We start from the raw sequence: 56,150 nt of genomic DNA, 5'->3' as shown, positions 1-56,150 counted from the left end.
GGCTCCCGAAGTTGGAATTGCCGAAAGTGTGAGACGAGACCGCCTTGATCCTTCACGTCCACCCATTATCCGCCCGTACCTCGAAGTGAAACAAGATCGAGCACCGTCTGTTCGGCCATATTACTCAGAACCGGCGGTGTCGCCGGCTCGAAATCGCTTGGCCGCGGTCGAACTGATCGGTGCCACCACGGCAAAGACCGGCCTCAAGGCCGAATAGGCCTGACACCCGCACCTACCACAAAGGGGTCAAGGTCTCCAATGCCCAGATCGCAAAACTCCACATCACCGATGACGCTTTCCATCCAGATTGGAACCATCAGAACTGTCCTAAGTCCGCGGAACTTTCACGAGATGTCAAAGTGGCGATGTGCCCGCTCTGATGAGTTGCGATCCTCAGCAAAGTTCCACAAATATGCCTATGCGATACGTTATACCATCACGCCATAGTCATGCCTCTCCCGCGAGCCGACTGTCGGAACGAACACCGCACCGTCCCCACCGGTACCCCTTGTTGATAGGAAAGAGCGCCGGCCCCCCAACATTGTTGATTTCCGCATGGAACCGAGCGAGGTCAGTATCGTGTGGAAATCCTCTTCTCGGAAATCTGGATCGCAACAACGGTCATCTTCTGGGTTTGTTCACTGAGCCCTGAGCCTGGCGGAACGACAGAAACCGTTTCAGGCTCAAACCAGCCAACAAAATGTAAGGCGGCATACCGAGCGAATAGTGACCACAGTTTAATTCCAAAATGTTTGGCCGAGCTCCGGCGGCCTTCAGCATCTGCATGAACCCCTGTGATATCTCTGGCAGAACAACCTTGTCCCTCTTAGCCAACACAACGTGAAGTTCGAGATCGGGTCTTGCCAAATTGTGCGCGTAATTCTCTAGATTAAGCGGACCCCACGCCCTTCTGAGATCGATCAGCTCAATAACGGGTTCAAGGCTTTCACGTATCGACCGTGTCGCGCGCCCTGTCCAAACCATATCCGCGAGACTTCCCGCTGTAAGAAACAACGAGGCTTTTGACACAGCCAAGTCGTGCGCAGCGATTAAGCCTGCGACCCAGGAACCTAAGCTCATACCAAGAACAGAAATCTCTCGATAGCCTTCGCTTTTCAACCAACGAATGAGTTTTCGCCCGTCCCATACCGCCTGCCGTACAGACTGGATGGTTCGACCGAGATTAGGGCTAAGCATAAAATCGGCGTGCACGGACCCGGAGCGGCTGCGCTCGAAATGATAAGGCATAGCGATCTCGACAACCGTGATTCCACGCTGTGAGAAAAAGTTGGCGATCTGACGATTGCGTGCACTTGCATTCCAGTGATGAAAAATCATCAACGCCTGCTCGAAGGACCCGCTTTCTGTGATTTTTGCCCAGACTACATTGTTCTCTTCGATGTCAGTGGACATGTCCGACGGAAATTTGATCCACCCGTCTTGCCGTTGAAAATGCTGATCGTCCCCGCTCGGTTCATCGAAAAAGGCTGGATCAGCCGCGGCCTGGTCCGCGAGGACACAAAACTCGCCGATACTTCCTATGTTCTTGGCGCGTGGGAAGGCGAGGTTGGCATCAAGGACGAAATCGGTTATTTCCTTGGATTCCTCACCGCGCCTTGCCCGCCGCTCATCCCAACGATCAAGCCAACTATGATACATTCTGATTGCTTCCCCAGTCGCTCGCTCTCCATCGCCCAAGCTCTGGATCAATGAGGCCGTACATCGCGAGCAGCACTGCAAGGCACAGAAGGATCGAAAAGCCTGTAAATGCGTCGATCAGCAGGTAGCTGGTAAAAAGTAACCCTACTGCCGCTGACATCTTCCACATGGGAAAATGAAATCGGCTTCCGGCACCTAGACGGATAGAACCGTAAAGAAAAACGATAATCGTCGAGATAGCGATAAGAAGGCTGCTGTAGTGGGTCGGCATCCTGTAGCTGAATCCTTTGCCCATGTCTTTGCCCTCATACAAAGCTGACGACATATCGGCAAGCAGCCAAGCCACGATGTTCTTTCCATTCGACGCCAAGTAGGAGCTTTGGGCCTTCATGCATACGGCGATCAGAAGACCTAAAACAGTGCACCGAAAAATTCCGCGCATCACCCGTAAGCCGATTTCATGGACATGGTATTGATAATCAATTCGCGGCTGGCTCCTCGATGCTCCTCCGATTTTCCAAAGGTCATTAATCATCGTATGAAGCAAAATGAGACCTACGAAGAAGAGATAGAAGCACAAGCACATGTAGAGATAAGCGAACGCCGTGAATACAATCTCCATCGGCACCGATATGACTTCGGGCCGCACGAGCGCTAACTTGCCCCAATCTATCGCATAGTTGCCACCGCCTTTTACCAACGGGATCAAGCACACACCGATCCACTGAAACAGACCGGCGAACAACACGCAGACTATAAAGACCGCCCAATATGTATACGAAGAAGCATCTACGTTGCGGGCCCAAGCGTCGTCGCTTTCCACACGATTGCCCGCCGCGACAATCCGTAAGCGCCCTTCATTCTTCCAAAACAACAGCAACTCTATGACGAACGCAAAAAACAGTGGCAAGAACACCATAAAGAGGAACGTCCAATTGGGTGCCCAGAGGAAACCTACCTGTTTGACGAGACCATCCGCCCGATTGTAAGTCGCGTTGTGGATCCCCACAATATACGAGAGAAACCCAAGGGCGGTGGCACCCGCAAACACCGACGCAGGTAGATCTAAGGTAGATCCGCGGCTAAATAGCGCCTCCGACCTCCTCGCCAAATTAAAACGTCGGCTCGGCTGATTAGCCTCAGTATCCCTTTCCAGCTTCCCCGGCGACTCCATCTCCTCATCGACGACATTCAATGCCAGATTTGGAACCTCTGCCGCAGGGCTGCTTCCCGCTTTCTTCAAACCTCGCCTCTTCGCCGTCAAGCGAGATTGCGCCGCACTTAGCTCCATTTGCCATTCGCTTGTTGCTACCGGATCATCACACCCGAAGACTCTCGCCAGCCAACGAATATTGGTCGTGCTGATACCCTTCTCATTTTCTTGAAACCAAAGCTGGACCGTTCGCAGATCGACCCCAGTCCGGTTGGAATCGATCTGTGAAATCGCCTCAGCGAGAAGTTCGGGCGTCCATGGGCCTGCGGGAAAGCCATCACTTCCCAACGGCCGGCCCGCTCCCGCCGCGGTCAATTGTTTGAAGAGTTCTTTGAAATCACTTCCGTCCTTCGGCGGAGAGAGAAATAACTTTCCATTCTTTGGCAATGGCTTACCGGCTCTGGTTTCGTTTGGTTTCGGTATATTTCGTGCGTCTGTGCCCGATTAACGGGTATCGCAACTACACGCAACTCCATAGCGATTCTACTATCAGGAGCAAAACTTTGAAGTTGGGATGTTGATTTCAGAACAGATGAGCGGCGAGTGAGAGGAGGAAGCCATTTTGCCGCTCGCTTGTACGAACGCCGGAGATACCTCACCGTTTCCCATCCCATAACCGGGTAATGACGACAATCGCGACCGACTTGTCCCAAGAGGAAGCTGCGCATCATTTCGAAGTCGTGTGATGGCGAAGCTGGCTTCAAGGTTTGGAATTTAGCCAATGAATAATCATGCAAAATATGCAGACAGGATCTTTAGGAGTATCGGTTCAAACGGCCTCGTCATTTTCGAGAGAGATGGCACCCTCCTGAGAAAGACTAGTCCCTCCGGGGATTACATGCTCGGAGATATCAACGAAGAATTCGTTGAAATGTTAAGGCATCTGCGACACCTCGATGCTCGTTTCGGCTTTATTTCGGACGAGCGTGGAATGGACGCGGATGCCTATGGAGGATCAGAATTCGCAACCCTGACCGAACTGCTTGACGCATTACTGAGCATCAGATGTGCCCTGCCGGATTTCTGGGTGACATGGAGTGATGTCCCACATGCAAGCGGAACCGGCCTTCAGCGCGAGGCGGATCGGCAACAGGAGGCTGGCGCCGGAGCGATCTTCCAAGTTATGGAGCGGTATGGGATCGGCAAGAAGGAAACCGTATTCATCGGCAGCTCGACCGCTGGTAGCCTCGCTGCCAACGATGCGGGTGTCTCGGTAATCGACTACTTCAGCAACCGAAGCGAGGGAACCGCTCAGAGTTGGGCCCGAAAGCATGCCCCCAATTTGTCTTCGCCTGAAGCCACGGAGGTCCAGCGACTCCGCGCCGAGATCCAGGCGACGTTGGGCTGGTCCATCGCTGGAGAGCTTAACTGTGTCCAACAGCGCGGTTCGCAGGGTTAGCGGGTGCGGTCCCTGTCCTTCTCCTGAGGCGGGCGAAGCTTGATCGATTTTGGTATGTCGCGATCCTGCTGCCGGGGTTTCGGGCGCTCCCGATTCGAACGATCTGTTTCCGGCGCGTCATGCTCCGCATTAGACCGGGCGATGCGCGATGCGTCGAGAGAACGGTTGTTCGAACTCCTATTAACCACGCCCTGCTCCGCAATATGATCGCGACCGGCACCCGACTTGGTTTCGAGGCTGTCCGAACTCCGCTTATCCCTGCCAGACTCCGTTCGGTCTCGATTCTTGTCAACGCGTGAGTCGAGCTGCAGCCCGACGACTTTGCCGATGATCTTCGTCGCCTGCTCGAAGATTAGCCGATCAGATGGATTGGCAATCTTCGCGGCAACCGTGAGCGCGGTGTTCGCCAGCGTTTCCTTCGCCGCCTTTGCTTGCGCGGCACTAATGGGTGTGGATCGCAGCATGTGGTCCTCGCCTTTCTCTCGTGTGGGATCACGGCCTTCGCGGACCGCTGTTTTAAGCCGCCCATATTCGCGCCGAAGCCCGATGGACAGATCCTGGCTGAGTTCTCGTGCGGTGCTCGGTGCACCGCGGTCCTTGGCAATACCATCCAGCATGCGAATGACGTGCCCGACCGAACGCCGGCTCTGGTCGAACCGCGTCCTGGCCTCCTCACGCTTCGGCGCCGTCGGCGTGTCGCGGAGCTTGGACATTACCTTTTCGACGACGTTCGACGGCGCCGTTGCTCCCATCCGGCGAAACATTTCCCACTCCCATCGTTTGACGGGCGGCGGGCCAGCACGTTCGAGGCGCTTCTGCCGATCGATCGGGATGCCGCGCTCCCGCGCCTTGTCAGCAAAACGGACCCGCCATTCGGCGAAGTCGCGGATATTGGGGTTGAGCATCTTTCCGCTCGCGTTGCGCAGCGCAACGATGACATGCAGGTGCGGATGCTGTTCAAGATCATTGCGATTATGGACGGCATAGGAGTAGCGGTGGCCCTCAAACTGCTCCCTCAGGAAATCTCGGCCTGCCAGGATGAACCGGTCGCGATCAACGTTGGCCGGCCCCGAGAGCAACAGGTGCATGAAGTCCCGCGGCTGGCGGGTCTGCATGAGAGCACCGACGACCTTGCCCTCGGCCGTCAATTCCTTGTGGTCTTTGGTCGTGACTTCGCGCCGTTCTCCGCCGCGCTCGTAACGGCCGCTCTTGCCAGGGCGGTCTCTAAGGTGTGTTTTCGTCGACAGCGTTACCTCCGCCCCTGCCCGTTGCATCGCATGTAGGGTGGCGGTCAGGCCTTTGGGCCCGGAGGAGAATTCAGCGGGATAGCGCGAAACCGGAGTAATACCGGCGCCGCGCAATACCTTGTCGAGTCGCTCATCGATCGCGCGGACATCATCGATTTCTGCAGGAATACGATTGGCGCTGCTTCGATCCGACCTGTCCTTCTTCTCGTGTGCAATTACCAGAGCAAATTGCAGACGGGTCTGCCCCTTCACACCCTCGCTGACGCTGAAGGCATAGGTTCGATCGCCGTCGCCCGGCTGACGGAATCCATCCTCCGCCAGCGAAGCGAGAGCGCGCCCTAAGTGCTCGCGGTTGGCTTTTTCAAGCTCGTAGGTCAGACGGAGAATGTCCTGGCTGCCTTTCCGGTTGCCAAACTCCCTCTCCCAGGACCGGACGGCGGCACTGAGATCGGTGACCTCGCGACCGTCCTGGTCGCGCGCTTTCTCTTCCTTGCTTTGGTAGGCGAGGACGTTGCGGGCCGAACTCGCGCCGGCCCCGTAAGACAAGACCTTGACGACGACCGCATTGTTGCCGGCCGCACGGCTGAACGCCGAAGCAGCTCCGGGATGCTTGGCGGAGGGCAAGCCGGAATTCGTAAACGTCGACCGCTTCGCCGATCCACCGCCACCGCCCCCGCGGCGCCGCAGCTCGTCTTCGATGAGATCGAAATAGCTCGGCAGCCGACGACTTCCGGGTTTAGATGCGGAGCGACTTCTGGACAGGTCGTTCATCGTGGCTCCTGATCAGATCGGCGATAAATGTGGACGGCCGGATGAAGCCAGCGTCGCGGATGGCATCAAGAGCGCTCATGACTTCTTCGAGCTGATGCGCGATCGCTTTGGTACTTTCGGCATGCACACTCTCCTCCGAGAGGAACTCCTCGTTCCGGAAGGCGAGATCTCGTAAAAACTGGTGCATGTTTGCCAGCTGCCGGTCGTGCTCCTCGAGCATCGCCGGAATGTGCATGATCTCCCTGGTGACAATGAGCTTGGCGACGATGTTGACGGAGACATCGAGCCTGCGGGCAAGGGCGTCGAGGTTGATTAAGACCTGAGCAGGCAGCCGGAACATGATGGCCGGTTCGCGCATCGACTACAGCCCCCTCGCCTTCAGAGCCTCGACAATCAGCCGGTGCGTCGCGGAGGACAGTTGCTCGTGACGCTCCAACGAAACTTGGAAGATCTTCGTCAGCACGTCGTCATCGAGATATAGCGAGATACGCTTGCGTTTCGTGGCTTCGCCTGCCGCTGTGGCGCCCTTGGAGGCCAGTCGCTCACGGCGTCGTTTTTTGTCCGGAGTGCGTATTTCCGGTGAACTGACGCTCGGCGTGACGCGCTCATCCTGCTCTTCAGGAGCCTCATCGGGCATTAGCATTTCAAGGTCGATATTGGTCGGCATATAGGAGGTTGCAGTTTCCTCCACCTCCTTGGCCTGATCCTCTCTCGATCGGGCAAGGGCTAGAATGTTGCCGGCCGGTGTTCTTTCCCCCGCCATCTCTCTAAGCCGCCTCCGCCTGCAGGAGGCCGATGAATTCGTTGTTGATCTTCTTGACGAGATCGATCGCATCGAGCACGCTCTCGCTTGCCCGGCGCTTGGCCGATGGGGTCAACGATGGGTTGTTCTCAATGCTGGCCAGCTTGGAATAGAGCGAGCCGAAGCCTGCCCCGACATCGCTGAAATGATTGCTCTTGCGGATGACGGTCTCCACCATGGGAATCCTGCCGCTCGTCAGGATCGCATGGACTTCCGGAAGCGACCTGTTATGTTTGAGAGCGATCATGTCGACATAATTCCAGATCGCCGCGTAAGGGATCGGTCCCTGGGGCCGTTTTTTGGATATCTCTTTCAAAATGGTTGCGACCTTGATCGCTGACGTCGCGGCGGTCGGTTCCGGAATAATCGGAATGAGAACGGCGTCGCACTCGTGATAGACCTCGATCGCGCGTTGATGGACATAGCCGCCAACGTCATAGATCCGAATATCCGCCTCGGGCGCGTCGGCCAACCGGTCCCGAAACTGATCTCCGGGCGCCACTCGCAGGTGCAGCAACGTGCCGTCGGTCGGAAGCAAGCCGCGCTTCATCGAGACATTGTACCAGCGTGTCGACGACTCCTGCTCATCGCAATCGATGAGCAGCGTTCTGTGTCCCTGTTGCGCGAATTCCGCTGCAAGATTGACATTCAGCGTCGACTTTCCCGCACCGCCTTTGAACGTCGAGATAGCAAGCGAAAGTGGTTTGGCTGCCATTGAATTCCTCGCCCTTTGCAACAAAAGTCACCGCCGCTGCAAACTATCTTCCATCGCAGTGGCGGCCGACAGCCTCAGAATTTGGAGACAAGGACGTTGTGGGCTCCGGCGCCCTGCAAACGTGCCAGCTGCCTCTCCTTTAGGCCCGAAATTTGGCTCGCAACTGTTCCTGCCGCCGCGCGGCAATCAGATCATCATTCAGCCTGGTGATCTCGCGTTCTCGGGCTACATCCGCAACCGGATCCCTCGCCAGCCAAAATCGGAGGACGGGCAAGAGCAAGAATATGAAGAAAGCGATCGTGGCAGCTTTGAACCAGGAAGACTGAACATAAAGATCGACCACCCATCGCCACAGCGTTTGCGTCCATTCTGCCGGCAGAAAGGCATACGAAAAGGCCAGGGCAACGCCGTATGCAAGAAGGGACGCGACAAGAAGGCAGACGGCCGAGACGACCAAAAAGTTCGCGATCAATATTAAGAACCATGCCGCCCGAAACGGGAAGACAACAACCCTGAGCGCCTTTCTTGCCGCGGACATTACCCTTCTCCATCTGCACGTTTCCAGTGTCCAACAACACATACTGCAATCCAAGGCCATTTTCCAGACTTGCACTGCAGTATAATTTCGTGCATGCTCGAAACAGTCAACAGGTGACGGATGCGAGGATGAACAATGGCGCTCGGCGGTTCGACCGCCTCCTCTTTTGCACCCTTCTCAATGCCTTGATCGCCCTGCCCTCTGCCGCGCGGGCCGACACGGTCTCGGATTTTGTCGGCTATTATCAGAACGCCTACGCAGAGGGCCGGGATTTGATTCCTGGCCCACAAATACCGCTGGACATCTCATCGATCGCGTCCCGACTTGATCTGCAAACTGTTAGCCCAAAGGCCGCGCTGAGCGGCAGCGCCTTTCTCGGCGCCGATGGTGACGTGATCAAACTAGCCGGCGTCCAGGGTTGCCTCTCGGCCGAGCCACTGGAGTTTGCCGGAATGCCGACGACCTGTGCGATGATTTCGCTTGCCGGCATGACTGCGACGCTCGATGAGGCAAAGGCAGGTGCCGGCGACGCATTTCCTTGCCACGTTTTCGCGCAAAATCCCGGCAGACCGACCGTGCGTTTTGCTGAATGTTTTTTCGTCGAGAATGGCGCGGTTCGATCGCTCTCCGAAGCGCTCATCCGCAAGGGCTTGGCGTTCGCTGCCCGTGACCGCGCCGGTCGGCCTGTCTTCCCGGAATACCTGCAAGCCGAGGAAACCGCACGCGGTGAGCAGGCCGGAATCTGGGCAAACGGCCAGTTCACCCATCCTTACCACCCGGTCAATCCGTCGACCAATTGATGCGGATCGGGCTTCTTATGTTCATTTCGACGATCACAGCTTCCGGTGTCTGTGCTGCCACGACAATCATGCCGATGCTCGCCGACGGCAATGTCGCGCGCGAACCGCATTTCTCGCCATCGGTCGTCCCTGTTCAGGCATCGCAAACCGACATTCCCTCGGCCGTTGACGCTGGTCGCGTCCAACCCGAATTCGTTCCGTTTCCGACGGAGGCACAATTCGAGACGGGCGACACCTGGATCTCCGGCGGCCGACGCTATCGCCTCTATGGTCTGCAGGCCTGTCTCCGGGGAACCAACGTCACCGTCTCTGCCGGCGTTGTCCGGGATTGCGGAGAGCTCGATCTGGTCATGGCGCAGGCGTTGATCCGAGACACGAGGCCCGTCTGCGCGACCATCAAAAATCTCGACCAGAACAACGCGGTCGTCGCATGCCAAACGACGACAGGCCGGCATCGGTACGACCTGGCAACCTATATGATTGCCCAAGGTTGGGGATTTGCCGCCGTCGACAGCGCGGGGCGACTGATTGTTCCAGGTTACCGGGCTGCGGAGGAATCTGCACGTTCGGCGCGCGCCGGACTCTGGGCCTATTCGGACCTACCGCATCCGGTTTCCGTTCTCCAACAACAGGCGGGGGCACAACAATGAGAGTTGCGGCTGCCTCGATACTATGGCTCGTAATGGTCCCGACGGCGTTGCTTGCGCAAAGCCGCCCGTCCGATGTGCCGCGTCAGATCTACGGCAAGGTTCAGGTCGTTGACGCGACCACGTTCGAATTCGTCAAGAGCCGACAGATCGTCCGCCTGGCTGGGTATGAAGCCCCTCGCCTTGAGCAGACCGCAACGAGCGATGGCGTGGAGTGGCCCGCCGGTCAGGTTTCGCGTGCCTGGATGATCCTCCGGACACTTGGGCAGAACGTCAACTGCGCGCCAATTGGCCGCGACACCAACAAGATCCTGATCGCTCATTGCTTTGTCGGCGAAATAAATCTGGCAGCAACGGCAATTGCGGAGGGTATCGGTTACGCATTCAACTACCGCAACGAGCCACAAGTCCCTGCATATTTCGATATTGAGCGGAAAGCCAGGGGGCTGGGCTTTGGAGTCTGGTCGTCACCGGACCTGCTTCCCCCTTGGCTTTACACCGCATCGACTGTGGCCGCAGAGAAGCCGGACGGCCAATCACCAGAAGCCGAGACGGGCCTGCCCCTGCCTTTGCCTGTTACCCAAGCGGCTCGGTAAACTCAAAAACGTGTAAGGAGATTGAATGAACCGCATCTATTGTTCCGTCGTTGCCGCGGCAATCCTGCTCGTCCTCGCTCCGGTCGCGAGCGGCGCGCAAGATAGCGCCACTCCTAATCTGACCGATCAGCGTGATCCGGACTTTTGCGGCGCGGGCGGCGCCGGCTGCGATCCGACGGACGTGCAGCAATGGAAAGCAATTGGCAACAGGCTTGCCGACCTGTCATCGGCAGACCTTAGCCAATACGCTTACGCCTGCGCCAAGCATGCGGACTGGAAGAAGGTCTGCGAGACCGATCCGGTTGCTGTCCTCAAGCGACTGGGCATCGAGGGGTATTGAGGTTCCCGATGGCCAAGCGTCCCGATACCAGGGTGATTGCTGCCGCCATCGCCCTCCTTGCTGGAACAGCGGGAGGATATGCGATCAGTGAGCTGGCGCGAACCGGTCATATCGCAGGCCTGGAAAAAGAGATCGTCCGACTGAAGGAGTCGGCCCAGCAACCGTTGCCCGTGGACGCTCCGAGTGACGAAGAGGCAAGTGCTGCAATCGCGAAGTCAGGCCCTTCAATCAGGATCTCGGAGTGCAAGCCGCGCGAGGCAATACCTGGCGTCACCTGTACCGGCATCATCACAACAACGTCAGGCACCTTTGCCGGCTCGGCGCAACCGGGCGTGCTTTCCTTTGGGAGGATCGACGGTGCCTGGGCGCAAATCCAGTAGTCGATAACGGAGGCGAATTATGAGACCGTTGGTGATTCTCGTCGCAACATTGATAGGTACAGCCCTTGGAACCCCGGTCGGCGGCGCAAAAGCCGAGGACGCCTCGTGGGGATGCCAGGTTCTGTTGTGTTCGGCATCAAAAAATCCGTCATGGCACGGCGTTGCCTATTGCGTTCCACCTATGACAAGGCTCATTGCCGCGATGAAGGACCCGGGATTTTCCTGGCCGATTTGCCATGAGGCTAAGGCCGGCAAGCCGGGGCGGGAAAACTACGAGGATTGCCCGGCCGGAACGACGGTCGGCTATAGCTCGCAAGGCGACGGTGGCTGGCGCGGCGAGCCCGACCAGTGCATCAAAACAGTCGATGTCTGCCGATCACCGATGGAGCGCAATGCCCACACGAGACAGTCAGGTATGACGATAGAGCGCAGTTTCGGCAACGGCCATGATGGCTGCATCCAGCAAGTTGCCACCCCGCGACCGCGGCGCGCTGATCCCTATTTCTTTGATATCCCGAATGACCAAGGCATGAAGGAAAGGTTCTGGTTTAACCTCGATCACTAGTCCGGGCCGATCCCACGCTATGAAGGAGAAAATCAGGTCGCGGTCTCGGGAGCTTTTTTCTTCCCACGGCGGGCTTTCAACGCTTCTATCAGAGAGAGATCGTCTTCGGTGACTCTGAGCAAATCCTCGATAATGACATTCCACTCCCGCTGCATCTTGTCGAGCGTCGACAGCTTGACGTCACGCATGCAGCGGGTCACTTGCGACATATAGGCCTCTGATACGCCGAGTTGTTCGGCCAGATCCTTGTTCGTTAGGCCGCGCTCGGCCTTCAATCGGCGCAGGCCGATTGCCAGCCTTTCTTGAAACGATAGTGCCTTCAACATCGAGACGCCCACTGCGTTGCCGGACTGATCGTCTTTCACACGCGACATGAAACGCCTTCCCTGGCGGAAGATGTGCTCGATACGGGACCAGCAAACGTATTATCCCGCCTACAGAGGGTACTGCCACAGCTGCTGGCCGGGGATTTGTTTGGTATTCTACTGCTCATCCAATGCCTGACGCCGGCTAGAGACCATGATGACCAAGCGTAAACCCTTTGTTGCCTATCTCTTGCATCCAAGCATTCACAACTTTGTTACACGTCTTACACCGCGACGATCACGCCCTGCAAGAGGATGGCAGAGCCTCCTCGGGTCACTGAGCCCCGTAGTTGGGGCACCGTCTTCAATTGGCACGAATCCTCATGGATAGTTCCCTCCATAGATCCGAACCCCTTGCCGTAGCTTGCCCGCCACTTATACTGCAGTTATATTTTTCGAGACTGGGTTCGAAGGAGGCACTCGATGACGTCGCTTAAAAAGCGTGGCTACCGATTTGACTTGCAGCGGCTATGTTTGGCGACCCTGGTTTTCGGATTTGTTTTCCTCCTCGCCTGCATCGTAATCCGAGACAGTCTCACGGTGGGCTACGCGATGATGATCCCGATCTATGCCTTCCTTTCGGCTGTGCTCGAAGGTTCGCGCATCGACAAAGGCAGGGCTTGGAACATCCGAGCTTGGGGAGAGACGATCATCGCCGCAAGCGCCGCCGCCGGTGTGGGATACCTCGGCTATCGGCTCTGGCTCCTCGGCTATTGAAGGTCTGGCATGCGGATCGTCGTTCGCAACAGTCCAGCGCATCCAGTTGCCGACCTGTCCGACCGAGAGGCAACCGCGTTGCGTGCCTGGTATGGCAACGCTGCATCCAAGGAAGATGAGGCTATTGCGCTTTCGGTCATCAAACGCGCCAAAGTGATGGACGGCTGGATTGAATGCGATTGCCTCGCCGCTGGCTTGCAGCCATTGCTCGCACCGATCCAACAGGAGCGTACATTTACGCTGCGACGACTGACCTCGAAGGAGGCGGACCCCCAACAAAATGAAGAGCGTCCAAACCATGCGCAGACATGCCCGTTCCATGTGGACAAGGACGCTGCTCCGCCTCTGTTCGACCGTCGCTATCAGATTCGCCCGCTGCCAAAATCCGAGCGCAGCTATATCGACGCCCTTCCGGCCATTCCCAACCGTCTTGCTGATATCTCGGAGGATGATCCCACCCGATCGAGGGAACGAAACGACCGTCCTTCCAGACTTGCGAGCATCCTGTGGCGGATGCTGGACAAGGCAGGCACGAATGTTATCCCTGCGCTGCAGGACAATCTCGAACTTGCACTAGGAGGTCAGCTCTCAGGGATACGTTCCGCCGCGCGGGAGCTCAGGGTGCTGCGGACCTGGACGCTCAACGCGCTGATGTCGACATGGGCCGCGGATTACTGGGATCCAGATAGTCGTTGGCAGCGATTGCTCTGGACCTCTCGTCCCGACTGGCCGGAGAGCCTTCGGCGAACCGGCTTTATGTTGCTGTTTGTCAAAACCGTGTCGGCGCAGGCGATCATGCCGGCATCGTCCTTGAGAAAGATCGATGTGCTCGGTACAGTCCGCCAGCCATTGCGTGGCGATCCCACACTCAGAGGTCCGTTCCTGACCTTGCTGAACGTCGATTTTCAGGACGATGACGAGGGACCCGTGCGGGCGATCCAGGCCTATGCGCAGCCGGTTTATAACGGCGACACGCTCTTTCCGGTGGAATCGGGATTCGAAAGAGACGTTTCGCATCTGTTGTTCTGGCTGCAGCAAGCTCTTTTCGACGCGGTACCGGACCTTCGCATCAAGATCACCAAGCCGCTGTTCGCATCAGAGACTCCCGCCGGTCTGTGCAGGCCGGACTTCATGTTAGAGGCAACATATGGAGGATCCATCTCGGTGACCCTCATTATCGAAGCCTTTGGGATGGAGACCGACGAATATCGAGAGGCGAAGGAAAGGACTTTGCCGCGCATGAAGCATCTCGGGCCGATCTTTGGGATTTCTCCCAAGGATCTCACTGAGGCGAAGGCCGCAGACACCGCCAGGCGGCTACAAGACTGGGTGATCGATCAGGTTCGTCGGCCTGGATACGACACTTCCCCGACATCCGATGACGACATCCTGACCTGAAGATCAATTTATGATCGCCGTTTTCCTCAGCGTTTGATTGGCCTTCACCGGACAGCGCTCAGTTCGACTCTCGCGGCATCGAGGAGCGCCTGTTGGATGATCACCAGTACCTCGGGTGGGCAAGTTCCGAACATGCGCGAGACGAGGTCGTCAGCCAGCTCTGTGATCGTGGGCGTCAACCTCGCCGGCGCCGACTTGTCGATCGCATCCTCACCATCGCCCTCCAGGTCAACTTCGGCTCCGATCGTTTGCCTTTCCATCTCGCGCTCCTTCACCATCAGCCAAAAGCCGGCGTCAGCCTTGGCGGCAGCGACAATTCGTTCGAGATGACCATTATTTGAAATATCGCCGTGTAAGAAATGTCGGATCTCACCCATGTATCGTTTTCCCTGGCGGATGGGGACGCAGTGTTGCGTCGTTGCGGGCGACGTCGCATCTACTCAGCATGCGCCTCGGACTCAGATTGCTCCCGATCCTCGCCCAGCGGATCCCGCACTAAGCTAGCGAACTGGCGCAGGTAGGCTCTCGAGCTGTCCTCCGTGAGCCGATCCGACAGGCTCTCTATCAAGAGCTCGACATCCGCGTTCAGCTCGACCGGCTCAAGCGCGTTCTCTTCGGCCTGCTGGAAGATCACCTCGTTCAACGCGGTAAGATCTGCCCCGAATACGTCTCTGACCTCCTGCCGCCGAAGAACAGTTGCAGCAGGCCGAGGGCCGCTTTGATCCGACGGACCATTGGCCTGTTTGGCTCGAACGCTCCGATGTGCCGGTGAGCCCGAATAGACATTGCGGCTGAGCTTCTCCTCGTCGATATCGAGACCGATGTCACTCTCGCGAGCGGCTCCAGGCGTTTTGGGTATGCCGCACTTTCGTTGCCCGCTCGCCGAATCCCCCTTTTGCTTGTCTCCCGACTGCTTCTTCTTTTCCGCCTGTACCTCCTCCTCCGCCACACCGGCCTCGCGCGTCTCGTCGAGATCCAGGCGATGACGCAGCTCGTCGAGCGAGGAAATGTAGACGTGGCGGACACCATCCTTGACGACGAAGCGCACGGCGTCGTTGTCAGTGCCTGTCGAGGCCGGGGCCGCCGCAGCGGACTTGCTGTCGTCGATCGTCCATTCAACCGGCTCAATGCAAGGCCTTTTCGCCGGCTTGAACTTCCGCACTTTCGAAAACATCCGCTCGCCGCCGGAATCGAGCTTCATGATGCGCATCAGCGGCATACCGGTGACCTGCAGGATCGCCTCTTCCGGCTTCATCATCATCAGCGTGTTGACGGGAAGAAGATCGACCGAGACCGGCACCTTCGAGATCGATCGCTGTCTTCGGCCGTGGCGATGCGAATAAGACGATTGTTCGACCCACTCCGTCGTTTTGCCAGCAGCCATCGAGACAGCGGTCGCATCTTCCTGGTTCTGGAAATTCATGAACAGCTTGATCGTCGAAGCGCCCATCAGGATCTTTTGGCCGGAGCGCTGGTACAGCCGCTCCAATTGGGCGCCGTCCTGGAGGATGAAGACGAACCGCACGCCATTCTTGCGGATCAGCGGGGCGAGCGTCAGCACCGTATCGATCCGGCCGCCATTGCCGAATTCGTCGAGCATCATCAGCACTTCATGCTCACGGTTGCGCAACGGTCCCATCTGCACGAGCTTGTCGGCCATCTGCTGGATGAACATCGAGATCAGCCGCTCATAGATCTGCATGGCGTTCCAGTCGGCCTGGATGTAGATCACCATCTTCCGCTTTCTGATGGTGCCGATCGGGATTGTGGTGATCGAGGTCAGCGCTTCCACCAGCGGGTTCTGCAGGAAATTGAGCTTGGCGACGATCTCCGCGGCGATCCCCTCCCCGAGCTTTTCATGGCGCCCGGCGAATTTGGTGAGCTGCATCCGGGTCTGGTCGGAGAGAACCGGCTCATAGTTTTCCAATAGCTGGATGATCGCCTTGCGCTCGTCCGACATCGAATTGAGAATGCGATAGAGCTCGCTGAGCGACTTGCGGGTGTCGGGGCATTCGAGCACGAAGCCGAGCATGGCCGTCAACAGGATCCTGGCGCTTTCCTCCCAGAAGTCGGAGGAATCCGATCGCAGACGTTCCGGCAGAAGCATTTGCGTAAGCTTCTGCAGGTCGGTAATCCGCTGGTTCGGCTCGTCACTGATCAGGTCGAGGGGATTGTAGCCGTCGGTGAACTTCGAGCCCGGAGCGAGCAGGAAGACCTCGTACCCCTTGTCCTTGAGATAACCGGAGGTCTCCTCGAAGAGCTCGCCGCTCATGTCGAGGACGACCTGCGATCCCTGAAAACTCATCATCGTCGGGATGACGAAGCCGCGCGATTTGCCCTGTCCCGGCGAACCGATGACCATGACGTGCTGATCGCCGTCGTTGCGCAGCAGCAATCCCTGCTTCAGTCCGAGAACGATGCCGTGCTTGTCGCGCAGCCGAAAATCGGCTGCGTCCTTCAAGGTTGCGAGGCGTGCCTTTCCCATGATCATCCGCTGGCGTTTCTGAATTGCCGCGCCGATCGGAAATCCGACGATGGCACCGGCGGCAGCGAGACCGGCGAGCGCGGCGAGCACCGTCTGCCGGGAGGGTTTTTGATAGGCGCCGGCTGCATCGATTGCGCCGAAAGGAGCCTGATACATCGCGGCCAGATGATTGCCGTAGTAGCTGGCAATCTCGGCATGCTCACCGGCCTTTGTGGCAACGAGATAAAAGGCCACGCCGTAGACGATGACGCCGGCATAGGCGGCGGCGAAGATGAGAGCCGTATGGGCGATCAGGCTGAACATCGACCGGACATGCAGCAGGTAGAGGATCTTGCGCGACAACGCCCTGCCGCCTTTCAGCATCCAGAGGCAAGCCAAGAAAAACAGGAACGGCAAGGCAACCACGAAGGCCAGCAGCGAAATTCCGACCGTGTTGCGGACATGGATGATAGACCAGGTATAGCGCACGGCGTCGATCCAGCGCGCTTGTGCGACATAGTCGAAGTAGGACGAAGATCCGAACGAGGTGATGTAGGCGTCGTAGATCAGCGTGAAGAAGGCGAGCCACAGGAGAACGATTCCGAGCAGTGCGATCGGCAAGGTGAACAACGATGCCCGCTGCAGGCCCGTCCATTTCGGGCGGTCAGTCTCGGTGTGCGTGGATACGCTTGCCATTTTCGTCCACCTCGTCGGCAAAGTAGATCTCGCTGACGCCGCGGCCGCCGGCGGCATCACTCTTCTTCAACTGGACCACGATCGGGATGATCGAGCGGATGTATCGAATGATGTCGTCGCGCTCCATGCGCACATTGCTGTTGAGTACCAGCGTCGACAGCCGGTTGAAGGCGTGGTGCGGCGAGTTTGCATGGATCGTCGACATTGAACCGGGATGCCCGGTATTGATCGCATTCAGGAAGTCGAAGGCCTCGTCGCCGCGCAGCTCGCCCATGAAGATCCGATCCGGTCTGAGACGGAGCGCCGTGGCCAGCAGATCGCCCATCGTCACCCTTGCCTCGCCCTGGCCACCCTTCGAGACCAGCAGCGAGACGACGTTTTCCTGTAGCGGCTCCAGCTCAGCCGTGTCCTGCATGAGGATGAACCGCTCATGGTTCGGAATGGCGGTGAGCATCGTATTCAGAAACGTCGTCTTGCCGGTGGAGGTGCCGCCCGAAATCAGCATGCTGCGGTGATTGATTGCCGCGAGCTCCAGGAAGGCGCGAACCTTGCCGGCCCGCAGCAGCCGCGACAGCTCGATATCGACGTCGTCGATATAGTCGTCTCCCGTCACCTTGGTGAAGCGGAACGCGCCAGCCTTCTCATAGTCGTTCAAATCGAACCGGCGGATGAATTGCTTGCGGATGGAGAAGGCGTGGCCCGTCGCGGAAGTCGGGTTCAGCACGAACTGCACGCGCTCGCCATTGACGAGCGTCGCCGATAGGAGCGGATGTTCAGCGTTGACCGTCTGCTTGGTGAACGAGGCGGCGCGCGATGCCATATGGCGGATTGATTCCTGGTCGAGGCCGTCGACTTGCTGCCTCATCATGCTGAGCTGGCCGATACGCTCGAGCCAGATCTCATTGCTGCGCTGGCAGGAAATCTCAACCACGCCGGGATCGTCGAGGAACGGTCGGATCGGCTCGATGGCCTCAGACAGAAAATGCTGCTCAGCAGAAATCGACGGGCGCGCGTTCATTTGCCAAGCTTCCTTCTGCGCAGTCTCTCAAACTCTTCGCGGACCGGATCCGGATAAAGCCCGGCGAAGTCGAGATCGCGTGTGACGAAGACATTGATGTCGGAGCCCTGAGGAATGTGGATCGTCGGCCGGATGTTGCGGCTGTCCTGGAAAGCTTCTGACGCCAGCTGCTGGATGCCGGACGCAATCGTCTCGGCAGCAATTTCGCGGGCACGATCCTGTGACGTGCTTCCATTATCCTGAGGAATGCTGGTCACCGTTCCATCCGTGTTGACGATCGTGATATTGCGGTCCTGCTTCTGGCCGAGCTGGGCGATGTACTGAGTGGCGCCACCAATCAACGTCATCATCGCCGGCGGCCCGAACCGTTCCCAATACTTGCGGTCGACGACACCCGTCATGCCCGAGCGCCCAAGCCGATCGGTGCCATAGGAGCCGAGCTGCACCGAAACGCCGTCTCCGCGGATCATCCGTGTCCAGACAATCAGGATCCGCTCCTGCCCCCGCTCGACCCCGGATTTATAATCGCCGATTAGGGACGAGCCTGCCGGTATGAGGATGCGCCGGCCGTCGAACGAATAGACGTCTTCCCGTACAATCCCCTTCACCATGCCGGCGAGGTCTGAATTGATCGCCGTCTCCAGCGTGCCGCGGATCATCGTGCCCTGCGGGATCCAGGCGTCCGTGCGGCGGTTCTCGGTTGCCACTGAAACGTCCACACCCTGCCCGCCCATCGCCTTCAGGAAAGCACGATCATTGTCGACCGCGCCGCCGCCGTTTGACGCTGCTGCCGTTTGCGCCCCGGACGAATCACTGGCGCCGAACAGTCCCGCACCCGTGACGTCGGTCGAGGCCCGTGCCGCGCCGTTCCTCTGATCCGATTGATCGAAGACCATGGCGGAAGAGCGAACACGCTCCAGCAGCTTGGCTTGCCGTGCGAGCTCGATGCAGCGGGGATTGTCCGGGTTCTTGCCTCTGGTGCAGTCGACCTCGGCCGGTGGCAAAACGGGAGCAGCCGCCGGAACGACGGGCGCTGGCGGCGGCGGAGGGGGTGGCGGCGGCGCTTCCGGAACGACGACCGTCGGCAAAGGAGGCGGGGCCGGCGTTCTGAACCCTTCGTTCCTGGGTGTCTGGACCGGACGGAACTCCTCGCGCGGCGTCGTGTCGATCGCCGGCTGCTGCTCGCCGCCGGCAAGCAGAAAATAAAGGACGACGCCGACGCCGGCGATGGCCGCGATAACCGCGATCGGCCGCATGAGACCAACGCTGCTCCTCCGGACCGGACCGCCAATGGCGCTGTCGGTGTCGAGCGAATGATAATTTGGATCCGACATGGCGCGCTTTCCTAGTGTTGAGCTTGTTGCGGGGGACCGCCGGCACCGATCCGCTTCGGCGCAACCGCACCTTCGATCGGCGCCGGAATATCGGCGGGAACAGTTCGCAGATTGAACAGGCAGGTCTCGTCCTCGGTGCCATAGCGCAGCGACCACTGCCGCGAGACGGTATCGATGACGATGTAATCGGCCTCGCGGCGGTAGTTCACGAGGCTCTCGCGGCGTTTCCGGTCGACGATGAAGATCGCCGGAATGTCGCCGGTGAATTTCATGAAGGTCTTCAATCCGTCGTCAAACACCCAGAGCGGCTTTGCCGCATCGCTTCCCTTGAAGCCATAGTCGTAGTTGACCTTGTCGCGACGGATGTTCTTGAGGTTCGGATTGCGCGCAGCATCCTGCGCCTGTTTCCAAAGCTCGGCAGTCCCCTTCAGCCCGGCATCTTCGGGATAGGTGAACTGCAGCTTGAAGGTCTGGTTCTGGATCGCCTTGCTGTCGTTGACCCGCAGATCAAAGGAGTAGGTCCGCCTGGTGGTCACAACGGAGAGATTGGTCGAAGCGTCCTTTTCCATTGGCTTCAAGGTCAGGGAACGCCGGTCGGCCGAGGTGAGGATCTGCCAGGAGACAGTGTCGCCGGCAACGACCTGGGTGATCTCTTCGTCCGTGCCGAAGAGGATCGTCGTCACCATCCCGTAGGTGCCGGTCACCAGGAAAACCTGTTCAGCCGAATAGGGTAGCGAGCGCACCCGAGGATCGACCCTTCCCGGACGTGCAACCAGTTCGGCATGACCGACCGTGGTTCCCAGCAGCAGTAAGAATGAGAGCGCCGCCATCCATTTCATCATTGGGCGGGCCCCGACGGCATGGTTTCCGGAACCCTCGCGTATTCAGTGACGACAAAGCCCAGCGGATTGTACAGACGAACCCGGTTGCTGGCGGGAAGATTGATCTGCCGGTAGCGCACCGTGGCAGACCAACGATTGACGACGTCGCCACCGCGCTGGCGCTCCCGCGTCTCAAATCGGACCGCCATGGTCGAGGCATTGAGAGGATTGACCGAGAGGATTTCCGGCTGGATGTCGCCGGTGGCACCAAGCGTCTTCACGGGCCCTCGTGGATTGCTTGGGTTCATCCACGCCTCATACTCCTTGAAGGCGTCCGAGTTCGGTTCCGACCAGAGCGCGATCATGTCGAAGTTATCCGAGAGATAGCGGGGGTCGTAGGTCTCGCGGCGGATGACGTAGTTGCCGACGAAGGAGGCTCGAACGGCCTGGATTTCCGAGACGCTCGACCGATCCTTGTCGAGCGTCGTCACCGTCTCCATGTAGCCGGTGTTCTTGTCCACGATCAGGGGTACGACCTCGGTGCGGACAAGCGGGAAGAGTTGTGCCACCGAAAATGAGAGTATCCCGGCGATAGCCCAGCCGGCCACCGCGAACACAAGCAGGATCAGACCGATCAAGGTCCGAAGCGAGCGGTTCTTTTCGCCCCAGGACAAGTGCCGGTCATAGATTTCCTGCGGCCCGGGGACATGATCGGTCGGCGCAGGTGTTGTCTGTCTTCTGAACAATGCCAAGTGTTGCCCTCGAATAACGGTGTCTCGTTCACTCGCTGTTGCGGCGGCGATTGGTCAGCATCCGGCCAAGCGCACCGACACCTGCCACACTACCGCGGCCGGCAAGTGCGGCCGCCGTCACGGCGCCTCTCGGTCCAGCCAGCATGCCAAGCGCGACGGCTCCCGCCTGCCCGGCCCTCGAATTGCTGGATGCGAGTGTTCTGCGCGCGGCGCTGTAACCGGTATCGAAACCGCCTCCACCCGGCACGCCCGAAATTGCCGTCCCGTAGGAAAAGGTTCTGGCGAAATCCGGCACCTGAAAAATGAAATAGGAGATCAGCGCCAGGTAAAGCACCATGGCGAGCACGATCGCCAGCGCATTTTCCTTGGTCGCCATGTCACCGTTGATGGTGTCCATCATGCCGATTAGAAAACCGAAGGACAGGCCGGCCATGATGTAGGTGAAGAGCAGCATGAACATGCCGTAGGCGACGCCCCTCACCCACGCGTCGAAGACAAATCGCGTGGTGCCGAAGAAGTGGCAGAGGATCGCGATCGGCCCGATCGCCAGCATGACGGCGGTGATCATCTTGGCAAACAGCGTGACGCCGGTGAGGATGAGCAGCATCGGCAGCAGACCGAACACCAGCACAATGAACACGACCACGGCGCCAGTAACATTCGGCAGCCATCCCGACTCGTAAGAATTGAAAAGCTGCATGGCGAAGTCGTAGACCTTGCGTGCCATGCTGGCGACCTGCTGGGCCAGATCGGAACCGGCCGACTGGCCGCCCATTGCCGAGGAAATAGCCGAACCGAGATCCTGTGGCGTCGACAGCACGAACTGGCCGATATTGTCGTAGAAGGTAGCCCAGGACATGACCAAGGCGTAAGCCAGCGCGATCTTGAAACCTGTCACCGCCATATCCTGGAGGGAGACAGCAGACAGTCCGAGTGCGCCCCAGAGGAAGTAGAGGATCAGGAAGATCGCCAGGATGGCTGAGACAAGATTGCTGTGTTGAGCAAACAGGCCCCAGGCCCGTTCAAGGGAGGCTTCGTTGATCTTGTCGAAATATCTGAGCGCATCGCCATAGAAATTGATCGCGTAGCTGACTGGATCCATGTCGCATCCTAATTGACAGGCCGCATCGGGCCGCAATCATCCGTGACGGCTCTCGCCAGCGCCTGTTCCGGCCGCGCTGGTTGCGGCGCTCTATCGTAGCCGAGCGCCGGCACCGGGTTTTCGTCGGCCGAGCATTTCGCCAGTTGTTCGTATTTGCCGCCGCAGCCAGTGAGGGCCGCGCAACAAAATGCCAGGATGAGGGTCAGCCTCACTGCTCCTGCTCCTGGAACGCCTTCAACTGATCTCGAACCGAGGCCCCCTGCTGCTCCCCGCCCCCATCACGCATCACGCTGTCGGGAAGGGGTGCGAAGGTCTTGAGGTTCTGCGACGAGGTGGCGAGCGCCGCCTTGTACTGCTGGTTTAAAAGCATGACCTGGTTGTTGAGGGAACCAACGGCCTCATTGGCGGTCTGATTGCCCTGCAGCACCATCTGGGTGTTTTGTTCGAGCGCACCCTTCAGATCCTGAGCCGTGCCGATCTTCTCGGTTGCCTGCATGAACGAGTTCTGCCGATCCTTGGTGGCGCTGTTCATCGCATCCGTCAGCGCCGTCATCGTCGTCAAGGCATTGACCCCTTGCGAATAGGCCTGGTTGGCGCCGGAGAGCTCTCCACCCTTGACGGTATCGACCACCATCTTCACCAGGTTGAGGCCGTTGATAAGTTTGGCGGCCGTATTCTGAAACTCACCGCTGATGCCGCCGAACACGGCTTGGTTTCCCGACAGGATCCTCCCGAAATCCGGCGCTTGCCCCATGCTGAAGCCATTGCCGGTCGCAAGCTTGGCAAACTGGCTGGCATCTTGACTGCGATCGCCGGTGATCGCCTGCAAGGTCTTCGTCGTGTTGTCCTTGACGACCGAGGTGTCCTGCTGGATCTCAGACGACAGTTTCTTGATGTCCTCACTGAGCGAGATGTTTTCCGAATCCTTGACCGGGACCTGCGCGTAAGCATGCGAGACGGCAACGATGCCAAGGGCTGCCGCGATGACAAATGTCTTCATGTGCCTAACCTCTCTTGTCCGTTCAGTTTGCTGTCGGTCTGGCATCGACGACCGTCACCAGGCCCAATACGGGATCCTGCATCGCCGAAAAGGTCGCGATGGTGCCATCGGCGCGTGCCTGTTCCTGCAGGTCATCGAGCCAGCGCTGGATCTGCTCGGTCGTGGCACTCGACGGCACGGCAAAGCAGCGGGTGCTGCCGGTGTCGACGATCGTCGAAGGGCATTGGATTTGCGCCATGACGAGCGAGCCGTCGAAATCTTTGGAATTGCCGCCACCGGAGCCGCGCAAGTTCGCCGATGACGATTGCAGCCCGGCCTGCAGGCGCTGCAGATATTGCTGGTTCGCTTCAATCGATTTCCCAAGCAGATCATTCCAGACCGATCCGTGCTCGACCTGCGCCTGCGTGTTGCGATCGACAGCCTTTTTCAGCTGCTCACCGCAACCGTTCCCGTAGCTCGCGCTTTCGGGCTCGGTGTTGTCGCCAGCTGGTGGGGTTCGGTCGCCATTCTGCGCCTTGTTGCGGCCGTAGTAGGCGGAGACCTTTTTGACATAATCCTGGGTTTCAGGAATGTCCGGGATCTGACCATTCTGCAGCGACTGGCGATATGGCCCGGCATTGTAGCCGGCGGAGATCAGGTCGTAGCGACTGCCGAACATTCCCTGGAGTTGCTTGATGTATTTGACGCCCCCGCGGATATTATCGCGCGTATCGTAGGGATTGACGCCCACCTGAGCTGCGGTTCCTGGCATCAGCTGCATGACACCAGTGGCGCCGACCGCCGAGCGCGCGGACTGTCGGAAACGCGATTCCTGTTCGGCGATAGCGAGCGCGAAATTCGGATCGACGCCCTGGCGGATCGCCTCGTCCTCGACCATGCGAGCGACTTCCTGCTGACTCGGCGTCCGCTGCGATGATGCCGCCGGTGCGGTATCGCCACTCATGTCATCTGCCGAGCAATCGGCGGGTGCGCCGGAGCCTTGGCCGGGCGCCACGCTGTCCGTCGTTCCGCCCGAGGCGCCTTTCAGTTTCCGGGTATCTGCCTGATAGCCCTGGTACCAGTTCAAGGTCGCCTGCTGGATCTTCTGGCGGGCATTGTCGATGACCGGAACCTGGGCGCGGGTGGCGGCGGGGGCCACCACTGTCGCCAGCGCCAGCACGGCGGCCGTCGCCAGCTCAGGAAGTCTTGCGTTGGTCATCGGACGCTTCTCCCTCCCAGTCGCAAAATCTCGACAGCCAGTTCTTCGGATCGTCTCCGTATTCGTCGAGCAGCATCTCGACCTCGCGAACGGTCTCCTCCCGGCCGGACAAGACCTTGATGAATTCCGGCATGTGGGACATGTCGACACGCGCGATCACGCTGCTCTTCGCCTGCTTGATCAGCATGAAACGCGAGCTCGGGTCGCCGTTCTTGACCCATTCGAATTCGGCCCTCGAGAGTCCGAAATTCTCCATGTAGGAGTGCTCGTCGGCCTTCGGATTGGCAAAGAAGATATTGGTCGACGTTTGCTCGATGATCGTGCGGCTGACGCTGGACTGCACGACGTCGTCGGCCGACTGCGTGCCAAATATCACCAGACCGTTCCGTTTCCGGATGGTCTTGAAGTAGTCCTTCATGGTGCGCTTGAACTCGTCGTCGTCGAGCAGCTTCCAGGCTTCGTCCATCAGGTTGATGATCGGCGCCTTCCCGTCATAAACCTCGTCCAACCGATGGAACATGTAGAGGAGGGCCGCGGTACGCACCGTCGGATCGTCGAGGATCGATGTCATGTCGAAGCCAATCATCGGCCTCGAAATATCCAAATTGTCATCGGCATTGTCGAAGAGCCAGGCATAGGGGCCGCGATCGATCCATTTGTCGAGTCGTGCGATCAGACTGCCTTCGGTCCTCTCGCTTCCAGCGAGCAGCGCCCGCAGCGAGGATAGACGACGATACGACTTGTCCTTCGTCTTAAGGACGGATTTGATCGCGCTACGGATGATCGCTTCTTCCTGTGGCGTCAGGCTCTCGCCTTCCTTCGATGGCTTCAGCATGAAGCTCAAAAGCCGGTACAGGAAAACGCGGTTCTCCTCGGTGTCGTCGAGAAGCAAGGGATTCCAGCCCGCCGGTTCGCCGGGTTCGAGTGTCATGTATCGCCCGCCTGCCGCACGAACCATGATGTCGAGACCACGATCCTTGTCGAAGACGATCGTCTTCAGTCGCGGGCTGACGCGGTAGGCCTGCAGAATCAAGAAAGCCATGATAACGGTCTTGCCTGAACCCGTCGGTCCGAACACCGTCGTGTGCCCGACGTCTCCCTGGTGGAAGTTGAAAAAGAACGGCGTGCCGGAGGTCGTCTCAAAAATGGTGATCGCCGGTCCCCAGTGGTTTCCGTCCGGCTTGCCATAGGGATAGGCGTGAAAACTACTCAAGCCCGCGCAATTGAGCGTCGAGATGAGCGCGCGCCGCGCAATATAGGCCTGGTTGCCAGGCAGTTGCGCCCAGTAAGCCGGCTCGGCGTTCAGATCTTCGCGAACATAGGAGGCGCCAAGCGCCCCAAGCTCGTTTCCGGTCAGCGCCACCGCATCGTCGAGTTGAGCGGTCGTCCTTGCGACCGGCATGATGGTGAGGTGATGCTCGGTGAAGGCAACGCGTTTGCGCGCAAGCTCGTCGCGGGCGATGTCGAGATTGGCCTGCACGCTGGAGCCGCCCTCGTCGGCCTTCGACATCTGCCGATCGAGCCTTTCGATGCGGCTGCGCGCAGCCATGTCGTCGATGAACGACATCGACTGGGTCAGCACCATCTCGAAGGGCAGCTTGAGGATGTAGTCGAGCATGCCGGCGCCGGTCTCGGGCGGATATTCCTTCAGCGATACCATCGCGGCATAGCGATCATCGCCTGATGTTTCGCCTTGGAGATGGATGATCCGGTTGCCGATCGACGTGCGCCGCGCCGGCAGCATCTCGTCGATCGGTATGTTGCCGAGACGGATCGGCCGGACACGGCCGCCGTTCAGCAGCGTGTAGAAGAACTCGCATTGCTCCGAGAACCAGATTGTTCGCGTGCCTTCCTCAAGCATCGTGTCGTCGGAGATGGTCCGGTAGATCGTCTTTCCGTCGCGAAGATCGACCTCGGCGCGCCGCACGTCTCGCAAGACTTTCGGACCGTAGGCGGCAAGCGATTTTTCCAGTGCCCTTGTTGCTTCGACAAGCTTGTCGCGCATCGCACGAAACTGCTCCCTGCGCACGACATCGCCGCCGATGCCCATGACACGGGAGAGCGCCGAACCCTTCTTGAACAAGGGCCGTACAACAAGGGACACATAGGTGTCGTTGACGAACATCTCGTTCCTGGAGATGCTCGACTGATAGACGTCATCGAGACGCCGCATGAAGGGATCGGCGAACGCCGATGGCAGCGACGGCGCTACCTTGCGCCTGATGACATGGGTGTAGAGAGCAAAATTGCCGATCGACGAAATCGCGCGAAAAGCGGCGTTCCGCTGCCGCTGCAGCATGTTGATCGTCTCGATATCGGCGGTCTCGAAGGAAAAGCCGGTCAATTGCACTGTGGAGACCAGGCAGTCGTTCTTCAGTCGGATAATGCCGTTTTCGATCGGCACATAGAACGGGACGTGTGTCGATATGCTGCGGTCGGCGAATATCTCCCAACCTTTCGACAAGCTCCCTTTCAACGATCTCGCCATGGTGCCCATCGATCACGCCCCATAGGTCCTGATGCCACCGCCGAGCCTTCGACCCAGAGGATTGACGCCGCACATGCTGAGGCGTCCGACGATCTCGAAAAACCACAGGTCGAGCTTCACCGTCAGCACATAGAGAATGCTGTGAAGGATCACGAAGGAGACCGGGAACCAAAGGATCGAGCCTAAGATCATGAACACCATCAGCGAGATGAAGCATTCCGCCAGAAAGTATGTGTAAGGGATCCCCATGACCGTCGGCGGCCGTGTCAGAGCGAGGATGACCGGATGGCATTCGATGTAGTCGTCCCCGCCGTCGGTGTTGCCGCTGAATGCCGCCATGATTACGACCCACTGCCAGCGAGGAAGTCGACCAGTTCGGCGGCAGCAAACATGCCGGCAAGGCTTCCCCCGACCCGAAGCAGGGCGCCCCAGGACCAGTATCCGAAGGCTGCGGCCAGAAACATGCCGATGAAGGCGATCGCTCCGACCGAGCGGCCGAAGGGGCCGGTAAAGAACTGCACCAGCCGGTCAGCGGCATTTTGCAGCGCATCAAGGTTCTGCGCCGCCGCTGGTTCGAACTGGCTGACAAGCAGGATCAGGGTGGTCGCCAACACCATCGCGGCATTGCCGAGCCACTTGCGCTTTGCCCTCGAACGCCAGGCGACGCCGGCATAAAGGACTGCCATTGCGATTACATTCATCAATGCACCTCTTCCTTGACGATTTTAACCGCACCGCCAACGTGGGTCGGTCCGTCTTCCTGGGGGGAGCGGTTCGCCGCTGTGAGCGGATCTGCAACAGAAAAAACAAGCATCGGCGACTTCGCGCGGTCGGCAGTTCCTGCCCGGCGCTTCGAGCCGGACTCCGACGGAACTAACAGGCCGCCATGCATGCCCGTAGCGGTCGCCACCGCGCCAACGTAGAACCCGACGACACGCGTGACATAGTCCGCGGTTTCCCGGATCTGCGGCAAGGAGTGGCGAAGATCGACACGAGGCTCACCGGCATTATAAGCAGAGGCGACAAGCACAGGATTGCGATACTTGTCGATGAGAACACGGAGGAATCGAGTGCCGGCGCGGATATTCTGTTCGGGATCGGTGAGATCATTCGCACCAAAGGCTGCGCCGATCCGCGGCATCACCTGCATCAAACCGACGGCACCGGCAGGACTGACGAGGCGTGGATCGTAGCTCGCATTTTCGGCGCGCATGATCGAGAGCACCCAGTTCGGGTCAACCTCTTCCGCAGCGGCGATCGTCACTGCCAGTTTTGCATATTCTTCGGGAATGCCGGAAAGCAGATCAGCTCGAGGCGGCGCCAACGACTGTTTGGCATCCAAGTTTGGTTCGGCCGCCGGATCAATGACCGGTGTGGCTGGCCTCTGGTCGAAAGAGAAGACGCCGATTGGCGAATGCACGGTGCGATCGCGCCGTGCATTCGCAGTATCAGCCGCTTCTCCTGGTAAACCCGCACGCCGGTTATCAAACTCTTCAACCTTTTCCAATGGGAGAGCACTGGCACCAATCGGACGTTCATCGTTCGGCGCGTCAAAGCGCTGGCTGAAGCTGACCCAATCGATTGTCGGCTGTGGCGGCTGCTTGGCTGCAGCGGCCAGACTTGACCCGGCGATTGGGTTCAACCGGGCTGCCACTCTCCCCACCTTCTCAGTCGTGATACCGCCAGGCCCAACAGCGTGAGCAGGCGTTCCTGGATAGAAGGGCAGATCGCTGTCGCCGGAGTTGGAAGCGAAACCGGTGAGCAGAATTGTCGACATTCCAGCAACCCACAGCGTGCTTCGCGACCATGCCTTTTGCGGTGTTTTCACAGGCGGAAGTGGGATTCGTTCCATGGCCGAACCAGTTCATAATTATACTGCGGTATAAGATTTTGAACTGCATTCCGTTACGGAAATCAAGCTTAAAATTTCACTCCGGTATAATTATCGGCAGCGATAGCGATGGCGGGGCGCTCTTTTCCTGAGCAAATTCAGTCGTCTAGCCGCGACCATTTATCTGGCATCCAGCGATATTGGATCTGTTCGCGATCGCCCAGAACACGCGCTAAGCGCACCGCAGTGCCTCCTTTGATCAACACCGGACTGACATCCGTTCCTGATCGAGGCTCATAGATTCGGCAGACGAAATTGGGCAATTCCCTCTGGATCCTCGAGACCGGATAGCAGGACGCGACCTGATAGCGGCTGTCACCGCCACTGATATTAAGACCCGTCTGCTGGACAGGACCGAGGCGTTGGCGTCCAAACCGTGTACCATACTCAAGCTGGCACTCGACGATATTGCTGGCATAGGCTCTGCAAGCGGTGAGGCTGAGGTAAGCAAATGGGACTGGGGGCAGCGGTCGCGTTGGGTGTGTCAGGTCGCCACATCCGGACAACAGGATCAATATAGCCAAAGATCCCGATCGCGTTTTGGAAATCCGCATCGTGTTGCTTTCTAATTTTCCTGCCGATATCCGGCATGGGCAAGGGTTTCGAGGAAGAGATCACGGGCAAGCCGGCAGTAGGGTGATGATGGCTGTGCCAGGTGGAGCTGCGTCAGGACCAGTCCGAGATTGGAAACAGTGGCCACTACGACGGCGAGGTCATCATGGAGGGTGTCACGGCAAATCTCCCGACCTTCGTGACCTTTCACAGTGATGGCGTAGTCATTACGCGCGATGCTGTGCCACAGTTCGACGGTACCGGTTTCGCCGCCTGTACTTTCCGCATCGCAGATCAGCATGAGCGCGTAATCTGGATGCAGCAGGCCGCTTTCCTCGATTGACGTGCCGCCATGGAATTCCGTCAACACAACGTGCGATGCGAAGAGCAGCATCCGTTCGTTGACCAGCAGACGTCTCTGCCCAAGGCGGACAAAGCCGTTCATGGCGACAGAGCGGGTAGCGGCAGGTGAAAGACTCTCCCCGCAGTGCTGGCAGATCGCCAGCAAGTGATCGTTCCTGAATTCGAACGCGTTGTGAAAGCGGTTGACAATGAACTGCTCGACATTCTTCGTTCGACCACCGAGCGACTCGACGAATGCGAAGGCATCAAGCGGTGTCCATGGCCGCTTCAGAACATCGTTCTCAGAGCTGTCGGCAGCGTTGACGAGGCTCGATGGTCCGACGACAATGCCGGCGGACCGGGTCTGTGCGCCGCAGCCCGGGCAATCGATGGATATCGGAACTTTGTACCATTCCTTCGTCAGTAGGGATCGATTGTGTGTCAGATGCAGACCCGGTTGTTAACAGCGTAGAGGGCGCGCAGGTGGTGTTCTGATCTCCGACCTTACCCCTCGCGCAGCGAGCTATACTTATACTCCAGTGTAATATTTTATCAACCAGATGAGGCCGCCTGAGGGCTTCAAATGCTGCGGAGACGACCTGCCGCAACATCCGACGCATGAGGTTTATATTGAGCAAGGGGCGCCGCCCACATCAATGGAAGCACCAAAACCCGATGAAGCGGTCCCTCCCGCTGACGCGGCAGAGTCTTCGCTGCCACAGCCAGCCAGGAACTGCCTCCAAGATGATTGCTGAATAGCATTCACTATCGTCAAACAACGACGAAGCAGCCATCGTTGCATGAACCCTTCCCTCAATCATTTCAGGAGATTCTATGCAGCGACGTCAACAAATCGAGCAGGAGACACGCAAGAAGATTTCCGATCCATATGACGTCGACTACTCCGCCAAGAAGCACGGGATAAGCCTCAAAGATGCCGCTCGGATCATCAACCTCCATCGCTCGGACAGGGACTCCTCTGATCGGGCGGCATACCATCTGAAAGACTCGTGTTGAAGACCGAGGCTCGCCGTAAGGTCGTTTGCCTCACCCGCAGCCACGCACAAACGACGTCTTGAACCCGCACCTGCTGATGATCTGAGTTCGCACTGTCGGCGATCTATCCGTCGCGACGTCTGCTCAGCGCACGCCTGGCAGCTTTCCTGCAATTTCTCAAGCAGACGGTTCCCAACGAAATGCCCGATGAACTGGCGGCTTACGTTGGCAAATGGCAGGTAAGAGCCTCCCCGCTAAAAGTAGCCGAGACATCATTCGCAAGATCGCTCATCAGCGCAATCGCCGAACCGCGGATTCGCGAAATCACCTACCGGCTCATACGCGCAATCCGCAAAACGCCGCTTTGCTCAACCACCTATTCGCCGAAATCGTCGATGAGTAATAAACGCGATCGCCGGTTCGCCGATGCGCGGAGTTAGCGAAGCACCCCATCGCCCATTATCCCAGCCGCACAATCGCGGACGAACCTATTCGCTGCTCCACCGACCAGCCCAACCGCCGAAACGCGAGAACGCCGGATCTCTCTTCTACCGATTGGCGAAACGGGGGAATTGCCCGCCCGCCGATTCACCGACTAACGATTCAAGGTGGCGCCGTGAGGAGGTGCCTCTTTCTGCCGCCGAACGAACTCTACCAGGACCAAGTCCATGTCCGGGCAGACCCTACGCCTGCGAATAAGCGGTGACAGATTCCGGCACTGATCACGCCTCTCGGCAATCCCCCCTCGGGCGAAAACGGCTAATGGTATACCGTTAGCCTATCCTGCCATCTCTCAAGAAATCTGTCTGGCCCACCGTGCCCGAGGCGCCGATGCTGTTGCGAGTCGCCAGACAAAGCAACAGCGATCACGGGCTCATTGCCTGTGATCCGCGCCGGAGGAACAGCACAGTGGGCCGGACAGATTTCTTGAGAGATGCTGAAGCAAGCCGTCGTCGTAAGCAGTCGAGAGGACCGTGACCGGAGGGAACGGCCTCGACGACATGCGAACGATGAGACGGCGAGCGCACCGCAGGAGTGGACGCGCACCTGGAGCGGATGCCCGAAGCAGGAGGGCGCAGCGCAAGGTACTCGTCCTCTCCGTCTTGTTTGGGGAAGTCGCGGCAGCGTCCGCCTACCGGCCCGACAGGCCGGGCGGGTCTCAACCCGCACCACAGGGAGAGAGGAGTTGAGGGGAGAGGCGGCAAGTCTCTCCCCTCAAGACCGCGCGCAGGCTCGACGCCCGCGAGCGGTCAAGCCAGCAGAAAAGGCGAGAGACGGCCGTAGCCGCCCCTCGCCGGCGCATCAACCGTAGATGACACGGGCGATGCTGATAGCAATGCCCGCCTCGCTGCGGATGGCGCGCATGATCGGGGCGAGCGTGCCCAACTCGGCGTCGGTGAGGGCGACAAGGCTCGGATAACTGATCTCGATGCCGTCGCAATCGGCCGCGAGCGCATAGTGCCAGTCGCCGCCGTTCACACGGTACTCGTGAGTGTCGACGTCGATTTCGAGATGATCAAGCAGCGTGATCCGGAAACGGGCAAGCCATTCCTCTTCGCCGTGAAGCTGGAAAGCGGCGAGGCCTCCCTCGTCCGGCTCGTTGGCAAGCTGGCGCTCCAGTGCCGTGATGGATTGCACCCGCGCAATTGCACATGCCAGTCCCTCGCTGAGCTTGTCATGCAGTTCCAATAGGAATTCATCTTCGCAACCCAAGCGATTTGCGAGGACGGTGAGCCTGAAGCCCGCAAGCACTGCGAGCTGATGGACGTAGTACCAGTCATTGGACATTGTAGTGTCTCCTTTCCGTCTCTGACGAAAGGAGGCCGCACCGTAGCCGCGAGGGGTCAGGGATCGCGGACGCGACCGCCAGCGGCGGCAAGCGGAGGAACCGATTTTCTGGTGATGGCCCGAAGGGACGGCGACTGAAAATTGGAGGGGCCGCGCAGTGCTTGACGCCGGAGCGGCGGGTGCACAATGGGACGTCAGAGAGAGATAGACCACGGCGCCGCCAGGCGCCGTGTCCGTATCCGGCGTCCAGCCGGCCATGCAGCCTTATCATCGGCCGTAGTCGTGAAACATTCCCGCCGCCGATGCGACAACCGCGAGAGGGGCGTGACCCGAATGGGCGGAGACCGTTTTGCGGGCTCCGTGAGCGACGGCGAATAGCACCGTCCGCCGCAGGCGGCTCGCCCGGATCATCCGCCGACAAGCCATCATCAGCATGAATCAATTGATACCGACCGATTCAAATATGTCGTTGGACGCCGAGACCGCCTTGCTCGATTCTCCGTGCCATGATTGCGCAACGCTACCAGCTCTATGTCGAACGCACCGACGCTTCGAAAAACATGGCCCGCTACTATGCCATGTCGATCGAGCCCAACCTGTTCGGCGAGGCCTGTCTCATCCGTCGATGGGGTCGTATCGGCGCAAGAGGTCAAAGGCGGGAGCATCATTTCGCGCGGGAGGAAGAGGCGGTCAGGCTGTTCCTTCAGCTTTTGCGAAAGAGGCGGTCGCGCGGATACAGGCCGAAACCGCATATCCGGGAAGATGCATCGGGTGATCGATAGCGAAGGGAGTGCCGCGGAGGCAGATGCCATCCTGATGTCGATGGCATGGGAGCGAAACAGGAGTGGGGGTATCCCACCGCTTCCGCCCTTCCCGCAAGAACCTCCGCAGGTTCTGACACATACCGGCGGCGAGCGAAGCGCGCCTGAAGCGCCGGTCGATCCGGCGCGTCGGTCCAGGTGACATGGCGAAAGCCACCCTCAAAAGGGTGGCTCGGCACTGAGGCGCCCTTCCTGTTCTGCCACCAGAACCTCGCGCTCGGCCAGTGCCAGGTCGAGTTCCGCCTCGATCTGGCGACGTTCGTCCGGGTGCGCGTTCCGCAACTCGGCCTGCAGTTCCACGATGGTCCGATCCAGTTCGTTTGTCATTGTCATCGTCTCCTTGACGTTTGTGAAAGACGACGCCCGCGGTCATGGCGGGATGGAGGGGTCAAGGATCGCGGTAGCGACCGGCGGAGCCGGCGAGTGGGGGAGCCGAATTTCTGGTTCGGGCCGCAGGACCGGGCCTGAAATTTGGGGGAACCGCTCGTCCTTGAGGCCTTCATGCCGCCATGGCATACTCGGCCGGACTGAGCAGACATTCCCTCTCCGTATGGCACCAGAGATCCGCGAGCGGGCTCGATGCCCGCTTGCGGATCCACCATGCAGACCTACGGCGATGCCCCAAAGACCCTTCGTAGTTGTGGAAAAACGGGCAAATCGCTGAAGTTGGTGCGGTGCGTCGATGACAGCGCTTGGATCCCCTGTCAGGGATTCTCGCATTAACATTGATGCGGAGAGGAAAATGACTACGACCAATGAAATCGCCGACAAGATCGCCGGCGAACACAGCCTCACGAAGGCCCAGGGAAAGGCGATCGTCGAAGCAGTGATTGCATCGATCACCGAGGCAGCCGTTGCCGGCAACGAGACGTCCCTCCCCGGCTTCGGGAAGTTCAAGGTGAAGGCGACACCGGAGCGCGAGGCTCGCAACCCGTCGACCGGCGCGACGATCAAGGTTGCCGCGGCCAAAAAGTTGGCCTTTACGCCGGCGAAGGCATTGAAGGATGCGCTGAACAAGTAATCTTGTCAGCCAAGCAAAAAATAGCCCGGCGCCGTGCCGGGCTATTTTCGTTTTGCGTTTGCGTCAGCGAGCGGATGTTCCGTTGAGAAGATCCTGGATAATCGTGTCGCTGACCGCGTGATGCGCTTCGCGGGCACGGTCGTCCAGCAGCTTGTGAAGGATGCCCGATGCCAAGGGTATGAAGTCGAAACCGCGTGCGATTGCTGCGGACCGCAGTTGCGACAGTGTTTCGAACTCCCTGAGGTCAGTGCCAAGCCAGAGTCCAAGATCCTCGGCACCTGCGTCCGGAAATGCCTGGAGGAAGAACGTCTGAAGCGGGCGGTCGTAGCCGATAACGGCATCAGGGTCCGAGTGGCGGGATGCGGTTCTGGTGACGGTAATTGTGTAGCGGCTCATGGCGGCCTCCTTTCAATTGGGGGGAGCCGACCCCGATTGCGGGGCCGGCGGTCCGGTTCAGGCAGGGCTGTTCCAGAGGATGACCTTCTTCCCGGGCTCGCCGCCGGGCGCCGGGGCGACGTTGCCGAAGATCACGCCGATCTCGGGCGCTTCGAGCTTCGTAGAGATGTATTCCTCGCCGGTCTGGCGGGAGATGCGGTTCCAGGCCGCGCCGATCTCAAAGCCGGTCTTGCGGTGGATGATGCGGTAGTCCGGGGCTTCTTCGCTCGCCTTGTTGGCGTTCGGGATAAGGGCGATCGGGGCATTGACCCGGATGGTGGCGAAGACGCCTTCGAGAGTGCCGTCGGTCTTTTCGGTGAGGGTTGCGATCGTGGTAGCCATGGGATTGTCTCCTTCGTTGCATCGGGACCATTCCCGATGGCGCCCGAAGAAGGGGCCGCGCCGCAGGCGTCACCGCAGCGTAGCGAAGGGAAACCCCCTTGCGGGGTTGACGCTGATCGCGGCCGGTCCCTTAGAAAGGCGACATAAAGAACGGGAATGGTCCTTGATTGCGACGTCGTCAGGAGACCTCGCCGTGGCGGCCGTTTGCTGCCGCGCGGAGTGCCGCGCTCGTGACATGCGTCGTGGTGTTCGGATCAATGGACCCTGGCCGTCAACCAGTCGGGCACATCGCGAGAGATTGGCACCGTTCTGATCCCATCCTCGTCATCAGAGCGGCTTCGGTCGGCGCGACACTCGAATTATCCGCCTCTCCTGTCGCAACTGCAGTTCTGCGGAGCCGGACCGCCTGACGGAGGTGATTTCAAGGGATGTCGCTTCGGAGGGCGGCGGGGATGCGGGAAGTCTCAGTCGAGGCGGTTGACCCGGCCGGTTCGGCCGCGCGCCTCGGCAAACAGTCTGGCGATCTTCACCATGAAGGGTTTGCTGAAGCGGCCGAGGATGTCCTGATCGGGCTCAATGTACCAGGAGCGCTCGACGATATCGTAGTTGTATTCGTCGACCATGATCCAGCACTGCTTCAGATCGCTTAAGCCCGCACGCTTGCGCTCGATCTCCGGGATCTCCAGAGCGATCCGGCCCGTCTGCGGCGGTTGGGTGGTGATGGCGAGAAGGGCAAGGTGCGTGTTTCCGTCGGCGGCATTGCGGATGGCGATCACGACGCAGACGGGGCGCTGCTTACGGCCCTCGGTTTCCCCGCGCTGCTGCTGCCAGGCCCGTAGGTACGGATAGGAGATGACCTCGCCGGGGCGGAATTCACGGCTCATCGTCGTAGCCTTCGCCGCGCGCCAACTTATCGAGCGCCTCGTCGAACAGTTCTGCATGCTCGGCGGGCATCTCCGAGATATGATAGGCCCGGCGCGGATCGCCGCCGGTGCGCATGCGCTCATAGTGCTCGTAGCTCATCAGCACGAAACGCGGCTTCTTGTGCCGGGTGAGCATCACCGGCTCGCGGCTCGCCGCGTCGGTGATATCGCCGATTTGTTTATTCAAGTCACCTGTCGTGAATTGCTTCATCGCTATCGTGTCCACTTCAGTTTCCATATAATCCATCTTCTCCATGTTTTCCATATATTCAGGAAACCGGCGCTCACGCGCCGTCTCCTGATGCCTGCCAGACCGGAATACCGAGCCGGCGTGTCTTGTCGGCGAGATTGCCTGTGATGCCGTTTCCGGGAAAGACGATCAATCCGGCGGGTATGACCGACAGCATATCGTCATTGCGGCGGAAGGGTGCTGCCTTGGCATGCTTCGTCCAGTTGGGCTTGAAGGTGATCTGCGTCACCCGGCGGGCTTCAGCCCAGCAGGCGGCGATACGTTCTGCACCCTTCGGCGCGCCACCGTGCAGCAATACCATGTCAGGATACTTCGCATGCGCCTGATCGAGCTTGGCCCAGATCCGCTCATGATCGTTATAGTCCATGCCACCGGCGAAAGCGATCTTGGTGCCGGCCGGGATTAGCACCTCGGTCTCGGCGCGGCGTCTGGCCGAGAGGAAGTCACGGCTGTCGATCATCGCCGCCGTCATGTTCGCATGATTTACCTTGGATCCGGTGCGCGGTCGCCAGGAGGATCCGGTCTGCGCCTCGAACAGGTCGGCGGCATAGTCGCGCATGAACTCGAAGCTATTCCTGCGTTCCAAGAGCGTGATGCCCTCGGCGACCAGGCGTTCGAGCTCGACACTTTTCACCTCCGAGCCGTCCTGCTCGCGCTGGCCGGTGCGCTGCGCTTCCTCGTTGCGGTCGAGTTCGCGCTGGATGCGCTCGCCGGCGCGATGGAAGAGATTGGGGACCGACCAGAACAGGTCTTCGAGATCGGGCTCCAGCCGGGTGTCGCCGAGCATCTCGGCGAAGGCGTCGAAGATCGCGGTGATCGATGACTGGACCTGCGGTTCCTCCGGCAATGGCCGTGGGTCGGGCTCGTCCTGGAAGGGGCGATAGCCGAAGACCTGCATCTCGTAGATGAAGCGGTCGGTCGGAGAGGACGCGTGATGGGGCTCGAAGCCGTCGTCGGGGGGAAGGATCAGGTCCATAGTGGTCTCCGTTTCGTGGGCCGCGCCTCTCGCGGCCTGACGGCGAACCCGGTCACGCGGGCCGAGGCCGGAACCGCGAGCGAAGCGCAGCGGCCCAGCGAAGCGCCGGGCGGCGGAGGAAGGGTTTCTTGATCCGCGAGGAATGACGGGCCATCGCATTCGGCCGAAAAGTGGGAACCGGTTTTCGGGGAGCCGATGCGCGGAAATGGCCCGGCAGGGGAAGAAACCCGACCGACCCGCTGAAGGCCCGGAGGCCCGCGTGGTAAGGGTCGCCTCTCGGCAGGCCCGCGGGCGCGAATCCACACGAGGAGCCCGCACCACGGACCGTCCTCTCGCCCACGCCGCCTGCGTCCCGCTCTCCTGCGCCTTCCGGCAAGGCTCATCGGGGCAGGAAGGTCACCGCATCTTCCGGAGTGAGTTGAAGCCGCAGACTTGCGGTCATCTGGTCCGGACCCAGCCAGCGCAGATCCTCGTTGAAGTCGCCGAGTTCCGGCGACAGCACCAACGGCAGGATGCCTCGATCCTGCGCCCTGCGGCTCAATCCCTCGATCCCATGCCGGCCGGCCGCATCCGCGTCGGCGGCGATGTAGAGGCGCCGGCATTCGGGCGGGACGTTGAAAGTCGCGAGATGATTAGCAGTCAGGGCCGCAACCATCGGCATGCCGGGCATCACGTGTGAGAGGGACAGCATGGTTTCGAGGCCCTCACCTGCCACCAGGACAGGCGCGGACGCGTTGACCGGAAAGCGGAAACGGACGCCATTACCGAGCAGTCCGCCGAGCGCGCGGCGGGGATCGTCCAGCTTGGCCTTGCCGACTCCGTTCGGGTCGAGCCCCGGGGACAAATAGGTGCGGTGCACGCCGGTGATCACTCCGGCGTCGTCGGTGACGGCTGCGATCAGGGCCGGATAGCTCGTCGTCCGGCCAGTCATGAAATTGCGATAGTAGCATGACGGGTGGAAGCGCAGGGCCGCGTGGGTCGACGCCCGCAAGATGCCACGCTCGCGCAGATAGATATCGGCGAGCGTACCCGCCAACGGCTGCGTCATTCGAAACAGCCGTCGTGCCTGCTCCGTCGCCGGCCGCTCGACCGGAGAGGCATCACCGACGTCGCCCCTGACGTCTGACACCGGTTCGGGTTGGGGCAGACTGAGAAAATGACGCGCCTCCTCGGCAACGTCACGGAAGTCCACGAGGCCACAGGTCTCGCGGAGGAGATCGAGCAGGTCACCGAACTGACCGGTCGCGGCATCCGTCCACCTGCCGGCGCGCGGACCGACCAGATGCACGTAGAGCGACCGGCCCTTGTTGTTGTCGACATCGCCGATGAGCCAGTAATTACCGGCCCGGCGGCCCGCGGAAAGATAGTGGCGGCAGACCGCCTCCGCGTTTTGCGCGAGACGGCCCGCCAGATCGGAAGCGGAAAGCATGGCAGACCTCCGTCACGACCGGCGCGCAATGTCGATGAGGCGATGACGCTGCATCAGCTTCGACAGTATCTCCGCACCCTCATCTGTCAGCGGCACGAAGAAGCGCAGCTTCCAATTGATCATCTCGGAGAACAGGCCGATAGACCGCAGCCAGTCGCGCATGCCGTCGGTAAAGCCGGTCAGTTCGACGCGGTACTCGTTCATCACACGCACGCGGCGGAGCGTCATGTCACCGGCAAGACCGACAATCGAGGATCCGTCGACCAGCGCCGCCCACGCTTGGTCGCCGCTCAGCACTTGCGTCTGATCGATCCCGAAGTTGCGGCAAAGGCCAGCGAGCCGATCCGGAGCAATGACGCGGCCGACGATCCGCTCGCCGTCATCGGTCTGCAGACGCCGCACCCGGCAGAAATCCTGTGGCAGCAGTTTCCAGATCGGCAGCAGCAATCCGCTGACGATGTGCACCGTGGACGTCGAGAATTCGGGCACGGCGGCAACCTCGGCATCCCAGGCATTTGCGAAAGCCTGCTCGTCTATTTCCTGCCAGCTGGTCTCTTCGAGCTGCCGGACTTCGAAGCGGAGCTCATCCGTCGGCCGGATTAGCGAGACGCGCGGCTGAATGGAGCCGTCTTCCAGCATGATGGAGCGGGTCGGGACCGTCACGGCTGCCCGGCCCGACTTGCCGTTGATCATCAGCTTCGCGCGCGGATCCTGGCTCACAAGGGTCTGAACGTCCTCGAGCTGCATCGGCGCATTGCGATCCCTGCGCTCGATGGTCAAGAGATGCGACCGCGCGCCGGTGACCGGATGCGTGTAGATCAGCCGGCGGTCGGTGACCGTCATGCTGTCTGCGGTGATCGTCTCCAGGCCCTTGTCGTAAATGCCGGCAGCAATCGCCCCCTCGATGCGGGCGGCGAGCAGCTGCTCGAAGGCCTCGAACAGCACGTTCTGCATGGTGATGGTCAGCGCCAGCATGCGATTGAGGAAGGTCTGGATGGGTGGCAGCTCATCCTTCAATCCGCCCTCCTCTGATGTCAGCGACAGGCCGGTGATGCTTTCGAACGTTTCCAGCGAGCAGCCTTCGATCCTGCCAGCATGCAGCAGTCCGTAGAATTGCCGCAGCGCGTCGCGGGCATATTGGGATTCAAGATTGTCTTCGCTGCGAAACATGCCCTGCCCGCCGGTCTGACGCTGGCCACGGGTGATGGCGCCAAGCGTGTCGAGACGCCGGGCGATGGTCGACAAGAACCGCCTCTCCGCCTTGACGTTGGTAGCAATCATCCGGAAGCGCGGCGGCTGTTTCTGGTTGGTGCGATGGCTGCGCCCGAGGCCTTGGATCGCCACGTCGGCGCGCCACCCGGCTTCCAGAAGGTTGTGGAGACGCAGGCGCTGATTTTTTGCCGTGAGATCGGCGTGATAGGATCTGCCGGTCCCGCCGGCGTCGCTGAAGACGAGAATGCCTTTCTCGTCGTCCATGAAGGCGCGGGCCTCGTCGAGATTGGCGCTGCCCGGCCGGTTCTGCACGGCATAGCGGGCGATCGTGCTGCCGTCTTCGCGGCGAACGATGCGGCGCGAGCGGCCGGTGATCTCGGCGACCTGGCTGGTGCCGAAGTGCTGGACGATCTGGTCGAGAGCCGTCGGGATCGCCGCCAGGCTGCCCAAGGTTTCGACCAGTTCGTCGCGGCGGCGTTCGGCCTCCCGGCAGATCACTGGGTTGCCGTTTGCGTCATGAACAGGCCGGGAGCTGAGATTGCCCTCAGCGTCGGAGAATTCCTCGAAGAGCTGCACGGGAAAGGAGTGCATGAGGTAGTCGATGACATATTCCCGCGGCGTCACGTCGACCTGCAGATCGCCCCATTCCTCGGTCGGGATCTGTGCCAGCCGGCGCTCGGTCAAAGCCGCGCCCGTCGAGACGATCTGGATGATGGCGGCATGGCCGTCCTCCAAATCCCCGGCGGTCACCGCGAGCAATGCCGGCGTCTTCATGCTGGTGAGGAGATGATTGAAGAAGCGCTGCTTCGAGCTCTCGAAGGCCGAACGTGCGGCCGCCTTGGCTTGTCTGTTCAACGTCCCGGTTTTGCCGATTATGCCGGACGCCTCCATGGCAGCATCGAGATGGTTGTGGATGACCTGGAACACCTCGGCATAGGCGTCGTAGATGCGGATCTGTTCCTCGGTGAGCTCGTGCTCGAGGATCTCATATTCGACGCCCTCGAAGGAGAGCGACCGCGATGCGTAGAGACCCATTGCCTTCAAGTCTCGGGCCAGCACTTCCATCGCCGCAACACCGCCATCCTCGATAGCCGCGATGAACTCGGAGCGGCTCGGGAAGGGAAAGTCGCTGCTGCCCCAGAGACCGAGTCGTTCGGCATAAGCAAGGGATTCAACGTCTGTTGCGCCGGTTGCCGAGACGTAGACGACGCGGGCGTCCGGAACGGCACGTTGCAGGCGAAGTCCCGCCCTGCCCTGTTGCGATGCCGCCTTGTCGCCGCGCTCAGTCTTGCCGCCGGCGGCATTGGCCATGGCGTGGCCTTCGTCAAAGACGACAACACCATCGAAGCTCTTTGCATTTCCAGTCCCGTCTTTGCCGCTCCCCGCCTCTTGACCTAACCAGTCGACGATCTGCTGAACCCGTGATCGCTTGCCCTCGCGCTCATCGCTGCGCAGCGTCGCAAAGGTGGTGAAGAGGATGCCTTCCTCCAGCTTGATCGGCTTGCCCTGCCGGAAACGGGACAGAGGTGTGACCAGCAGCTTTTCTTGGCCCAACGCGCTCCAGTCGCGCTGCGCGTCCTCGATCAGCTTGTCTGACTTGGAAATCCAGACGTGGCGACGGCGGCCCTTCAGCCAGTTGTCGAGAATGATGCCGGCAGCCTGGCGGCCCTTGCCGGCCCCGGTTCCGTCGCCGAGAAACCACCCACGGCGAAAACGAACGGCATCCTCAACGTCGGGCGCCACAGCCTTGAGATTGTCGAAGGAGGCATCGGCGCTCCAATGGCCAGCGAGGTAACGGGAATGGGCTTCGCCGGCATAGATGACGCTTTCGAGCTGGGCGTCGGAGAGATCACCGTTGGTGACGATGCGCTTCGGCAGGTGCGGGCGATAGCTCGGCTTCGGCGGTGCGACCGAGGCCATCGCAACCGATTCGACCAGCGTGTCAGGATGAGGTTTTGCGTCGGGAACGTGGATCGACTGCAGCCGGTAGGTCTCGTAGATACCGTCAGCAGCGTTTGCCTCATCCTTCGGCCGAGCGTCCCGCAGTTCGTAGGAGAGTTCGATGATCTCGTCATCGACGGGTATCGGACGGACCGTTGCTGCAGGCTGCGCCTGTCCTCCGACCGCGGGGCGATACGCCGGGGCGGCAACCGCTGCTGGACGCATCGTGTCCGCGCGCAGGCTACCGTTGGAGAGCGCACCGATGGAGTTCGACGCCGCCGCGGGCGCGCGGGGCGGAAGGCCGGTGATCCAGGTGAGCAGTGTTTCGAGATCGTGCGCGGTACCCTTCGACGTCACCAGCTTCGAAGGATCGCCCGCCTGGATCTTGTCGATCACGATCAGGCGCGTTTCCTTCGTCGTTCCATGCCGGGCATAGATGCTCCCGTCGATCGCTGCGGTGAACAGGACCGTACCCTTCTCCTGCAGCCGCACGAAAACGTCCCGCCATGCGGGATTGTCGGGAGAGAGGCTCGCGCCGGTGATCGCGACAAGTCGGCCACCGGGAGCAAGGCGCGCGAATGCGGAGGCCAGATGCCGCCAGGCGGCATCTGCCACGCGACCTTCGACGTGAACGCCGGCTGAGAAAGGCGGGTTCATCAGCACCACGGTCGGTCGAATGGAACGATCGAGGTAATCGTCGATATGCGCGGCATCGTGCTGCGATACCGGAACGCCAGGGAAAAGCCGCTGTAGCAGCGAGTACCGGACCACCGCATATTCGTTGAGCGCCAAGCGTGCGCCTGCAAGCTCCGCAAAGATCGCCATCATGCCGGTCCCAGCCGACGGCTCGAGCACCACGTCAGCGGCTATGACGCCGGCAGCACGAGATACGACGTAGGCAAGCGGGATCGGGGTCGAGAATTGCTGTCGTGCCTGGCTCTCCTCGGATCGGCGTGTATGGGTCGGTATGAGGTTTGCCACTTTCGTCAGCATTGCTAGCGTCGCTTGGGGCGACTGGGTTCCGGATACGATCGCGCGGAATTTGCGGAGGAACAGCACCTGGGCGATTTCAGTCGCCTCATAGGCCTCCTTCCAGAGCCAGGCGCCCTCGGCGTCGCTGCCGCCGAAAATCTTGTTCATGATTTGCCGCAAGTCTGTGGTGGCGACAGTTTTGCCCCGTTCCAAAAGAAACATGACTTGGGCAGCAGCGTCCATGAGGCCTTCAGCGCTGCTTGCGACGTGAGATCGTGGAGTGGTGGAAATGTTCTGAGGATGCGAGATGATATTCATCGAAGGATGCTCCAAGAGTGAGGAAAGAACAGCGGAGCCCAGCGTCCTGCCGAAGGTCGGAGGAACGAAATCGGGCAGCCAGGGAGGGATTGGGATCGCCAGCTTGAACTGCTGGCGATCGTCAGGATTAGGTCGTCGCGCTTACGATGAAGCCCGTCGAATCGTCAGGATTAGGTGGCAGATAGGCGTCGTAAGGATTGCCGTCGGCGAGATGGCCGAATGGCGTAAAGACGTATTCGCCATTGGTGCGGCCGACAGCGCAGAGCACGTAACGCGGCTCGCGTGTAGCGGCATCGAGGCATTCCAACAGAGCGAGATTGCCATCGGCTGCGGCGCGCAGCAGCGTGTCGAAGTTTGTGCGGGCATGATCGGGGATAGCCATTGGGTGCTCCAGACAAAATGAGGCCCGGCGCTTGACCGGGCTCTGGGATGACGACGATGGGATTTGCAGACGCGGCCGGGCCTGAGCCAGGGGCGCATGAACATGTCAGGCAGCGCTCTCGAGCAGCTTCTTCGCTTTGCCTTCGAGTTCGAGACGCGTGTCCTGATTGGTCTTGGTGCGCGCCAGCGCGGTGATGCCCTGCACGAAATCGAAGACTGACTCCGGTGGCCGTCCCTCCTCCGACAGCACCATCTCGATCACCTTGCCGGTCTCGCCTTTCGAAAATCCGCGCCGGCGCAGGAAGTTTTCGCGGTCGTCGTCCTCGCGCGCGACGATCCGCTCGCGCGCCGCCCTGATGCCGGCGATGAAGGGCGCAGGCGACGAATTGGCGAAGGTGGTCAGCGCGGGTGCTGCTTCATGCGCGAACCGCTGAGCAGCAAATTTCGAATGCCGGATGGTGATTTCCTCGAAATTCTCCGTGCCCCAGAGATTGCGGTTGGCGCAGACCGCTCGCAAATAGAAGGAGGCGATGCCGAGCGTCTTCGATCCAACTTCCGAGTTCCAGGCGTAGAAGCCGCGGAAATAGAGGTCGGGCTCGCCGTTCGGCAGGCGTCCGGCTTCGATCGGATGGGTGTCGTCAACCAGAAACAGGAAGACGTCGCGGTCGCTGCCATAAAGCGTCGTCGTGTCCTTGGTGATGTCGACGAAAGGATTGTGGGACATCGTCGCCCAGTCGAGAACGCCCGGTACTTTCCACATCGTATCGCCGGTCCCGTTACCGGCGATCTTCATCACCGCTGAGACCAGTTCGTGGTCCCAGATGCGACCGTATTCCGGTCCGGTCACCGCGCGCAGTTCCAGCCGGCCGTCATCCATCTCAAGCGTCTTGACGAGCTCGGCGCGGTGATTGAGCAGGCCATGCTGCAGGTTGATCGCCGCAAGCGGCGCCGGCAGTTGCCGCATATAGGTGGCGGGAGCACCCACGAGGCTGCAAAGCTGGCCGTAGCTCCAGTGGGTCGGTGCGATCGTTTGGCGCTGACCTGGAACGAGAAGCTCAAGCCGCTCGGCATTGTCGCGCGTTGCTTCGACGCGGATCGCAGCGCTTTCGATCGTTCGGGCATGGGCGCGTTCGGCGCGGGACCGGACGGTGTCGTAGAGATCGCTCAGCGACAGGAAGCGTTCATCGTCAGGACGGGAAAACCATTCGGACGAAACGCGGCCGATCCGTTCGCCGCGGGAGATATCGACCTTGAAGGCGGATCGGGCGGACAGGTTGTTGGAGGTGAGAGTGGTCATAAGCTGTCTCCTTATAAGCAGAAACCCGGCGCGATGGCCGGGCGAGGTTGAGAAGGATGCTGGGAAGAGGAATCAATCGGAAGCCAGCCGGCGGTGCGCCGACCGGATTGCCAAGAGCGCCGCCTGGAATTCGGCGTTCCCGACCATGTCGGAAAAATCCATCGTGGTGGCGACAGAGAGGCATGCAGCATGGATCTCGTCGTCGGTCACCGCCTCGGATGTTAAACCCTTAAAGCTCGGGTCGACTTCGAGCACCGCGGTGATTGCGTCGCGCACACCACCCTCCTGCAGCCTGACCAGGACGTGGGAAGGCTTTGGCGGATTGACCGGCTTCTTCAGGATCCGGGTCTCCGGCGAGAATGGCTTCTCCTCGTGTAATCGCCCAGGCAGATCGAGCGAGCCAATCGAGCGACGTGGCCGGGCAGCACCGACATCATCGAACAGGATCTTCAGCAATCCGAGCAGGATCTCGAAGTGACGCGCCCGGCGCTGAACAGGTTCGTTGAATTGCTGGGGGATCTGGATCGGCGGACCCGCATAGGCCGCATGTGCACCGTCCCAGATGCCGGTGACATGAATTGCGCCCGAGGAATCGAAGTCCGTCTCGGCGATATCCCAAGTGTCGTCCTCGATAGCGGCACGGCAGGCCGCGTCCAGCGTGTCAGCGGAATGGGTGCGATGCCGGAAGACCGGCAGGTGATAGGTGGTCTCGATGGTGAAGTCAGGCATAGGTGCCTCCTGAAACGGAAAAGCCCGGCGCGATGGCCGGGCTATTGGGAAAAGGACCCGACCGCAATGACGATCGGGTCAGGCTGAGTCGGGTCACTATTCGGCGGCGGCGAGATGCTCGCCGCCGATCTCCCTCTCCGTATCGCCGGTGTCGTCGTCCGACGTTTCCGGCTCATCGAGCAGGAAGACCGGTAGGTCCTGAGCTTCGAAGATTGTCTCGCCCTCGTCGGACCCGATGGTGTCTCCGACAGCGTTGTGTTCGATGGTGCCTCCCTCGACCATCATGCGAAGGGGTTCAGGCAACCAACTGCTGCCTGTCATCAGCCGTTCGGCCTCGCGGGCCATGTCGGTCTTCTTGAGATGGCCAATCAGCTCCGCCGCCTGGTCACCCTTGGCTTCTCGAACTGCCTGCAGGATGCGGGCCTTGGTGACGCGGCCGAGATAGTTGTCGGCGGTCGACGTCCAACCGGCTTCCACCATGTCGAAACCGATCGAGCGGGCCAGCTGCTCAGCGTGGGCAATCGCCCGAGCCCGCTTGTTCCAGGGTTCGATCACCGCGTTGACCGACAAGGAGGTGCAATGCGCGAACAATGCCTGGCGGCTGACCTCGTCGAGCTTGATCAGGAAATCCCAGAGATCGTTTGGATCTTTGGGAAGATCCTGGCCCCAGCCATCGTGCCGCTGATCGATCTCCTTCGCCCAGACTGTATCGCCGAGGCCGGGCGTCTGGCTGAAGCGAGCGCTTTGCAGCGTCACCTCCAGGCACGAATCGGAACCATAGACGTAGAAGGTCTTCAGGACGAGGGCATGCAGCACGCCGATAAAGGCGATGACAGGATTGTTTGCCAACGCATTGCGTAGCGCGACGGTGCGCGCCGCCGTCAGATCGAGAACCAGACGGTCCGGAAGCGGCTTGATCGCTTCGTCCTCGTCGTCCGGTTGGGTGTCCTCGCCGCCGGCCGCGCCGGTTACCGCAAGAGCACTGCCATGATCGGCACGACCGTCGCCGCCATCAGTCGACGGATCGACCTCAGCCTGCGGCTCGTCCTCGGGACGCACGAAGCCTCGTTCGATCTTGATCTCGCCACTGGCGCCGAGCGACACGAAGACGCCGCCGCGAGCAATATCCTGAGGATCGAAGACGAATGGCCGGTCGTTGAGCCGGTCGAGTTCGCTGCCGAGTTCCTCGAGCTCCTGTTCGGTCGCTTCCGAGTATTCGTTTGCCTCCGCATACTCTGCATCGAGCTTGTCGTATTCGGCGCGGGTCGCGTCATAGCGGGCCAGTTCATCTTCAGTCATTTCGGCCTGCTCGCCATAGACGCGGCGCAGGCCGGACGTGTGGCCGTAAGGGAAGTCGAAGGCGGCTTCGACCCATTTCCAGCCCCCGCTTATCCGAATTGCCTCGGCGTCAGCCTTGAGCTTTTCCATCACAAGCTGCTCCAGCAGCGCCGGATCCTGCAGCCAGCCGCCCTGGTCCTGCTCGAACAGATCGCGCATGGTCACACCGCCTGCGGCCTCGTAGGCTTCGATGCCGACATAGACGGCGCGGCGGTCGCTGGCACGGATTGCGGTTTCGGTCAGCAGCCGACGGACGTAATAGGGCTCGCGGCTATGCGAACGCGAGATCGTGTCCCAGACTTGCTCCTGGCGAACGTGGTCGTTGGTGATTGAGAACGCCATGATCTGTTCGAGCGTCATCTCATCCTCGGCATAAAGATCGAGAAGCCGCGGTGAGACGGATGCCAACCGAAGCCGCTGCCTGACCGTCGCGACCGAAACGAAGAAGCGCGCGGCGATCTCCTCTTCGCCAAGCCCCTGCTCGCGCAAGGTCTGGAAGGCGCGGAACTGATCGAGCGGATGAAGGCTGACGCGTTGGACGTTTTCGGCGAGCGAGTCCTCGACTTCGAGGGTTTCGCCTTGGCTGACGATGCAGGGAACGCCGGCGGTTTTGGCCAATCGCTTCTGCGCGACAAGGCGCTCGAGGGCGCGATAACGGCGTCCGCCGGCCGGAATCCGATAACTTCCCGTCTCGTTGCCATCGTCGTCGAGTTCGGGGCGGACGTTGAGGCTGGTGAGCAGCCCGCGATGGGCGATGTCCTCCGCCAGGTCCTCGATCGAGACGCCTGCCTTGATCTTGCGGACGTTCTGCTGGCTGAGCACCAGCTTGTTGAAGGGAATATCCCGGGCTGCACTGAGGGTGATTTTCTGAATGGCCTGGGCCATGTCGGTTTCTCCATGACGGACCGGGCGGAGCCTCTCTCCAACCCTCTCAATCCGTCACAGCTTTCCCCTTCCCTCCTCTCCCTCTATCGCCTCCCCACCATGTCCCACCGTCTCTTCGACAAGCGAAGCTTCCCTTGCGGTCAAGACCCGGTAATGCTGCGTCGGGGATCGAAGCCCCTCGGATAAAGACTGGCGCATCCTGGCTTCAGCTTTGCCAACACTGCCGCACCGTCAACCGTGCCCGCGCCTCCACCTGACCCCTCATGCAGCGCACTGAATGCGAGACCTCCGCTAGGCAGTCTGTGACATCCATTGGAGCAACGCCGAACGGCAGCACCACGGCCTTGCGGCCCGGGCTGCCTCTCAGTGTGCGAAATCCGCTCTCGCCACTTCCCTATCACCCGAGGGTGGGCGCGCGACATCGTCCCCAGACCTACTCAGGTTACCGTTTCCAGACAGGACCTATGTCCGCAATCCATCGATGTTCTTGTTCTGTTCGTCGTCCTGACCAGTTCCAGGAAAACGGCGCTATCTTTTTCTCTGGAGCAGAACCCATACTGCGAATGCCTTGCGATCCGATCGTGGCGCCGATGCAAGATCTCTGATTGCCTGCTCACAGTTGTCGATTAGAACGAGGACTTCTGCCCGCACATAACGCGCAAGCGGGTCGTAATCGGCGCGATGACGTTCTTCCTGCAGGATGACAAACGTATCGGCGAATGAGACAATACTGCCCGGAAAGCCGCGGGCTGCCGCTGCTTTGCAGGAATTTTTCGCGACACCGTGCTCGAGAGTCCGATAGACTTGCGCCCATGCCGGTTCACTGCGCGTATCGCCTGTCCCCACCAGTAGATCGGCACAATCGCGAGCCAGCGCATGAAACAGCGCATAGTAAGCTGTACTGACACCACGTTTGAGGTCGGACTGGCGTGGACGCTTGGGGCTGGCCTTGGCAAGCCGCCGAGCGGTGGCGATTAAATCATTCGACACTTAGCTTGCGATCTTCTGCTGTTCGTCGAAATGATGCCGAATATGCGGAAACCGCGTCTCTCCAAGGGCGCTCAAAGCCTTTCGCACCTCAGTCGAAAGACCGTAAGTGAGTTTCGAACTGATCGGCTTGTCCGAATAGGCATAATTCACGTCAACGAGCAGGATGGGATCGCCATCGCTGTCTCGATCGGCCCGAATGTCGGCGCCAGAAAACCCTGCCTGGCCGAGGCGATCACGGAGGACTTTCTCAACGGCCGACTTGGTGGATTTCGATATGGTCTGTTCGTCGCTCATGTTTGCAATATAGAGGATTCTGCCAAGGACCGCCACTCCCGCAGAGACGAGGGCGAGCATTTCATAGCTCATGCGCAGACTGGTCTGTACCAAACAGACGGATGAAGCGCAGTCGTGCCTTGAGATCGGCTGCCGCAATATGCAATTCTGCAACAAGAACAGCTTAGACGATGTAGATCCCAGCCTCGCAGGGGAAGAAAAGATTGGGTTGGAACCTATGACAAAACCTTGGATAGTCAGCCGCGGCCCGATCGTAGCTTCGCAGATCGACATCCGGAAAGCAGACGCCATAAACGCCTTGCTGGTATGCCAGGTCGGGATCCTACCGGGAAGGCAAGGCGATCCTATCCGACCCTTTGCTATCGGGCTCTTTGAGGAAATTCGCCCGCTTTTGAAACCCGGTGTTGGCATCACGACGTTGCGCCGCGCGCTTGCTGCCTTTGTCCACTCCAAGCGATATTATTTCGCGAGCGCCCGGCCCAATTCCGTTCGCCATGGTCTGGACGGTAGGCCGCTGGAAGCCCTGAGCGAGGATGATTGCATGACGGCGCAGAACCGTTTCTAGGTTTGAAGCAAAAAGGCAACCGGCGGTGAGCGAACAGAGCGTCTTCATCCTCCCCTTCCTCGACGCCAGGCGCGACAAAATCAGAGCAGATACATGCGAGCCTTCTCGGCCGCAGAAAAATGCAGCACACCTCGTCCATCTCCTCTTGAGCCGACGTCGACCACCACCCCAATCGCTTCTCAAACGATAGACCCTCGACTGCCAACGAGGATCTTCACCCCTAAAAATCCGGACATAGATGCAACACGCAAAAATTACACGTACCCAGCACCCGGTCGGCCATGGCGGCTTTCACTCCGGATTGATCTCGACTGTCGAGGGGTCGCCCGACGGCGTGCGCTCTGCCAATGAGCGCCCCGTCACAAGCTTTTCCTATGTCTATGACTGCGGCTCGGAACGAAGCGACGCTTTCAACAGTGAAATGTCGCTCTACCCGGCAGCATGCGACGGAAAGACGGACGTGCTTTTTGTTTCACATCTTCATGCTGATCACATCAACGGCATCGATCGTCTGCAGGCAATGGAGCCAGCGAAGACGGTCATCGTTCCCTACCTGGATGCTGTAGAGCGCTGCTTTTCGTGCTTTCCGATTTTGAGCGCGGTACGGTATCCCGTCGTCGCTCGACTACTTTGAGAGCCCCGTAGCCTGGTGGGTTGGGAGAGGTGCGGAGCGGGTCATCTTCCTTCAACCGGGCGGGCCTGACGATATCCCTCCTCCGCGTGGCGCGGAACCGGACGGTCCGATCGACGGCCCGTCCGCTGGACGCCGGATACAATTTGATGACGCTCCGTCCAAAGGCTCGTCGGCAAACAGACTGGCGTCTTACTTGCGTGCCCCACACCGGCCGATCGCTGAAAAGCTCACTCCTGCGGATCCGACAGCGCGAGAGACGCAAAACGGCGCCTATGTGGCTGCATCCGGCTCGTATCTCCAGCTTGAGTGGCAATCCTTTACAGGTGACGCGTGGCGCAGGGGCGATTGGGTTCTCCTGCCCTATGTCCATCCGGTCAATGATCCCGCCCGAAGGCGGTTTCTAAGGGACATTAAAAAGGTGCTTGATTTCCGGGGAAATGACGAGGCAAAGCTCGCCAAATCGCTGCTTAAGCACATACGCTCTATGGAAAGTGCCAAGCGGCTGGTCGAAATCTACACCCGGCATTTTGCCGGAGGACACAATGCGATTTCGATGTCACTTTACTCTGGGCCGTTATCTCAACGCGCCGTCGCAAGCTCAAGCCACACCGAGCCATCCCGGCAATGGCGCTCCTCGCTCGAAGGACCGCCCTACGGTCGCTTCTTCTGGTCACATGATGGCATCGGCTGGCTGGGCACGGGCGACGCCGCGCTTCGGCATGATAAATGGCGCCAGCCAATGGCGGACGTTTTTCGAAGGCTTTGATGACCGAATTGCGGTCATGACGTTGCCACATCATGGTTCCGCCAATAATTTCCATCCGGAAATCCTTGGGTTCCGAGCATTGCGGTTCGCGCTTGCCACGACTGTCGAGGCTCGAAACCCCGTGTCTCGCCTGAGAGAGACGCTCGGCGCGATTGAACAGGCGGGTATTCATGCACGAGTTATCGACGATGGACGCTTAAGCACCGCGGGGTCGACTTTTCAAAAGCCCGCGCGCTCATTGCCGGCGCGCCGCTCAACTCGAAGAACCTGGCGGCGACGAAGACCGTTGGTCAACATCTGTGAATCCGATGTGATTTCAGTCGCTTGAGGCGGTTAGTCACGACTAACCGGCCAATGCGCTCCCGTCAGCAACGCCTGTTGAACTATTCCAGCGAACGCAGGCGCCTCTCTTCCACCCGATTGTCTGAGAACTGAAAGCCAGACCCGTTCGAGTGTTTCAGACCATGGTAGGTAAAGAAATTACCAAAGATTCACACCAGCAACTCTACAGCCAGCACTAAACTTCCCCCGTCCGGGCATCCAATATCGCGATGCGTGTATTGCGCGTCTAACCCTGCGAATTTCGCGGTCGGGCAGCAAAGTTCGTTCTACCGAGGGAAACGCAATCCAGAAATACCTGCTATTTCAGTCCTTTAGCGCGGTTAGTCGCAACTAACCGCGATCTACACTGCTTGAGGCAGCCTGCCAACACTGTTGCGGAGCAGAGCCATGATTACCGGACCGAGAGAAAACTCACCCCGCTCGGCGCGCCGCGTCAGATCCCGCAGATATCCGCCTGGCGAATTGATCAGATTTGCGCGCTCAAGGATGCAACCGACCGCCACTGCGGCATTTTCCGGCCCCATAGTCTCGCACGCATCTTGGAAAGCAGACGGACTGATCCCCAGCATCGATCTCACCACCACTGCGGCCGACATGAGGTCGCGCCAGCTTCCAACCGCCCCGCCCGGCCCATAGTCAGCAATCTGCCGGCAGGCCTTCAGCACCACACCAAGAGGGAAAGCCTTCAGCGGCTCGACCATTCGCTTGTCGGGTTTGCGCGGCTTTGCGCCCTGCTCTTTTTCAGAGCTTGGTTCAAGTTCATAGGTAGATTCGGGATTTGAATTCTGTATGTGCTGCTCAAATTGAGCGTCATTGGTGCTATTAAATTGTGAATTCTGCTGGTTGTCCAACTGATTGATGATCTCGTCGCGAAGAAGCTCCATTTCATCCAGAATCCCCGCTACGTCGATCATGGCCGGGGAACGGGGGATGCGGGCAACGAGTTCGACATATATTGCTTCAATGGCTGCCCAATCGCCTTCGGCTCCCTCCTCCATTGCTGCCAAAATTAGCTTGCGAACGTCACGGCGGCAGATCGTCAGGTTCTCCTTGGCTTTCCTGAAAGCGGACCGCGCGGCAACGACATTCTGAGCGATGAGAGCCAGTTCTTCGGATCGGGCGAGCATTGGCGAGAGATCAAAACCGAAGGCATTCTCGATTTCTCCAGCATTATTCTTACGCGCGAAGCGTTTGCCGTTCGCGCTGTCCTTCCGAACGATCAACCCGGATTCCACCAGCAATGCAATGTGACGGCGAAGTGTTGCTCCAGCCATGCCATGGGCACGCAGGATCAATTGTGCGTTCGACGGAAACACCACCAACTGTGCTTCCTGGCGCAATTCGTTCTCCGGGTAGAAACTCAGCAGCGCGTCGAGCACAGCAAGGCTGCTCGACTGCAGGCCGAGCGCTTCCCTGGCCTCAGAAGCGTCCCGAAAGACCTTCCATTTTTCGACAGATTTTCCCGCCTTGATCTCTCTTGTAGCGACTTGGCGCTTCACGAGGGCAAGCGTCATCGATCGCCGCCCGAAGGGCGTCGTCACACTTCCTGTTTGCATCGTCTTTCACCTTTCAAAAGGCAAAAGAAATCGGCTCACCAAGTCGGTGCCAAAGACTCTTGACGAATATCCGTGGAAGTGCGATTCTCAGGTTGCTTAGATCTGAAAGAGGTTTCCACGACGGCGACGTTTTGGGGGCCTTTTTCTTTTTCCGCTAATCTCCGTTGTTCAAATGGTCTTGAGCGCTGTTTCTGGAGCGATGCTCCTCGAAGAGCGCTGGCAAGCGCTCCAAGACGAAGGCTGCGAATTCTGGCATCTCGCGCCGATCGATTGACAGGTCCAACTTGGTTTTGCTTTTGGTCACCTGGGCCAGACGGAGCCCCGTTGCCGTTGTCAGGAGATCCGGTAGTCCGCGCTTGGTGGGTGCAGGTTTGAGGCTGGCGACGAGCGATTTGAACCGGTCGGGCGAGGGCAGGGCTTTCGCCTCGGGCGATCGCAGGAAAGTTGAAGCCTGCTCAAGGTCGCTGTCGCGCGTGAGAAGCTCGGCAAGAGCCACCCAACTTTTCAAGCCAATTCCGGGCGCCGAGCCGATTGCGTCGACAATTTCGGTCGGGATGCGCGTCACCACCGACAGCATGTTCGAGAGATCGCTTTTGTAGACTGACAACGCTGCCATCACCACATCTCGTGAAAACTGTTCGGTCAGCCGGGAGGCAAATCGCGCCTTTTCGATGAATGTCAGGTCCTTTCTTTCATTGTTCTCCTGACCTTGCGCAATTACCAGCTGCTCGTCGGTCAGTTCCCTGACAACCGCCTTGACGGGCCGGTTAAGTTTCGCGACTGCGCGCAAACGACGGTGCCCAAATGCGACTTGATAGCGCCCCGGTGCCTCGGGGTGAGGGCGCACCAGAATAGGGATCTGCTGGCCTTGTTCGCGGATCGCTTCGACAAGACCGTCAATTTCACCGGGCATGCGGTCCTGAACGAAAGATGGATCGATCGTACCCGAATCGAGCTCAATGATGGTCTGGCCTTCTGCCAGGCGCTTTTCGATCTCTTCGGCGCGCTCGAACCTAGCCTTGCCCTCTGCAAAAGCGCCGCCAACCTGGCTGGTGAGACGCGAAGATGCCGCTGTCGCCCCTTCCGCTGGCGGGGAGCCCAGGAGCGGAAGGATACTTCGGCTCTTGACCGGTCTATCAGCCGCCACCGCGACGGCACCAGTCGGCTGGGGGGTGCGGAGGATGTCCTTTCTGCTCATGATTTTCTTCCCCATGCTTTCTTGATCAGTGACTCGATCTCATTGTTGACGTTGTTCATCGCCTCCAACGCGCGATCGTAGGTGGCCCGCGTGAATTGGCCTCTCTCCACCTCGAAAAGGGTCTGGTTCGTGAGACCGGCATCGGAAACGGCCGTTGTCTTCAGCATTGGGAAGTTCAGAACATTTTCTCCGAAAATCGCCCTGAGATATCCGACCATCTGGTTCTGTGGCCCGTCACTCGGCTCGAAACGAGTGACGAGATAGCGCATCCAGTTATAGTCGAAGCGCGCGCCGTGGGAGGAGATCTCCCGAAGCAGGTCCGATGTCATCGACAAAAACTGGTTCATCGACATGACGTCGAGCATCTGCGGATGCACGGTGATCAAAACAGACGTTGCTGCGGTCAGCGCAGATAGGGTCAGGTAGCCGAGCTGTGGCGGGCAGTCGATTACCACAACGTCGTAATTGGGGGCCACCTGGTCAAGCACTTCGCTGATCCGGTGGAAGAACATGGTATCGCCGATCTTCCGCTTCATCAGCGCCCGGGGCGTATCATGTTCGAACTCCATAAGTTCGAGATTGCCTGGGATCAGATGAAGATCGGGAATGTAGGTCGCCCGAACAATTTCGGCCATTGGGCGGGCGTCGTCGTATCGAATGGCACCATAAAGCGTCTCGTTTGCGCCGACGTCGGTTTCTGGCTGGTTGCCAAAGAGTGTGGACAGGCTCGCCTGCGGGTCAAGATCGATGGCAAGCACCCGGTAGCCGCGAAGCGCGAGATATTGGGCCAGATGAGCAGCGGTCGTGGTTTTGCCGGACCCGCCCTTGAAATTCATGACCGAGATAACCTGCAACGCTTCATCGTCGCGGCGGTGTGGAAGATAGCGGCGATTGCCACGGCCCACCTGATCGAGATGCTTGCGTATCTTGTGCATGTCCTCGACAGAATATGACCGGCGGCCGGTCGGACTGGTGCTGACCTGGAGACCTTCCAGCTCGTTTGCGAGTTGACGAAGATATACCTCTTTCACGCCGACCAGTTTGGCCGCCTCGGCTGGCTGAAACGTGCGGATGCCCTTTTCCGCCGTAGGGGGAAAAGTCGCGAGCTGATGCTCTTGCAGTTGCGCCGACAAGGAACGAGAATGGCGCTCAATCAACCCCATCAAGTCTTCATCTTTTGGCGGTAATTTTGCAGCGATTTTTGGCATCCCCGGACCTGATTTCTTGAAATAGCGCTTTTCAGCGGAATTTCTTATTCAATCCGCTGCTTGCAATAAGCATCGATTCTAACGGGCTGGCAAGCTATTTAGGGTTAACAGAACCTTAATGACGACGGTTGCTCAGGCCAAGAGATCTCAACATTATTAAGCAACAACAAACGGTTATAAGCACCGCAACTCAAGATCCGGTTTTCAACCGTACACTGGAATCTTTGAAAAAAAGGCGGAGGGGAGCCATTTTGCGGTGGCGACCACCCATCTGGCAACTCAGATTAGCATCCGGGCGTACCGATGATTGAGAATCATCACCGCCGGAGAGGCCATAAAACCGCCGCTGCGAGGATGCAGCGCGATGCATGGCTGCACGGGTTTGCACTGCTGGGCAAACGACCCGGGTCGGGCGTTCTTCGATAGAGTAGCGATGAGTCGGGAATGTCACATAAGTGACTATCGGTAATCTGAGAAAATCCCCTCCCGCAATCAAAGCATACGTGCAGCCCGTCCGCTCCGACGCGTGGCGTCATTGTAGTAGCTCGATGCCTGCTGCACCGACCGATGTCGCGACTGTTCCATCGCCTCTGGAAGGGGGATGCCGCGATTGGCAGCTTCGGTGAGGTAGCCCGACCGCAGCCCGTGCGCCGAAAACTCCCCACGGTCTAATCCAGCCAGTTCCACCCGCTGCTTGATGATCGCGTTGACCGACTGCGGATCGATCGCCCGT

The 56,150-nt window shown here is 59.6% G+C and carries 56 protein-coding genes and 2 pseudogenes; 16 read left to right on the top strand and 42 right to left on the bottom strand.

Features of this window, described 5'->3' with window-relative positions:
* Positions 1-621: 621 nt before the first annotated feature.
* Both A6U98_RS08395 and A6U98_RS08390 read right to left on the bottom strand, forming a co-directional pair.
* Positions 622-1,659, bottom strand: coding sequence for a dienelactone hydrolase-related enzyme (locus A6U98_RS08395; RefSeq protein ID WP_033182395.1), 1,038 nt, complete (start codon positions 1,657-1,659; stop codon positions 622-624).
* Entirely contained in the window at positions 1,649-3,259 is a 1,611-nt protein-coding gene (locus A6U98_RS08390; RefSeq protein ID WP_033182396.1) for a hypothetical protein, read from the bottom strand. Before A6U98_RS08390 ends, A6U98_RS08395 begins: the two co-directional genes overlap by 11 nt.
* A gap of 334 nt (positions 3,260-3,593) precedes the next feature.
* On the opposite strand from A6U98_RS08390, the gene A6U98_RS08385 reads away from it, so the two are divergent.
* Positions 3,594-4,271 (top strand): hypothetical protein, encoded by a 678-nt coding sequence (locus A6U98_RS08385; RefSeq protein WP_033182397.1) that lies wholly within the window; start codon positions 3,594-3,596, stop codon positions 4,269-4,271.
* Here A6U98_RS08385 and A6U98_RS08380 read toward each other — a convergent pair.
* The 5 genes from A6U98_RS08380 to A6U98_RS08360 form a co-directional block, all read right to left on the bottom strand.
* Positions 4,268-6,289 (bottom strand): hypothetical protein, encoded by a 2,022-nt coding sequence (locus tag A6U98_RS08380; protein WP_033182398.1) that lies wholly within the window; start codon positions 6,287-6,289, stop codon positions 4,268-4,270. The two genes, A6U98_RS08385 and A6U98_RS08380, sit on opposite strands and share 4 nt — an antisense overlap.
* On the bottom strand, positions 6,255-6,647 hold the full coding sequence (locus A6U98_RS08375) for a hypothetical protein (protein ID WP_033182399.1): 393 nt from the start codon (positions 6,645-6,647) through the stop codon (positions 6,255-6,257). Before A6U98_RS08375 ends, A6U98_RS08380 begins: the two co-directional genes overlap by 35 nt.
* Before the next feature lie 3 nt (positions 6,648-6,650).
* On the bottom strand, positions 6,651-6,956 hold the full coding sequence (locus A6U98_RS08370) for a hypothetical protein (RefSeq protein ID WP_245268488.1): 306 nt from the start codon (positions 6,954-6,956) through the stop codon (positions 6,651-6,653).
* A gap of 100 nt (positions 6,957-7,056) precedes the next feature.
* Entirely contained in the window at positions 7,057-7,806 is a 750-nt protein-coding gene (locus A6U98_RS08365) for a ParA family protein (RefSeq protein WP_025398135.1), read from the bottom strand.
* 139 nt (positions 7,807-7,945) lie between these two features.
* Positions 7,946-8,344: a hypothetical protein gene (locus A6U98_RS08360; protein WP_017969122.1), complete on the bottom strand. Its 399-nt coding sequence runs from the start codon at positions 8,342-8,344 to the stop codon at positions 7,946-7,948.
* A gap of 128 nt (positions 8,345-8,472) precedes the next feature.
* On the opposite strand from A6U98_RS08360, the gene A6U98_RS08355 reads away from it, so the two are divergent.
* From A6U98_RS08355 to A6U98_RS08330, 6 genes are all read left to right on the top strand, one after another.
* On the top strand, positions 8,473-9,144 hold the full coding sequence (locus A6U98_RS08355; RefSeq protein ID WP_029875131.1) for a thermonuclease family protein: 672 nt from the start codon (positions 8,473-8,475) through the stop codon (positions 9,142-9,144).
* A gap of 74 nt (positions 9,145-9,218) precedes the next feature.
* Positions 9,219-9,794, top strand: a complete 576-nt coding sequence (locus A6U98_RS08350; protein ID WP_245304493.1) for a thermonuclease family protein — start codon at positions 9,219-9,221, stop codon at positions 9,792-9,794.
* A 32-nt stretch (positions 9,795-9,826) separates the two neighbouring features.
* Complete coding sequence (locus A6U98_RS08345; protein ID WP_115156657.1) at positions 9,827-10,387, top strand: thermonuclease family protein; 561 nt, start codon at positions 9,827-9,829, stop codon at positions 10,385-10,387.
* Between the two features lie 25 nt (positions 10,388-10,412).
* A complete protein-coding gene (locus A6U98_RS08340) occupies positions 10,413-10,727 on the top strand; it encodes a hypothetical protein (protein ID WP_029875128.1) in 315 nt (104 codons plus the stop codon).
* A gap of 8 nt (positions 10,728-10,735) precedes the next feature.
* The gene (locus A6U98_RS08335) at positions 10,736-11,107 is read left to right on the top strand and encodes a hypothetical protein (protein ID WP_033182402.1); all 372 of its coding nucleotides are present in this window, start codon (positions 10,736-10,738) and stop codon (positions 11,105-11,107) included.
* Positions 11,108-11,126: 19 nt separating this feature from the next.
* The gene (locus A6U98_RS08330; protein WP_033182403.1) at positions 11,127-11,672 is read left to right on the top strand and encodes a hypothetical protein; all 546 of its coding nucleotides are present in this window, start codon (positions 11,127-11,129) and stop codon (positions 11,670-11,672) included.
* A 32-nt stretch (positions 11,673-11,704) separates the two neighbouring features.
* Here the strand turns inward: A6U98_RS08330 and A6U98_RS08325 are convergent, their stop codons facing one another.
* Positions 11,705-12,046, bottom strand: coding sequence for a helix-turn-helix transcriptional regulator (locus A6U98_RS08325; protein WP_017969115.1), 342 nt, complete (start codon positions 12,044-12,046; stop codon positions 11,705-11,707).
* A gap of 414 nt (positions 12,047-12,460) precedes the next feature.
* Here A6U98_RS08325 and A6U98_RS08320 point away from each other — a divergent pair, with 414 nt between their 5' ends.
* Together A6U98_RS08320 and A6U98_RS08315 are read left to right on the top strand one after the other, a co-directional pair.
* Complete coding sequence (locus tag A6U98_RS08320) at positions 12,461-12,754, top strand: hypothetical protein (RefSeq protein ID WP_029875125.1); 294 nt, start codon at positions 12,461-12,463, stop codon at positions 12,752-12,754.
* A gap of 9 nt (positions 12,755-12,763) precedes the next feature.
* Entirely contained in the window at positions 12,764-14,152 is a 1,389-nt protein-coding gene (locus tag A6U98_RS08315) for a hypothetical protein (protein WP_033182404.1), read from the top strand.
* 44 nt (positions 14,153-14,196) lie between these two features.
* On the opposite strand, the gene A6U98_RS08310 is transcribed toward A6U98_RS08315, so the two are convergent.
* The 15 genes from A6U98_RS08310 to A6U98_RS37520 form a co-directional block, all read right to left on the bottom strand.
* The gene (locus A6U98_RS08310; protein WP_029875123.1) at positions 14,197-14,529 is read right to left on the bottom strand and encodes a hypothetical protein; all 333 of its coding nucleotides are present in this window, start codon (positions 14,527-14,529) and stop codon (positions 14,197-14,199) included.
* Between the two features lie 59 nt (positions 14,530-14,588).
* Entirely contained in the window at positions 14,589-17,312 is a 2,724-nt protein-coding gene (locus tag A6U98_RS08305; RefSeq protein ID WP_033182405.1) for a type IV secretory system conjugative DNA transfer family protein, read from the bottom strand.
* Positions 17,281-18,330, bottom strand: coding sequence for a P-type DNA transfer ATPase VirB11 (gene virB11 / locus A6U98_RS08300; RefSeq protein ID WP_029875121.1), 1,050 nt, complete (start codon positions 18,328-18,330; stop codon positions 17,281-17,283). The genes A6U98_RS08305 and virB11 overlap by 32 nt, the downstream gene beginning before the upstream one ends.
* Positions 18,327-19,664: a type IV secretion system protein VirB10 gene (gene virB10 / locus A6U98_RS08295; protein WP_029875120.1), complete on the bottom strand. Its 1,338-nt coding sequence runs from the start codon at positions 19,662-19,664 to the stop codon at positions 18,327-18,329. Before virB10 ends, virB11 begins: the two co-directional genes overlap by 4 nt.
* Positions 19,665-19,675: 11 nt before the next feature.
* Positions 19,676-20,494 (bottom strand): TrbG/VirB9 family P-type conjugative transfer protein, encoded by an 819-nt coding sequence (locus tag A6U98_RS08290; RefSeq protein WP_245304492.1) that lies wholly within the window; start codon positions 20,492-20,494, stop codon positions 19,676-19,678.
* Positions 20,495-20,502: 8 nt separating this feature from the next.
* Positions 20,503-21,237, bottom strand: coding sequence for a VirB8/TrbF family protein (locus A6U98_RS08285; RefSeq protein WP_029875118.1), 735 nt, complete (start codon positions 21,235-21,237; stop codon positions 20,503-20,505).
* A 28-nt stretch (positions 21,238-21,265) separates the two neighbouring features.
* On the bottom strand, positions 21,266-22,339 hold the full coding sequence (locus tag A6U98_RS08280; RefSeq protein ID WP_033182406.1) for a type IV secretion system protein: 1,074 nt from the start codon (positions 22,337-22,339) through the stop codon (positions 21,266-21,268).
* An 8-nt stretch (positions 22,340-22,347) separates the two neighbouring features.
* Positions 22,348-22,551, bottom strand: coding sequence for a hypothetical protein (locus tag A6U98_RS08275; RefSeq protein ID WP_029875116.1), 204 nt, complete (start codon positions 22,549-22,551; stop codon positions 22,348-22,350).
* The gene (locus tag A6U98_RS08270; protein ID WP_033182407.1) at positions 22,548-23,339 is read right to left on the bottom strand and encodes a hypothetical protein; all 792 of its coding nucleotides are present in this window, start codon (positions 23,337-23,339) and stop codon (positions 22,548-22,550) included. The genes A6U98_RS08275 and A6U98_RS08270 overlap by 4 nt, the downstream gene beginning before the upstream one ends.
* 22 nt (positions 23,340-23,361) lie before the next feature.
* Positions 23,362-24,537 (bottom strand): transglycosylase SLT domain-containing protein, encoded by a 1,176-nt coding sequence (locus tag A6U98_RS08265; RefSeq protein ID WP_033182408.1) that lies wholly within the window; start codon positions 24,535-24,537, stop codon positions 23,362-23,364.
* Positions 24,515-27,034 carry a VirB4 family type IV secretion/conjugal transfer ATPase gene (locus A6U98_RS08260; RefSeq protein WP_033182409.1) on the bottom strand — a complete coding sequence of 840 codons (2,520 nt, stop codon included), beginning with the start codon at positions 27,032-27,034 and terminating at the stop codon, positions 24,515-24,517. The genes A6U98_RS08265 and A6U98_RS08260 overlap by 23 nt, the downstream gene beginning before the upstream one ends.
* Positions 27,035-27,037: 3 nt before the next feature.
* Positions 27,038-27,364, bottom strand: a complete 327-nt coding sequence (locus A6U98_RS08255) for a VirB3 family type IV secretion system protein (protein WP_026154667.1) — start codon at positions 27,362-27,364, stop codon at positions 27,038-27,040.
* Between the two features lie 2 nt (positions 27,365-27,366).
* Positions 27,367-27,726 (bottom strand): TrbC/VirB2 family protein, encoded by a 360-nt coding sequence (locus A6U98_RS08250; RefSeq protein WP_033182410.1) that lies wholly within the window; start codon positions 27,724-27,726, stop codon positions 27,367-27,369.
* Positions 27,726-28,802 carry a transglycosylase SLT domain-containing protein gene (locus A6U98_RS08245; protein ID WP_033182411.1) on the bottom strand — a complete coding sequence of 359 codons (1,077 nt, stop codon included), beginning with the start codon at positions 28,800-28,802 and terminating at the stop codon, positions 27,726-27,728. Before A6U98_RS08245 ends, A6U98_RS08250 begins: the two co-directional genes overlap by 1 nt.
* Before the next feature lie 679 nt (positions 28,803-29,481).
* A complete protein-coding gene (locus A6U98_RS37520; RefSeq protein WP_245304491.1) occupies positions 29,482-29,976 on the bottom strand; it encodes a hypothetical protein in 495 nt (164 codons plus the stop codon).
* Positions 29,977-30,644: 668 nt separating this feature from the next.
* Between A6U98_RS37520 and A6U98_RS37515 the strand changes: the two genes are divergently transcribed.
* Both A6U98_RS37515 and A6U98_RS37510 read left to right on the top strand, forming a co-directional pair.
* Entirely contained in the window at positions 30,645-30,827 is a 183-nt protein-coding gene (locus A6U98_RS37515; RefSeq protein ID WP_033182413.1) for a hypothetical protein, read from the top strand.
* A gap of 83 nt (positions 30,828-30,910) precedes the next feature.
* Positions 30,911-31,039: pseudogene (locus tag A6U98_RS37510) on the top strand (LysR family transcriptional regulator); the annotation flags it as partial.
* Positions 31,040-32,108: 1,069 nt separating this feature from the next.
* Here the strand turns inward: A6U98_RS37510 and A6U98_RS08230 are convergent.
* Entirely contained in the window at positions 32,109-32,594 is a 486-nt protein-coding gene (locus A6U98_RS08230) for a hypothetical protein (RefSeq protein WP_033182414.1), read from the bottom strand.
* A 506-nt stretch (positions 32,595-33,100) separates the two neighbouring features.
* On the opposite strand from A6U98_RS08230, the gene A6U98_RS08225 reads away from it, so the two are divergent.
* The gene (locus A6U98_RS08225) at positions 33,101-33,376 is read left to right on the top strand and encodes a WGR domain-containing protein (RefSeq protein ID WP_033182415.1); all 276 of its coding nucleotides are present in this window, start codon (positions 33,101-33,103) and stop codon (positions 33,374-33,376) included.
* Positions 33,377-33,574: 198 nt separating this feature from the next.
* Here the strand turns inward: A6U98_RS08225 and A6U98_RS37095 are convergent, their stop codons facing one another.
* Complete coding sequence (locus A6U98_RS37095; RefSeq protein ID WP_165402123.1) at positions 33,575-33,742, bottom strand: hypothetical protein; 168 nt, start codon at positions 33,740-33,742, stop codon at positions 33,575-33,577.
* A 415-nt stretch (positions 33,743-34,157) separates the two neighbouring features.
* On the opposite strand from A6U98_RS37095, the gene A6U98_RS08220 reads away from it, so the two are divergent.
* Positions 34,158-34,436: an HU family DNA-binding protein gene (locus A6U98_RS08220; protein ID WP_011654510.1), complete on the top strand. Its 279-nt coding sequence runs from the start codon at positions 34,158-34,160 to the stop codon at positions 34,434-34,436.
* Positions 34,437-34,499: 63 nt separating this feature from the next.
* Here the strand turns inward: A6U98_RS08220 and A6U98_RS08215 are convergent, their stop codons facing one another.
* The 13 genes and pseudogenes from A6U98_RS08215 to A6U98_RS08155 form a co-directional block, all read right to left on the bottom strand.
* Positions 34,500-34,832: a hypothetical protein gene (locus tag A6U98_RS08215; RefSeq protein ID WP_033182416.1), complete on the bottom strand. Its 333-nt coding sequence runs from the start codon at positions 34,830-34,832 to the stop codon at positions 34,500-34,502.
* 57 nt (positions 34,833-34,889) lie between these two features.
* Complete coding sequence (locus tag A6U98_RS08210; RefSeq protein ID WP_033182417.1) at positions 34,890-35,213, bottom strand: DUF736 family protein; 324 nt, start codon at positions 35,211-35,213, stop codon at positions 34,890-34,892.
* Between the two features lie 464 nt (positions 35,214-35,677).
* Positions 35,678-36,097 carry a hypothetical protein gene (locus tag A6U98_RS08205; RefSeq protein ID WP_033182418.1) on the bottom strand — a complete coding sequence of 140 codons (420 nt, stop codon included), beginning with the start codon at positions 36,095-36,097 and terminating at the stop codon, positions 35,678-35,680.
* Positions 36,087-36,347, bottom strand: coding sequence for a type II toxin-antitoxin system prevent-host-death family antitoxin (locus tag A6U98_RS08200; protein ID WP_033182464.1), 261 nt, complete (start codon positions 36,345-36,347; stop codon positions 36,087-36,089). The genes A6U98_RS08205 and A6U98_RS08200 overlap by 11 nt, the downstream gene beginning before the upstream one ends.
* Before the next feature lie 73 nt (positions 36,348-36,420).
* The gene (locus tag A6U98_RS08195) at positions 36,421-37,362 is read right to left on the bottom strand and encodes a DUF2493 domain-containing protein (RefSeq protein WP_033182419.1); all 942 of its coding nucleotides are present in this window, start codon (positions 37,360-37,362) and stop codon (positions 36,421-36,423) included.
* A gap of 379 nt (positions 37,363-37,741) precedes the next feature.
* A complete protein-coding gene (locus tag A6U98_RS08190; RefSeq protein ID WP_033182420.1) occupies positions 37,742-38,791 on the bottom strand; it encodes a toprim domain-containing protein in 1,050 nt (349 codons plus the stop codon).
* Between the two features lie 12 nt (positions 38,792-38,803).
* The gene (locus A6U98_RS08185; RefSeq protein ID WP_064649222.1) at positions 38,804-43,234 is read right to left on the bottom strand and encodes a strawberry notch family protein; all 4,431 of its coding nucleotides are present in this window, start codon (positions 43,232-43,234) and stop codon (positions 38,804-38,806) included.
* Between the two features lie 127 nt (positions 43,235-43,361).
* Positions 43,362-43,616 carry a DUF6117 family protein gene (locus A6U98_RS08180; protein ID WP_033182422.1) on the bottom strand — a complete coding sequence of 85 codons (255 nt, stop codon included), beginning with the start codon at positions 43,614-43,616 and terminating at the stop codon, positions 43,362-43,364.
* Between the two features lie 105 nt (positions 43,617-43,721).
* A complete protein-coding gene (locus tag A6U98_RS08175) occupies positions 43,722-44,912 on the bottom strand; it encodes a hypothetical protein (RefSeq protein WP_033182423.1) in 1,191 nt (396 codons plus the stop codon).
* 72 nt (positions 44,913-44,984) lie between these two features.
* Positions 44,985-45,641 (bottom strand): annotated as a pseudogene (locus tag A6U98_RS08170) (hypothetical protein).
* A 96-nt stretch (positions 45,642-45,737) separates the two neighbouring features.
* The gene (locus A6U98_RS08165) at positions 45,738-47,864 is read right to left on the bottom strand and encodes a ParB/RepB/Spo0J family partition protein (RefSeq protein ID WP_064649219.1); all 2,127 of its coding nucleotides are present in this window, start codon (positions 47,862-47,864) and stop codon (positions 45,738-45,740) included.
* 528 nt (positions 47,865-48,392) lie between these two features.
* Positions 48,393-48,854, bottom strand: a complete 462-nt coding sequence (locus A6U98_RS08160; RefSeq protein ID WP_033182425.1) for a hypothetical protein — start codon at positions 48,852-48,854, stop codon at positions 48,393-48,395.
* On the bottom strand, positions 48,855-49,220 hold the full coding sequence (locus A6U98_RS08155) for a hypothetical protein (RefSeq protein ID WP_245304490.1): 366 nt from the start codon (positions 49,218-49,220) through the stop codon (positions 48,855-48,857).
* Between A6U98_RS08155 and A6U98_RS08150 the strand changes: the two genes are divergently transcribed.
* The 3 genes from A6U98_RS08150 to A6U98_RS36665 all read left to right on the top strand — a co-directional run bounded on the left by A6U98_RS08150 (position 49,219) and on the right by A6U98_RS36665 (position 51,113).
* On the top strand, positions 49,219-49,713 hold the full coding sequence (locus A6U98_RS08150) for a ProQ/FINO family protein (RefSeq protein ID WP_245485103.1): 495 nt from the start codon (positions 49,219-49,221) through the stop codon (positions 49,711-49,713). The two genes, A6U98_RS08155 and A6U98_RS08150, sit on opposite strands and share 2 nt — an antisense overlap.
* Before the next feature lie 238 nt (positions 49,714-49,951).
* The gene (locus A6U98_RS08145; protein ID WP_130671783.1) at positions 49,952-50,347 is read left to right on the top strand and encodes a hypothetical protein; all 396 of its coding nucleotides are present in this window, start codon (positions 49,952-49,954) and stop codon (positions 50,345-50,347) included.
* Positions 50,348-50,540: 193 nt separating this feature from the next.
* A complete protein-coding gene (locus A6U98_RS36665) occupies positions 50,541-51,113 on the top strand; it encodes a hypothetical protein (protein ID WP_130671784.1) in 573 nt (190 codons plus the stop codon).
* Between the two features lie 683 nt (positions 51,114-51,796).
* Here A6U98_RS36665 and repC read toward each other — a convergent pair.
* The 4 genes from repC to A6U98_RS08125 form a co-directional block, all read right to left on the bottom strand.
* Positions 51,797-53,011 (bottom strand): plasmid replication protein RepC, encoded by a 1,215-nt coding sequence (gene repC, locus A6U98_RS08140; RefSeq protein ID WP_033182426.1) that lies wholly within the window; start codon positions 53,009-53,011, stop codon positions 51,797-51,799.
* A 154-nt stretch (positions 53,012-53,165) separates the two neighbouring features.
* Complete coding sequence (repB, locus tag A6U98_RS08135) at positions 53,166-54,209, bottom strand: plasmid partitioning protein RepB (RefSeq protein WP_033182427.1); 1,044 nt, start codon at positions 54,207-54,209, stop codon at positions 53,166-53,168.
* Positions 54,206-55,417: a plasmid partitioning protein RepA gene (gene repA, locus A6U98_RS08130; protein ID WP_033182428.1), complete on the bottom strand. Its 1,212-nt coding sequence runs from the start codon at positions 55,415-55,417 to the stop codon at positions 54,206-54,208. Before repA ends, repB begins: the two co-directional genes overlap by 4 nt.
* A gap of 492 nt (positions 55,418-55,909) precedes the next feature.
* Positions 55,910-56,150, bottom strand: a 241-nt coding sequence (locus A6U98_RS08125; RefSeq protein ID WP_156667820.1) for a tyrosine-type recombinase/integrase, incomplete at its 5' end; no start/stop codon positions are given.

It is taken from the genome of Rhizobium sp. WYCCWR10014, assembly GCF_001657485.1.
GTDB lineage: Bacteria > Pseudomonadota > Alphaproteobacteria > Rhizobiales > Rhizobiaceae > Rhizobium.
Note: the sequence above shows the minus strand (reverse complement) of the source record. Positions and strands in the feature narration are given on the sequence as shown.

Excerpts from the sequence above, each read along its gene's own strand:
- A6U98_RS08395 (WP_033182395.1), bottom strand. The coding sequence starts at position 1,659 with ATGTATCATAGTTGGCTTGATCGTTGGGATGAGCGGCGGGCAAGGCGC.
- A6U98_RS08385 (WP_033182397.1), top strand. The coding sequence starts at position 3,594 with ATGAATAATCATGCAAAATATGCAGACAGGATCTTTAGGAGTATCGGT.
- A6U98_RS08380 (WP_033182398.1), bottom strand. The coding sequence starts at position 6,289 with ATGAACGACCTGTCCAGAAGTCGCTCCGCATCTAAACCCGGAAGTCGT.
- A6U98_RS08375 (WP_033182399.1), bottom strand. The coding sequence starts at position 6,647 with ATGCGCGAACCGGCCATCATGTTCCGGCTGCCTGCTCAGGTCTTAATC.
- A6U98_RS08370 (WP_245268488.1), bottom strand. The coding sequence starts at position 6,956 with ATGCCGACCAATATCGACCTTGAAATGCTAATGCCCGATGAGGCTCCT.
- A6U98_RS08365 (WP_025398135.1), bottom strand. The coding sequence starts at position 7,806 with ATGGCAGCCAAACCACTTTCGCTTGCTATCTCGACGTTCAAAGGCGGT.
- A6U98_RS08360 (WP_017969122.1), bottom strand. The coding sequence starts at position 8,344 with ATGTCCGCGGCAAGAAAGGCGCTCAGGGTTGTTGTCTTCCCGTTTCGG.
- A6U98_RS08355 (WP_029875131.1), top strand. The coding sequence starts at position 8,473 with ATGAACAATGGCGCTCGGCGGTTCGACCGCCTCCTCTTTTGCACCCTT.
- A6U98_RS08350 (WP_245304493.1), top strand. The coding sequence starts at position 9,219 with ATGCTCGCCGACGGCAATGTCGCGCGCGAACCGCATTTCTCGCCATCG.
- A6U98_RS08345 (WP_115156657.1), top strand. The coding sequence starts at position 9,827 with ATGGTCCCGACGGCGTTGCTTGCGCAAAGCCGCCCGTCCGATGTGCCG.
- A6U98_RS08340 (WP_029875128.1), top strand. The coding sequence starts at position 10,413 with ATGAACCGCATCTATTGTTCCGTCGTTGCCGCGGCAATCCTGCTCGTC.
- A6U98_RS08335 (WP_033182402.1), top strand. The coding sequence starts at position 10,736 with ATGGCCAAGCGTCCCGATACCAGGGTGATTGCTGCCGCCATCGCCCTC.
- A6U98_RS08330 (WP_033182403.1), top strand. The coding sequence starts at position 11,127 with ATGAGACCGTTGGTGATTCTCGTCGCAACATTGATAGGTACAGCCCTT.
- A6U98_RS08325 (WP_017969115.1), bottom strand. The coding sequence starts at position 12,046 with ATGTCGCGTGTGAAAGACGATCAGTCCGGCAACGCAGTGGGCGTCTCG.
- A6U98_RS08320 (WP_029875125.1), top strand. The coding sequence starts at position 12,461 with ATGACGTCGCTTAAAAAGCGTGGCTACCGATTTGACTTGCAGCGGCTA.
- A6U98_RS08315 (WP_033182404.1), top strand. The coding sequence starts at position 12,764 with ATGCGGATCGTCGTTCGCAACAGTCCAGCGCATCCAGTTGCCGACCTG.
- A6U98_RS08310 (WP_029875123.1), bottom strand. The coding sequence starts at position 14,529 with ATGGGTGAGATCCGACATTTCTTACACGGCGATATTTCAAATAATGGT.
- A6U98_RS08305 (WP_033182405.1), bottom strand. The coding sequence starts at position 17,312 with ATGGCAAGCGTATCCACGCACACCGAGACTGACCGCCCGAAATGGACG.
- virB11 (WP_029875121.1), bottom strand. The coding sequence starts at position 18,330 with ATGAACGCGCGCCCGTCGATTTCTGCTGAGCAGCATTTTCTGTCTGAG.
- virB10 (WP_029875120.1), bottom strand. The coding sequence starts at position 19,664 with ATGTCGGATCCAAATTATCATTCGCTCGACACCGACAGCGCCATTGGC.
- A6U98_RS08290 (WP_245304492.1), bottom strand. The coding sequence starts at position 20,494 with ATGGCGGCGCTCTCATTCTTACTGCTGCTGGGAACCACGGTCGGTCAT.
- A6U98_RS08280 (WP_033182406.1), bottom strand. The coding sequence starts at position 22,339 with ATGGATCCAGTCAGCTACGCGATCAATTTCTATGGCGATGCGCTCAGA.
- A6U98_RS08270 (WP_033182407.1), bottom strand. The coding sequence starts at position 23,339 with ATGAAGACATTTGTCATCGCGGCAGCCCTTGGCATCGTTGCCGTCTCG.
- A6U98_RS08265 (WP_033182408.1), bottom strand. The coding sequence starts at position 24,537 with ATGACCAACGCAAGACTTCCTGAGCTGGCGACGGCCGCCGTGCTGGCG.
- A6U98_RS08260 (WP_033182409.1), bottom strand. The coding sequence starts at position 27,034 with ATGGGCACCATGGCGAGATCGTTGAAAGGGAGCTTGTCGAAAGGTTGG.
- A6U98_RS08255 (WP_026154667.1), bottom strand. The coding sequence starts at position 27,364 with ATGGCGGCATTCAGCGGCAACACCGACGGCGGGGACGACTACATCGAA.
- A6U98_RS08250 (WP_033182410.1), bottom strand. The coding sequence starts at position 27,726 with ATGAATGTAATCGCAATGGCAGTCCTTTATGCCGGCGTCGCCTGGCGT.
- A6U98_RS08245 (WP_033182411.1), bottom strand. The coding sequence starts at position 28,802 with ATGTCGACAATTCTGCTCACCGGTTTCGCTTCCAACTCCGGCGACAGC.
- A6U98_RS37515 (WP_033182413.1), top strand. The coding sequence starts at position 30,645 with ATGCAGCGACGTCAACAAATCGAGCAGGAGACACGCAAGAAGATTTCC.
- A6U98_RS08230 (WP_033182414.1), bottom strand. The coding sequence starts at position 32,594 with ATGTCCAATGACTGGTACTACGTCCATCAGCTCGCAGTGCTTGCGGGC.
- A6U98_RS08225 (WP_033182415.1), top strand. The coding sequence starts at position 33,101 with ATGATTGCGCAACGCTACCAGCTCTATGTCGAACGCACCGACGCTTCG.
- A6U98_RS37095 (WP_165402123.1), bottom strand. The coding sequence starts at position 33,742 with ATGACAAACGAACTGGATCGGACCATCGTGGAACTGCAGGCCGAGTTG.
- A6U98_RS08220 (WP_011654510.1), top strand. The coding sequence starts at position 34,158 with ATGACTACGACCAATGAAATCGCCGACAAGATCGCCGGCGAACACAGC.
- A6U98_RS08215 (WP_033182416.1), bottom strand. The coding sequence starts at position 34,832 with ATGAGCCGCTACACAATTACCGTCACCAGAACCGCATCCCGCCACTCG.
- A6U98_RS08210 (WP_033182417.1), bottom strand. The coding sequence starts at position 35,213 with ATGGCTACCACGATCGCAACCCTCACCGAAAAGACCGACGGCACTCTC.
- A6U98_RS08205 (WP_033182418.1), bottom strand. The coding sequence starts at position 36,097 with ATGAGCCGTGAATTCCGCCCCGGCGAGGTCATCTCCTATCCGTACCTA.
- A6U98_RS08200 (WP_033182464.1), bottom strand. The coding sequence starts at position 36,347 with ATGAAGCAATTCACGACAGGTGACTTGAATAAACAAATCGGCGATATC.
- A6U98_RS08195 (WP_033182419.1), bottom strand. The coding sequence starts at position 37,362 with ATGGACCTGATCCTTCCCCCCGACGACGGCTTCGAGCCCCATCACGCG.
- A6U98_RS08190 (WP_033182420.1), bottom strand. The coding sequence starts at position 38,791 with ATGCTTTCCGCTTCCGATCTGGCGGGCCGTCTCGCGCAAAACGCGGAG.
- A6U98_RS08185 (WP_064649222.1), bottom strand. The coding sequence starts at position 43,234 with ATGAATATCATCTCGCATCCTCAGAACATTTCCACCACTCCACGATCT.
- A6U98_RS08180 (WP_033182422.1), bottom strand. The coding sequence starts at position 43,616 with ATGGCTATCCCCGATCATGCCCGCACAAACTTCGACACGCTGCTGCGC.
- A6U98_RS08175 (WP_033182423.1), bottom strand. The coding sequence starts at position 44,912 with ATGACCACTCTCACCTCCAACAACCTGTCCGCCCGATCCGCCTTCAAG.
- A6U98_RS08165 (WP_064649219.1), bottom strand. The coding sequence starts at position 47,864 with ATGGCCCAGGCCATTCAGAAAATCACCCTCAGTGCAGCCCGGGATATT.
- A6U98_RS08150 (WP_245485103.1), top strand. The coding sequence starts at position 49,219 with ATGCGCAGACTGGTCTGTACCAAACAGACGGATGAAGCGCAGTCGTGC.
- A6U98_RS08155 (WP_245304490.1), bottom strand. The coding sequence starts at position 49,220 with ATGAGCTATGAAATGCTCGCCCTCGTCTCTGCGGGAGTGGCGGTCCTT.
- A6U98_RS08145 (WP_130671783.1), top strand. The coding sequence starts at position 49,952 with ATGCAACACGCAAAAATTACACGTACCCAGCACCCGGTCGGCCATGGC.
- repC (WP_033182426.1), bottom strand. The coding sequence starts at position 53,011 with ATGCAAACAGGAAGTGTGACGACGCCCTTCGGGCGGCGATCGATGACG.
- repB (WP_033182427.1), bottom strand. The coding sequence starts at position 54,209 with ATGAGCAGAAAGGACATCCTCCGCACCCCCCAGCCGACTGGTGCCGTC.
- repA (WP_033182428.1), bottom strand. The coding sequence starts at position 55,417 with ATGCCAAAAATCGCTGCAAAATTACCGCCAAAAGATGAAGACTTGATG.